Origin of the sequence: Cohnella terricola, assembly GCF_007786475.1 — a bacterium.
Taxonomy (GTDB): Bacteria; Bacillota; Bacilli; order Paenibacillales; family Paenibacillaceae; genus Cohnella; species Cohnella terricola.
Map to the genome: position 1 here is coordinate 1 of NZ_VNJJ01000005.1, position 57,671 is coordinate 57,671.

The window sequence follows — 57,671 nt, forward strand, 5'->3', positions numbered from 1 at the left end:
CGACGGAGAACGCATTCCACCAATCAATATGTCCCGCCATTTCAAGTTAAATCTCTTGAATGACGTTAGGATAATGGGTTTTCGAGGGTCTTTCTTTATGTCCACTTTTTCGATGCAAGGTCAAAGCTTTTCTTCACTTTGTGGGGTGGAGCAGCAACCGTAAGGAGATACATCCCCACAAAATCTAAATCGTGAACAAAAAAAGGGTTGCCCCTTAGTCATTTGTTATGACTTATGGGACAGCCCCTTCTAATGAGCATCTGCATCTACATCTTGAATCAGCTCTACGGTTTCTCCGCCGGGCGCATTAAGAAAGCCGTATTTCATATGAACGACCTGGCCAGAACGGGTAGGAATGTGGGAGATGGCAGGCTGGGTAGCGACAGTGGCGCCGTTGGCAATCGCTTTTTCATAAGCGGCTTCCATATTGTCGGTCCAGATGGCAACATGCTGCCATTTGCCAAGGGAAAATGGTTCGGGACTGCCGAATATTTCTAAGAAATCACCGGTGCCTAGATCCAGAATAAAGGCGTGGTCCTCTTTCCCTTCTGCACCCCATTCCGCAACCACTTCAGCATCAAAGGCATTGATATAAAAGTTTGCGGCAGTATGTAAATCAGGCACGCGCAGACAAACGTGATGGATACCTTTTTGTTTTAATTTAGAGTACATAATTTAATCACCATACCTTTCGTAGAGTCGTGAAAAAACAATTTATAGTCTGTGATCCAGATTTTCGCGAGGCTCACGGCCGAGATATCCGTCGTTTGATGTCGGAATCGTCATATCGGGACTCGGTGCCATCCATTTTGCGGCATTGCGCAGGACCTGATGGATTTCCTTCTGATACAGAATCGGAAACGTTTCGTGTCCGGGGGTGAACTGGAACAGTTTTCCTCTCCCGCGGTAATAAACGTTGCCGCTGCGGCAGACATCGCCGCCTTCCCACCAGGCAATAAAGACGGTCTGATCCGGTTCGGGAATCAGCTGCGGTTCGCCGTACATTTCATCTGCGGGAATTTCGATGCAATCGTTGATGCCATAAGCAATGGGGTGGCCGGGATTGGTGACCCAGACTCTTTCCTTTTCGCCCTTGGGCATCGTACGAAAGCGCCCCCAAAGACCGGCATCATAATAAATGCCAAGCATTCTCTGCCAGGGTTTCGAAAAGATGGAGGAATGGAGGGCGACAAAACCCATTCCGCGGTTGACGACATGATAGCAGATCCGGTTTGCAACTTTGTCATCAAAGGCAGCATTATCGATGTGGCTCCACCAGATAAGAACATCGGTAGCTGCTAGAACTTCTTCGGAAAGTCCATGGGAAGGCATATCCTGAGTGGCAATCGTCACTTCAAAATCATCATAGCCTTGAAAAGCCTGGGCGATAGCAGCATGAATACCATCGGGATAGACTGATTTCACGGGCTCACTGCGGTCCTGATTGTGCTCGTTGAATATAGTGACATGGATTTTTCGTTCCACTAGGAAGATCCCCTTTTTATTGTTCGAATTGAGAACCCAGACGGGCACCACAAGATTCCCGGATGATTAAACGGGGCTCATGAGATATGTTGATCCCTTCGGAATCTTTATTGATGGCGCTTATTAAGGTCATGATGGACATGCGTCCCAAGTAACTATTCTGTTGGTCCAACGTTGTCAGGCGGGGGCAGTTATATTCGCCTGAGGGAAACTGATCACAGCTGACAACAGAGATATCTTCCGGTACACGTAGTCCTTTATCCGCGATCGCCCGGATGGCACCCTGCGCTACTGCATCGTTCATGCAGATAATTGCGGTAGGGGTCGTTTCTGATTGTTCCAGCAGTTTAGCCATGGCTCGGTAACCGTCCGGTGCGTAATAATTGCTTAAAGAGATCAAAGAAGGGTCAAAGGGGATCGCCAGGTTCTTCAGCGTCTGAGTATAGGCTGCAAGTCTGGCTGTCGTAGTACGAATCCCTTCCTCGCCTCCAACAAAGCCGATCTTGCGGCGACCCAGCGCCAGTAGATGATGAATCAGGGCAGATACACCGCCGCTTAAATTTCGGTTCAGGAAGGTACAATTGCATTCCGGAACGGACTGTCCCAGAATGACTACTGGAATCTGTCTGCCCATACGATTTAAGGCTTCTTTATAGGAATCAGAAATTTGATCTCGGTCGATTTCACCCCCCAAAATCAATACGCCATCCACCTTTTTATCCAGCATCATCTGGAAATAGGTGTTTTCCGGTATCGCATCGGAAACACCATGGTTGGATCCGCCATAAAAGGTGTTGCATAAGATGATGGAATACCCGAAATCTACTGCGTAGCGCTGGATTTCCAGATACAGCTCACTAAAGTAAGGGTTTGTGATATCCGATACGATAACTCCCAGCGTCTGGGTATGGTTACTGGTCATAGCACGTGCCACGGAGCTTGGTGAAAAGTGATATTTATTAATGATGTCAGTCACATGTGCCTTTGTCTTTGCGGAAACATAAGGACTGTTGTTGATAACGCGGGATATGGTGGAAACGGACACCCCGCTCAACTCTGCGATTTTATAGATGGTAAGGTTTTTCTGATCATCTGACATAAAAAAATTCCTTTCTGCTATAGCATCTAACATCTATACAAGAACACCAACATATGATATTGTAACCGGTACCAGAATGTTGCGTGAAGTGTACCATATGCTTAAATAACAGGGAAAAACAAGGCAAACTGGTATTTTTCTTAATTGTAGTATGGGAAAAATTAAAAGTCAACGTAGAATGAATGCTTTTGATACCGGTACCAAGAAAAAGAATCCATACAGAAAATGTAAAGTTAATGTTAAAATGATGTTGACAAACATGAAATGGTTAATTTATAGTTCAGGTTAGGAAGCGAAAATGCCAAAAATGATAAATGGAGGGTCACATTTATTTTTTTATTCCATTTTGGCACCGGTACCAAAACTTCGCCAAAGTCAAAAAATAGGTTTGACAAGAATGAATAGTTTAACTTATAGTTCAGGTTAGGAAGTGAAATTCCAAAAAAACGATAAATGGAGGTTGCTGTTATTTTTTTATTTCATTTTGGTACCGGTACCAAAATAGCGTAGTTCAGGGGGAATAATGCCAAAAAATGATAAATTGAGATTACTTTTATTTTTTTTATCGTTTTGGCACCGCTTTCAACGTTTTGTTAGGTAATTTTGAAATTGAAATGCCCTTAAAATAAGGCTTTGGTATCGATACCAATGGTAAGGGGGGAAGTTGCGATGCGAAAGGACGGGGAGATGAAAATGATAGCGCAGAACCAACTGATTAAACAAAAGAAGGGTGGTGTATTCAATGAGTTGTTCAGACACAGGACTTTATATTTAATGACGCTTCCGGCGTTGTGCTTCTTCTTGATTTTCAGCTATATCCCCATGATGGGTGTGTATTATGCATTTGTTGATTATGACTTTGGCAAGGGTATTCTTCACAGTCCGTTTGTGGGACTGAAGAACTTTCAGTATTTCATTTCCGGCGGATGGGATGCACCGATTGTTTACTTAACCAAGAATACGATCCTTTATAATCTGGTGTTTATTATCCTGGGAAATGTCATGCAGTGTATGTTTGCCATCATGATTACAACGGTTGTCGGACGGCTCTTTAAGAGAGTAACGCAATCTGTTATGCTGCTGCCGCACTTTGTATCCTATGTAATCGTGGGTACGATTGCCTATAACATTTTCAACAGCAACTATGGCGTACTCAATTCGCTTCTGAAGGCTTTGGGCGGAAGCGGGATCAGCGTGTATATGATTGAATGGATCTGGCCATTTATTATCACATTTTTCTTCCTATGGAAAGGTACCGGCTTTGGTATGGTAGTTTATCTTGCTGCCATCACGGGCTTTGACCGGGAGGTTTATGAAGCGGCAAAAATCGACGGCTGTAACCTCTTTAAGGAGATCAGGTACATCACGCTGCCGATGTTGAAACCAACTTTTATTATGCTGGTGCTGTTCAGTCTTGGCGGTATTATGAGAGGGCAGTTTGAATTGTTCTATAACCTGATTCAGAGAAACGGACAGTTATTCTATGTAACGGATGTTCTGGATACGTACATCTATCGTGCGATGACCGTCAATTTCAATCTGGGTACCTCTACGGCGGCAGGTGTTTACCAGTCCGTATTCGGCTTTATCCTTGTGGTCACCGTAAACAGGATCATACGTAAGACGAGTCCGGAAAACGCCTTATTCTAAATAAGGAGAGTTGAGAAAGATGAATAATCATGAATTATCTGCCAGTGAAAAAGGATTGAAAATATTTTTCTATACCGTACTTTCAATTGTGTCTATTGTCTGTGCACTACCCTTTATTCTGATCATTTCCGGTTCTTTATCAGACAGCGTACAGATCTTGCAAAAGGGTTACTCCATTCTGCCCAGGGGATTTTCGCTGGATGGCTACCGCAGTATTTTCCTGTTTCCGATGCAGATTGCCAAAGCCTATGGTGTCAGTATCTTCGTAACCGGTGCGGGAACCGGCATTGGTCTGACGGTCATGACCTTCTGCGGTTATGCGATTTCCAGAAGCGAATTAAGATATCGCAATGTCATTGCTTTCATGATTTATTTTACGACTCTTTTCTCCGGCGGTTTGGTACCCTGGTATATCGTAGTGACCAAGCTGGGATTGAAGAACAGCATCTGGGCGTTGATCATACCGGCTATCTGCAGCTCATTCTATATCTTGCTCATTCGTAATTTTATGAAGACGATTCCGGATGCTCTCGTAGAATCTGCAAGGCTGGAAGGAGCCGGGGAGTTTCGTACCCTGTTACAAATCGTCGTGCCGATGTCCAAGCCGATCCTAGCCACCATTGCCTTGTTTCTGGCACTTGCGTACTGGAATGACTGGTACCTGGCTTCCCTTTATATTTCGAAAGCCGATTTGTGGCCTCTACAATACCGGTTATACAACATCCTGAATGCTGCCTCCAAGATCGCGTCGGTCGGAGCAGAGAACTTTACCAGCAAAATTCTGCCGACTGAGACACAGAAGCTGGCGAACGCGATTGTGGCAACAGGACCGATTATTTTCTTATATCCTTTCCTGCAGAAGTACTTTGTTCAGGGTATTTCCATCGGAGCTGTAAAAGGATAATTCCACAGTGGTAGTAATGCAAATTACTATATAAACCTACTTTTTGAAAATTGGGGTAAGGGTCAAAAAGCAGGAACAATTCCTATCAAAATGAGGAGGCAACTGAAGATGAGAAAAAGCACTAAGAAACTGACGGTAGGGTTATTGGGAGTAGCGATGGTTCTTGGCAGTGCTGCATGCGGCAGTAAGGAACCGGCAGACAACAACAGCAGCAGTAAGGCACCGACAGAAAGTACGGGGAGCACAGAGTATCAAGGTGATTTGGATTATGTGAAACTGAAAATGTATGCGATTTCCGATGCACCCAATAATACGGACTTGGCAAAGCAGTACTGGGAAAAGCTCAATGCCAGACTAAAAAAGGAACTCAATACGACGATTGATTTCACTTATGCAGCAGGCAATGATTACAAAAACAACTATGCTCTAGCTATTGCTTCGGGAGAAAAATATGACCTGATGCAGGCGGCTCCCGGCTGGTTGGATTATGAAAGCTATGCATCAAAGAACGCATTTAAGCCGCTTGATGATCTGCTGCCGCAGTACGCACCGTACCTTTGGAAGACGATTCCTAAGACGACATGGGATGCAGCATCTGTCAACGGAAAGATCTATGGTGTTCCCGGTCTGGAAACGGGGATTACAGCACCCGCTTTCGTATACAGAGAAGATTTAAGAAAGAAACACAATCTGCCTGAAATCAAGTCCATGGATGATATTGAGACCTATCTGCAGGGTATCAAAGACAATGAGCCGGGAATCATCCCGAGTGATGATTATCAGAGTCAGGTATACGGTACTTCATGGATTTACACCACGCCTTTTATCGGAATCGATGAAATTCATGACAGACTTTACAACTTTGTATATGACCCTAGAAACGGTCAAGTGCTCAGTGTTATCGAGACCCCTGAATTCAAAGATTATATGTATAAAATGAAGGATTGGGCTGACAGAGGCTTCTGGTCTTCCAGCGTACTTACCAGCACGAACTGGGGCGTATTCCAGGTACTCAACGGAGTAGCGGCGGCATCCTTCAATGAGCAGCTGCCTGGCTATAACAACCATGCGACACAGGTGGCAAAGGAACATGGCGCTGATGGCTGGGAATTGAATTATTTCATGTATTTCGAAGGAAATCCGGACTCCGTTCTTTCGGGCAACACTACCAAAAATCTGACGGCAGTCTCTACGAATGCTGAGCATCCTGAAAGAGCGCTGATGGTTCTGGATTATATCCAGCAGCATGAAGATCTCTGGAATTTCATTGCTTATGGTACAGAAGGTATCAACTACAACCTGACTGCAGATGGAACGATTGATACGTCAAACATTGCAGAAGGCGCAGCCTTCAACTATTTCCCTAGCAGTATGTTCGCAAATGCAAACTTCAAGAAGCGCAAAAGCGATGCTTGGGTAAATTATGAAACGATGATGGAAAAGATCAATAAAAAGGTAGTACCAGACATCTTTGAAGGCTTTGTATTGGATAAGAGCAGCATCGAGATCGAGTATACGGCACTTAATGATGTGAATAGCCAATATGGGATCCCGCTGGAGGCAGGTCTTCTCAACGATGTGGATAAGGCATACCAGAAATATCTGGAGAAAGCCAAAGCTGCAGGTCTTGATAAGGTTAGAGCAGAAGTGGAAAAACAAGTAAATGCATGGCTTGCATCCAAAAAGTAATGATTAACAAACCCGTCCTTTCCCGCAAGGGAAAGGACGGGATTTAAAAAGATAGGCTGAGGAAATCCGATAGATTTATATACGGAAGACTGGAATGAAAGCTTAAAACATCGCAATGGTGAGGAGTGCAGGTACAATGAAGAGCATAGTGTATATTATTCGCGATGATATCAACCACCCGAAGGAAGTCATAGATCCGGTGATGGAAAAGGTGTTCGATTCGGAGCAGTGGGAGGTTATCCTCACGGACCGGGCGAAAGATTTGATCGAGACCGAGGCATCGGTAGATTTGGCCATGTTCTTTACCAACGGGCGACCTGAAGGGGAGACCAATATGACCCCGGAAGAGCAGCGGCAGATTGTCCAGAAGGTGAGAAACGGCATGGGCATGATGTTCATACATGCAGGACTTGTCCTCATCGAGCCGGACAGCCCGTTCTATTTGGAGCTGAATTCCGGCCGATTCATTGAGCATTCTCCCCATCACGTGGACGTGACGAATAACCCGGTAACAAGCTTTAAGCATCCGATTATTGAGGGCATCGAGCCATTCGTTGCTCTTGACGAGCATTACTACTGTCAAGTGGATACGACGAAAACCGACGTGATTCTGCACAGCACTTCCCAGCATGTGACGGCAGTAGGGGGATGGGCACATCAGGTTGGGGAAGGCAAAGTTGTGGCGCTGACTCCTGGACATAATCCGGAGGCGCTGGGCCATCCTCAAATGATTCAGCTCATGAAGAACGGCGTGGACTGGGCTGCTCGCCAGAGCTAGAGCATAACAAGGGAGCGATGTGTCAGTGAGTTCGATGTCAGTGGCATTAGGATTGTATTCGGTATACAAGGAGTTTCAGCGAGACCTGGAGTCGACGCTGCTCAGAGTCAAGGCCATCGGCTATGACGGGGTGGAATTCTACGGCCCGTTCATTCATGAGCCGGAGAAGATTAAAGATCTGTTGGAGGAAATCGGACTCGTTAACTGCGGCTGGCATACGGAATGGAAATTGCTGCAGGCAGATACGATTGACGCAACGCTGGATTATCATGCCCGCGCCGGAACGACCAATATTATTATCCCGGCCTTGGGCGGGCCTTGGCAGATTGGACATAAGATGAGCGAGGATTGCGCGGATGTGTGGGTGCAATATGCAGCCCGCATCAATGAACTTGCGAAGCAGGCGGAAGAGCGGAATCTCCGCATCGGCTACCATACCCATGCGCATGAATTCGATACGCATTTTGGCGAGTCGACGCCGTGGTCGCTTCTTAGCGACAATACCCATTCCGGCATCATACTGGAGCTGGATACAGGCAATTGCATTGAAGCGGAGGCCGATCCGGCCCGGGTTATTGCAGATCACCCGGGGAGAGTACAGCTTGTGCATTGCAAGCCATTCTCCCGTACGCTTGGCCACGAGACATTCATCGGCAGCGCTACGGATGACAATGATTGGCCGGCTATTCTTGCGGCATGCAGCCGCTCAGGAACCGAATGGCTGATTGTAGAGCATGAATCGGAGACTGAGTATCCCCAGTTTGATGGCGCAGAACGGTGTTATGCCGGGATGCTGGAGCAGCTGGAGAAGCTTTGTAACTAAACCAGTGGGAGATGTTACTGTGATACAAAAAAATCAGGCGATCAGATTCACAGGCAAGAAGCAAGCATCGCTTGTGCAGTGCGATTGGGAGACGTCGCCGCTTGCAGCCGATGAAATTATAGGGCGAACGATCGTATCGCTCATATCGAATGGCTCGGAGATGGGCGCATATATGGACCATTCCGGGGGAATGAAGTATCCGGTAGAGACTGGCTATGCCGCTATTCTCGAGGTGCTTGAGGTAGGGGAAGAGGTTACAAATGTGAGAGTGGGCGAACATGTGCTAGCGTTGTCCCCTCATCAGGCGTACAGCCGGGTCAAATTCAATGATTATATTCCCGTCCCGGCGGGAATGAAGCCGGAACATGCCGTGATTGGCCGATTCCCGGCAGTCTCGATGACCTCCATGATTCATTCCCGCATCCGCCCGACAGAATCGGTTATGGTAACGGGGCTTGGCATTGTAGGCCTCATGTGCGCGCAAGTGATGCAGCATTGCGGCTATGAGGTCTATGCCTTTGATCCGAACGAGGGCCGCAGAGCAACAGCCATCTCTTGCGGATTGCGCCATGTATATACTTCACCGGATGAAGTGCCGGGACTTAAAGGAACGCCTGGTTTGGCGATAGATTGCTCCGGCAGGGAAGAGGCAGTGTATTCCTTGCTTGCCAACCTGCGCAAGGGCGGGGAACTGTATTTGGTCGGCGTGCCTTGGTTCCGTTCTACGGATAAGTTTGCGCATGATTTGCTGCGCAGCATTTTCTATGGCTATGTACAGGTGAATTCCGGCTGGGAATGGTCTCTTCCGCGACATTCTTCGGAGTTCCATCCTAACAGCAATCATGGGAGCATCAGGAAAGCGATGGAATGGATTCGCGACGGACTGCTCAAGGTAGAGAACATTTATGATATCTATGCGCCAAGCGCATGTGGAGAAGTGTATGCGGGAATTGCTGACAGCACATTGACGAAACCCTGCGTTATTTTTGATTGGAGCTTGGTTTAATACCGGCTTGCCGTCGGCAACTCATCACAATTCCAGGAAGAGAGTGTGACCATGTATACAACAACTAAAAAGCAGGGTATCCATCATGTTTGCCTAAAGACACGGGATATCGAAAGTACAGTCAAGTTTTACATGGAAGGTCTTGGCGCACGCTTTGTCGTGGAATGGGGCAAGGATGGGGCGGAGGATCATGCGGTGCTGGTGGATCTAGGTGATGGCGATTTCCTGGAAATCTACGAGACGAAAAGGGAATTTGTCGATGGGATGTGGGAGCATCTGGCGGTTCGTACGACGGATATCGAGGAATCGGTGCGCCGGGCCGTAGCGGCGGGAGCAACGCCTCTTGGCGTTCCGCGCCATAGCAATATTCCGGCCCGCTCGGGCGAAATCGTCAGCTTAAGCTTCTCCTATGTTCGCGCGCCGGGCGGCGAGCTCGTTGAGTTCATTCAGGATGACAAATAACAACAGGTCTTCGCACCATGATTTGTCTTCAGTTCCTGCGCCAAAAAAGCAAGTGCTATCAGGAGGAACCACAATGGAGAAGTCTGTACTGGCTGTTGATTTGGGAGGAACCAAAATCTTGATCGGGGAAGTTTCGCTGGACGGCGAGGTGCTCGGAAGCAAGGTTTATGCATCGACAGTCGTATCGCAAGATCAAGTATTCGAGACAATCGCGGCAAGCCTCAGAGATTATATCACTCATGTGGGACTGCAGCGTGAAGCGGCGGCGATCGGTATCGGCGTAGTCGGACGGGTCAATACGAGAGAGGGCATCTGGCTCGAGATTGACACTTCCAGAAGCCAGCCGATCGAGCTCGCCCAGAAGATTAGCGAGCTGTTCGCGATGCCGTGCACAATCGGCAATGATGTCTACTGTGCAACGCTCGCGGAGCAGAAATGGGGCTGCGGCACCTATTCGAACAATTTTATTTATATGAATATTGGTACGGGGATTGCCGCCCGTAGCGTAGTAAACGGCGAGCCGATTATCGGTGGGCATTACAATGCGGGCGAGGTTGGGCATCATGTCGTAGATTATGACAGCGATGTTCAATGCATATGCGGAAGGAAGGGCTGTGTGGAGCTGTTGGCTTCCGGGCTCGGGATGCATAATCGGATCGTTGCGCTGAAGCCGTCCTATCCCGATTCGGCCATTGTCATCCCTAATGAAGGCCGCGTAGGCGTCGAAGAGATTTTCGCAGGCTACGATCACGGTGATCCGCTCTGTACAGTGGTTGTGGATACTGCACTGCAGGCTGTAGCGGAAACGATTATGAATATGGTCCGCTTCTCTGATCCGGACACTGTCGTACTTGGCGGCGGCGTTGTTAATGGAAGCTGGTTTATTGACAAGCTGCAGCCTCGTTTGCAGGCGAAGACGATGCGTTTCGTTACTAACGGCGTGAGGAAGTCGGTGATCGACGAGGCCTTTATCGGATTAAAGGGCGCTGCATGGATGGCAATACGAACGATACCCAAGCTGGAAGCTTAAAAAGGAGGGGGGATAACGGAATCATGGCATCGAAAATAGCGCGTGAACTTGAACTGTCAAATCTGATTCATAGACCGCTGAAGGTGGACGAGAGTGCGTCATTGGAAGCGGACAGCTTGAAGAAGGAAGTATTGGACAAGGTAGTTATTCTCGATCAGGCCGAGGGCGGCGATCGGTGGAAACATCGTGGACTCGGGGCGTCAAGCGTGCTTGAAGGCGGTCTGTTGCAGCTGACTTCTCCGTTCGTTATGGATAAATGGCCGGAGGGTTCGCCTAGCGACGGAGATTACAGCACTTACGGGCATGTAGGCATCTATCGGACGTTCGATCATGAGAACTGGGAGAATTTCAATCGGATATCCTTCGAAATTTACCCGGACTGCTGCGGGATGTCGAACCCGCATATTAAAGTAGGCATAAAAAATGACGGCACGATCAAAATTCCCGATATTTATAACCGTGAAGGCTCCAATGTCATCAATTTGAAAAACCGCCAGTGGAATGTATGCTCGATGGAAATTCCGGACTTGCCGCGGGACGGGATTACCGAGCTTGAGTTCGGCTATGATATGTACGGCAAAGACCGTGCGACCGGCGATACGATGGAATATCGCATTCGCAACGTTTTCCTGGAAAAGGTAGCCTACCCGAACATTTCAAAAGGATGGCAGCCAAGAAACAAGGATATTATTTTTTCCCATAACGGCTATAGCGTGGAGCAACCTAAAACGATGATTTTGGCGGAGCAGATGACTTCGTCTTTCACCGTTATCGAGCTTGAGACGGGTGAGGAGAAGTTCACCGGTCCCGTTAATCATGTGAGCACCTCTATCGGCAGTTTCTCCGTTGTGGACTTTTCCGCGTTTAAGGAGAAAGGAAAGTATATCGTCCGGGTAGGCGAGCTGCTGACAAAACCGTTCGAGATTGCCGACACGGCGGACCGGTGGGAAGATTCGATCTGGAAATCGATTAACTTTATCTATTGCGAGCGCTGCGGCTGTCCGGTACACGGCATTCACGGCAGCTGCCACGAGGATATTCTCGCCCGGCATAACGGCGGAACGATCATTTTTAATGGCGGATGGCATGATGCAGGTGACGTATCCCAGCAATTGGTGCAGACGGCAGAAGTGGCAAGCGCCCTCTATGAGATTGCCCATCAAGTGAAGGAAACCAACTATCCGCTGTACCTCCGTCTTGTCGAAGAGGGAGAATGGGGAGTGGACTTCATTCTGAAGACCCGATTCGGCGATGGCTACCGGGCGACAAGCGCAGGTATCCGAATCTGGTCGGACGGCATCATGGGCAATATGGACGATATGACTGCTCGCGTGCACAACAACCCGTATGAAAACTATATCCTCTCCGGCATCGAAGCGCAGATCGCCATTTTCATGGAAGATGGGGACATCCTGAAGGATAAATTAACAGCCTGTGCGGTCCAGGATTTCAAATATGCAGTTGAGCAATTCGAGCTCAGAGGCTTTGCGCCGAAGCCGATCTTCTGGGAGCACACCTACATGAGCTCGGAAAGCTTGTTCATGGCGACGGCTTCATGGTCGGCATCGCTCCAATACCAGCTGACTGGCGAGGCTTCCTATGCAATCAAAGCTGTCGAATATTTAGACTATGTTATTGATTCGCAAGAGCTTGCCGGTATTCAAACCGATGACGGCAAGACCGTAGCCGGCTTCTTCTACCGGACGCCGGAGAAGAAGGTCATTCAGCATTTCAATCACCAGGCCAGAGAGCATATGTATTTGCAGGCTTTCAGCGAAATTCTGAAGACGCAGCCTGAGCATGCCAAGCATAACAGCTGGATGGAATCCGTTCGAAGCTATGGGGAATATATCAAGTTCCTGACAGCCTTTACTGCGCCGTATCCTATGATTTCAAGCGGCATCTACCATGTGGATGAGAATGAGGATCGTGAAAGCTTTGCGCTCCAGCATTTGTTGGTTGGTGAGGAAGCAAAATCGTGGTATACGGAGCAATTAAGGCAGGGTGTCCGTCTGAACGACTCCTATTACTTGAAGAGGTTTCCGGTCTGGTTCTCGTTCAAGGGCAACACGGCGATCGTACTTTCTACAGGCAAGGCTGCGTCCCTGGCAGGTTTGCTGCTTGAGGATCGGGAGCTGATCTCGATTGCCGAGAGCCAGCTGCAGTGGGTAGTAGGCAAAAATCCGTTCGGTCAATCGCTGATGTACGGAGAAGGCTATAACTTTGCCCAGCAGTATAGTGTGCTTAGCGGAGAAATTGTAGGTGAAATTCCGGTAGGCGTACAAACCTTCGAGAACGAGGATATTCCATACTGGCCGCAAATGAACAACGCCACCTACAAGGAAGTATGGGTTGGTCTTGCAGGCAAATGGCTGTCTCTGCTCTCCGATTTGTACGCGTACGACAAGCAGAGCGAGGCTTGAGCAAACCATTATGGACATTCTAAACCGGCAGCGTGATCTGCCGGTCAGTTTTGTCTGTAGAAGTATAGGAGGAAGAATCGATGAAACCGACAATGATGACCTATATTCAAGAAGAGCAGGCGGTAACGGAAGGCATTCTCGGCAGCTACCCGGGCAATATAAATGCCTTCGCAGAGCTGGCGGCGGACAATAAGACGGAATGGCTTATTTTGGCGACCGGTTCAAGTATCAATGCCGCGTTAAGCGCCAAATATTACATCGAGAAAGTGGCGAATGTGCGTATTGACGTCAAAGAACCGTTCAATTTCACGTTTTACGATAAAATCAGCCCGCACTGCGATCTGGTCATCGGCATTTCGCAAAGCGGGCAGAGCACTTCGACGATCGGCGCCCTGAATCGGATTCGCAAGCAAACGGGTCTCAAAACGGTCGCCTTCACGAGCGATGTGACGACGGCCATTTCCGAAGCGGCTGATGTGACGCTTGATATCGGCTGCGGCAAGGAAAGAGTCGGCTACGTGACCAAAGGGTTTATCGCTACGGTATTGACGCTGATGCTCGCCGGCCTTAAGACGGCAGTAGCGAAAAAAACGCTGACGGAACAGGAGGAGCAGGCTCATCTCGATAAATTCCGCGCTGCGGTAGCCGCTATTCCGCATACGATCGCCAAAACAGAGGTGTTCTTCGAGCAGCACAAGGAAAATTTGGCGAGCGCGCCTAGATTTTCTGCTGTTGGTTACGGCCCTACCGTCGGAACGGTGAAGGAATTTGAAACCAAATTTTCCGAAACGGTTCGCATGCCGTCGCAGGGGATCGATCTGGAGGCCTTCATGCATGGACCGTATCTTGAGGTCAATCCGGAGCACCGTATTTTCTTCGTGGAAACAGAAAGTCCGGTCAAGGAGCGGATGGAGCTGTTGATTGCGTACGAGAGCCGGATTACGAACTATACCTATACTGTCACGTTAGGTAAAGCGGAGAATGACCGTACGATTGGTCTTGAGGTGGAGCTGGACGAGTTTATGGCTCCGTTCATTATGATTATTCCGTTCCAGATTTTGGCCCATCATATTGCGGGTGCAAGAGGAATCGATTTGACCCAGCGGATTTATACCGACTTCGGAGTAGCAATGAAGAGCAAGACACAGCCGGGAGACTACGCTTAGAGTAATAAGATATCCCTCGTCATCAATGGATGATGAGGGATATTTGTATCAGCTACAATTATTCTGCTAGCTCGCTCCAGAGCTTATTTAACCATGCTGCAAACAACTCTTTTTCCTCGAATTGCGGGTAATGAGCGGAATTTTGGAAGATTACAAAATCCTTTACAGGTGCTTGCAGCGTATCAAAGTATGCCTTTGCCGAGTGAACAGAGGTCATATAATCATATTGTCCCATCACAAAATATGCGGGAATATCCAAGCGCTGTACGATATCCGTTATTCGATTGTCCAACTCTTCTTGCAGCAAGGGCGGCTGTGAAAGCGAAACGCCTCTCAGATAACGAATGACATCAAGCAAATTATACTCTGGATGAACAAGAAATCCGGTATAATAATCCCGGTTATCGTCTATTAATCGTGCTGCGCCGCCATATTTTCTAAGCATATCCCTTGGAGTAGATGTTTCCCCGCGTTGTATAGGTTCGCGAAGCAGCTCTAGCCGCTCAACATCCTGCTTATTGCCGGCTAGTGTGGCTTGTTCAATAGAATAATTCAGGCCGTCCAATTCACTGCTTATCGTATCAGCTACCTGCCCAATACCGATGTACGCAGCGAACTTATCCGGAGCTTTGGCCGCTGCCTTTATTCCAATGTAAGTGCCAAAAGAATGACCGATCAGCAGCACCTTCGGTTGTCCCAGCAATTCCTGCACATAATCTGTAAGTTCTAACAGGTCATCTACGAGCAGGTCTGTAGATAAATCCGAATAGTCTTCAAAAAAATGATAGGATTTCCCGCTTCCTCGTTGATCATAGTGTACAATGGTGAACTTCTGTTCAAGAATATCCTGATACTTCCGCACATACGGAATCTCCGAGCAACCCGGTCCCCCATGCACAAAAATCACAATCGGATTGTGCCGGTCTACTCCCCTGATCATAACTTCCTGCTTTGTGCCATTAATTTCGATCTGTTTCAGTAGGCTGATGCTGTTGTCGCCTTTTATACGCGGTGTCCATGTAGGAAAGATCAGCCCGATCACAACTAGCAAGACTAGACTCAGCGTGCTTACCTTTGCTATTTTGATTATTTTTCTCTTCAATGAAATATCTCCCATGATGGTTTCCTTTTATAATAGCACTCATCGTATGACCGGTTAGATAAAGAATCGCTTAAAAATAACGACAGGAATGCCGTCTGCTGGACTTTTCCCGTAAAGTAGATCAGAATGAGGGCGAACCCGGGTTCGCTCGTACGGGCGGAACGAAGTGGAGGGAAAAAAGGGAACAGATGCCTACGATATTAGTTGCCGATGATGATTTGAACATTCGCGAACTCGTCTGCTTGTTTTTGCGCAATGACGGATTTGAGACCGTAGAAGCCGCGGATGGCAAGGAAGCGATGGCCTTATATAACTCGACGAGAGTTGATCTTGTCGTGCTGGATATTATGATGCCGCTTATGGACGGCTGGGAGCTGTGCAGGGAGCTTCGAAAAGCCGACCCGGATCTCCCGTTGCTGATGCTGACGGCAAGAGGCGAGACATGGGAGAAGGTGAAAGGATTTCAGCTTGGAGCGGATGATTATTTGACGAAGCCGTTTGATCCGCTGGAGCTAACCGTTCGCGTAAGGGCGCTGCTGAAGCGATACGGGGTCAGCTCGATGCAGACCATTCAGATCGGCAGCGTTCAGTTGGACCGGCAGACGTATAAGGTGATGAGGGGGGCGGATTCGCTGGCGCTCCCGCTTAAGGAATTTGAATTATTGTACAAGCTGGCCAGCAAGCCCGGACAAATCTATACGCGCGAGCAACTGATCGATCAGATCTGGGGGATGGATTACACTGGCGATGAACGGACGATTGATGTCCACATCAAGCGGTTGCGTGAACGGTTCGCTGCAACGACTGATTTTCGAATCGATACGGTGCGTGGTCTTGGTTACCGGCTTGAGGTATCGCCATGATCAGTTCCTTATATACCCGCGTCGTATTGACCTTTCTCGCTTCTGTCATCGGCGGGACGATCATTGCTTCTTTTACCACGACATGGCTGTATCAGGAGAAACTGAACGATAACCTGCTAGCAAGCGTATTCCACTTCGGCCAGGATGTCGCACGGATCTACGATATCTTGCCGTTAGAGGAGGCGGATTCGTATGTCGGCGGAATGAATCAGCTCCATTCCTACTATATTCGCATATACGACAATGGCGGGCACTTACAGTCATACGGAGAGTTGAACGGCCAACGCGTATCTGAAGTAACGCCGGAACAAATCAGTCAAGTGCTGGCTGGAGAAGTGCTGCAGATCAGGACGAGGGGGTTTTTACCTGTATTGCTGGGCATGCCTCTTCACACAGAGACAGGGATAAAAGCCATGTTTGTAGAGCCGCTTGCCGCTTCTTCCTTATCGCTATTGACGAAGTTTTTGACCAACTGCTTAATTGCGGGAAGCTTGCTCATTCTGGTTGCAGCAGTGTTCCTGGTCAGACCGATCCAGAAGCTGACGAAAGCGACTAAACGTATCGCGGCGGGTGACTTCAACGTCAAGTTGAACATTAAGCAAAAGGGTGAGCTAGGCACGCTTGCCCGCAGCTTCGAGGAGATGATGCGCGATCTGAAACAACTGGAGCAGATGCGCAAGGAATTCGTATCGAATGTATCGCACGAGGTGCAGTCGCCGCTCACTTCGATATCCGGATATGCCATAGCGCTCAAGCAAGCTGGCGTTACCGAGCGGGAGCGGGAGCGATACCTCGATATTATTATCTCCGAATCGAAACGCATGTCCAAAATGAGCGACAGCCTGCTGAAGCTGAGCTTGCTGGAATCCAATACGCAGCAGCTTCGGGTAACCGAGCTAAGGCTTGATGAACAGGTCAGACGGGTCATTGTGGCGATTCAGCCGCAATGGTCGGCCCGCAACCTTAGCTTCGAATTGAATCTGAAGCCCGTAACAGTCGCGGCAGATCACGATCAGCTCAACCAGGTATGGACCAACATTATAGGCAATAGCATCAAGTTTTCCGAAGAGGGCGGTACGATTCATGTCAGTATCAAGCAAGAAGCCAACAACGTAACCGTACGCATAGCCGACACGGGTATCGGCATCTCCCAGGAGGATCAAAAGCGGATATTCGAGCGGTTTTTCAAAGTCGATCGTTCCCATAGCCGCAAGTATGACGGCAGCGGCATGGGACTGGCCATCGCGAAGCGGATCGTATCGCTGCATCAAGGCCAAATTCGAGTCGAGAGCGAGCTAGGTCGCGGCGCGGCGTTTATCGTCACCTTGCCGATTGCGGCTCCGGCAGAGTGATTCGCAATATTTTGACGGCTGTTCATATTCAGTTCATAGTCGCGTCATCGTCTGTACATCTTCATCGGTTAGGCTTGAGATAACGGTCGGTTTAAACCACTTGATTAACTGGTGAAGAAAGGGGTAGGCATGATGAAGAAGTGGCTTAGAATTTTGCTCATCACATTGGCGGTAATCCTAATCATCATTGTAGCTTTTGTCGCGATCGTATATATCGTTAATGTGGTCAGCAGCAAGTCGGAGGAGGGTAAAATACAGGATTACGGTCAACACGTTCAGGTAGACGGCAAGGAGATGAATGTGCTCATTCAGGGGGATGGGGAACAAACGATCGTGCTACTTCCGGGTTATGGAACTGCGGCGCCTGGGCTTGATTTCAAGCCGCTTATCGACGAGCTATCTCCTCATTATAAAGTAGTCGCAATCGAGCCATTCGGCTATGGATTAAGCGACTTAACCGATAAGGACCGCACGACCGATAATATCGTTCAAGAAATCCACGAGGCGCTTCAGAGCCTTAACATTGACCGCTATATTTTGATGGGACACTCGATCGCCGGATTATACGGTATTGATTATGTGAGCAAGTATAGGGATGAAGTCACTGCGTTTATCGGAATCGATACCAGTGTTCCAACTCAGGGCGGCATGGATGTCGAATTCCCGATCGGACAATATAAGCTGCTCAAAAAATCAGGTTTTGCCCGACTGCTAGTGAAGCTTGGCGCCGATCCTTATGAAGGCTTGCCTTATGATGATGAGACAAGGAAACAGCTGCGGATGATTCAACTCAAAAATATGTTCAATCCGACCGTCTTGAACGAAATGGAGCATATCTCTTCGAACTTTAAAGGAGCTCAGCATATGAAGTTCCCGGCCGATCTTCCCCTGCTGCTTCTTATCCAAGGGAACAATGAAGACGTAGAGGGATGGATTCCTATGCACGAGGAGCAAGCTGCTGACGTGGCGAACGGCAAAGTGATCACCTTCGAAGCGAGTCATTACGTACATCACACGAAATCGAAAGAAATCGTGGAGAACTTCAGACGATTCATGGAGGATATGAAGTAGGTTGTAATCCCCGGTTTATTAACCCTGCATGCCATTTGTGCAGGGTTTTCTTTATCATTTTTATCCTATATTTGCTGTGATATCTTCTGAACATAATGTGGGATTAGCTCATTTATTTCAGTTTCATCTATTGTATTTTGCAAATGTCCTTTAAATAGCTGATGTTTCTTTAAATTGTAGTAATTAAATAATGCCTGTTTTAATGTCATATCGTATTGGACAGAGAAAGCAGGATCAATAATGCGACGCAACATGACTTCATCTTGCATCATAAACAGCGTAGGATCTATATCATTGAATACGCCATCTCTAATTCCTGAATGAATAAATGCTTCAAGTTTCTTGGCTCGGTTCTGATAGATTTCTAAAATCCGATCATACCATTTAGGATGTAGTTTCTTCAAATCGCTAATGAAAATGTCGGATATGAATATTGCTGCTGTTAGCGAAGCTTCAAATATTTTAATAAACCGACTTGGGTAATTGATGTCATTATCCAGGACGATTTGATCTCCCGCATTAAAATAACGAATATACTCGTCAACAATAGCGCCTATAAGTTCATCTTTGGTTGAAAAATATTTGTATAAAGTAGCCTTACTAATTTCCATGTGCATGGCTACATTATCCATTTTTAATTGACTAATTCCTGTTTTCTTAATTACCGGAATTATTAATTGCACATATCTTTTTACATTCTCTTCTTTCTTCATTTAAAACTTCCTTTGTACTTTAATAGGTAAAGCGTACCACTCCGTGATGGGATATGCAATAAACGCGATATATACCTTAAGTATAAAGTATACGAAAAATACAAAATGAGTATACTTTGTTTGATCTTTAATTGTTCTATTGCTATAATTAGCCATACAGAACCTTAATAGCTACGTAACAGGGAGGATAAGCATCATGTATGAATTTGATGACAAATTGCCAAAGACAACTACTTATTGGAAAGAAAAAGAGGTTTTTCATATTAAACATACAAGCTTTCGAGTAACAATGGAGGAAGCAAATGCGATTGCGGAGTTGCTAAAATTATCTGTAAGGGATGAAGATACAAAGGCAATTGTGATAGACAATCGTGAAGCTAGTGGGGTTTGGACACAAGAAGTGAACAAGATTTGGGATGATGTATTTGTTGAAGTTAAAGATAGAAAACCAAAGAAATATGTGACATTAACCAATAGTGCTATAGGTGCAATGCAGATTAATCGGATGTCTAGAGGCAATGGTATTGAAAATATGGTTAAAGCATTTTTCAATGATGCTACTGGCGAGGTGGAGGCATTTATTGAGGCAGAATAGAGATGAAATTTAGGGGAGGATTTCCTCTAAGGTTACCTTTTTTTAATCATAGATATAGAAGGAGAAGCCTGGAATGTGGAAGTATATCATCATTATAGTCGTAATCGCTATACTAGCTTATTTGGTTATCGCGTATTATCCGCCTCTGGGCGGTAAAAGCTCGGCTGAGAGTCAGAAACGAATTCATGAATCCCCCAACTTTGCCGATGGGAAGTTCCGCAATCAAATTGACACGCCAATGGATTATAGTTTCAAGGATACCGTCGATGCTTTATATAAAACGGTAAAAGGAACGCCCAACAGTCGGCCGAAGAAGAGCCTTCCGTCCGTTCCGTTTGATTCAAAGGCTTTCTCGGATAGCGGCGACGATCAAGTTATCTGGTTCGGTCATTCGACCCTATTGCTTAAAGTCAGCGGAGTCAAGCTGCTGATTGATCCCGTATTCAGCGACTATGCGGCTCCGGTCCGTTACTTCGGTCCAAAACGCTATAGCTACGAGCTGCCAGCAACGATTGAGGAATTGCCCGAGATTGATGCAGTTCTCATCTCGCATGACCACTACGACCATCTGGACTATGGTTCTATTCGCAAGCTGAGAAATAAGGTACAGCAATTTATCGTGCCGTTAGGGATTTCCGGCCATTTAACGAAGTGGGGGGTCGACCCGGAGCGTATTGTGGAACTCGATTGGTGGGAAGAGCAGTCGTTCCAGGGACTTAAGCTCGTCAGTACCCCCGCCAGACATTTCTCCGGCCGCAACGTGAATAACTCAGGCTCGACCTTATGGAGCTCTTGGGTCATTATGGGAGACAGATCGAAAATCTATTTTAGCGGGGACAGCGGGTATGCGCCTCACTTTAAGGAGATTGGCAGCAAGTATGGACCATTCGATCTTGCGTTGATCGAAACGGGTCAATATGATGAGAAATGGGCAAACATTCATATGACTCCCGAAGAGTCGTTACAAGCTAATCAGGAAGTGCAAGGGAAGCTGATGGTTCCGATTCATTGGGGAGCGTTCACGTTAGCTTTACACAGCTGGACGGATCCGATTGAGAGAGCCAAGCGAGCTGCCGATCAGCTCGGCACTCCGCTGGCGACTCCCAAGCTGGGCGAACCGGTCATTATCGGAGCCCAGGAGTTCCCGACTTCAAAATGGTGGGAAGAATGAATGTTCATCGTCAGTTGTGTTTCCTTAGTTAACACATGTAGAGATATCTGAAAAATTAACCGTCGATAAATCAAATTTCCAATAACGGTCAAAAAAAGAGATCGCTTAATATTGGCTAGAGGATGAGCCTCTGTCCAAGAATAAGCGATCTTTTTTGTCATTTCTGCAACTTATGAAACAATCAGATTCCCGGTCATATTGTCATGTCCTTGACCGCATGTGATCGAGCAATGATATTCGAATGTACCCGCTTTGTCTACGACGATTTCCTTCGTTTCGCCGTTTTTCACTTCAACGCCCAGATCGCCGAATTTGATAGCATGCATCCCCGATTTGTTTTCAAGGGTTACTTTGATCGTATCGCCTACATTTGCTTCGATTTTGTCAATGTCCAACTTCCAGTTCGATGCCGTAATCGTAACTTCGATTGTTTTAGGCTCGGCAGCTGGCGAAGCAGGCGCGGATTCGGATGAGGTTGGCGCAGAAGATGACGGTGAGTTGCTGTTTGCAGCTTTGTCATTGTTGCTGCCGCATGCGCTTAATGCGATAGTTGCGCATAAAGCGACAAGCCCCAGTAACGTTTTTACACTTGCTTTCATGTTGATTGTACCTCCATTGATATAATTATCTTAGTGATAAGATTATTGCTGTCCAATGAACGATTCTATTACGAGTTGTTACAAAAGTCAAATCCTATAATCATTGACGTTGTAAACAATTAGGAGTAGAATTTTGATTGCCATTAATCTTAGTAGTAAGTTTGTTACTGTCCAGGAATTGCTATAAGTGTTTTTTGTGTTTCTTATTTTGTTTGTATGATTTCAAAGGTTCATCTTACGCAGAAACTACATTAGATCAAGGGGGAACGGAAGTTGAAAAAATCACTCACCGTTGTTGGCGCAGTACTCGCGGCAAGCATGGCGCTGACCGCATGCTCAAGCAACAACAACAATTCGCAATCATCTCCATCGGCATCCGCATCATCATCGCCGTCTGCGTCGCCATCAGCATCGCAAACTGCTGCTACCTATGAGAACTTCCCGCACGTGCACTATGATTTGGGAGCCACGCGACATGTTCCGTTTACGGAAATTACGAAGGATAATGTGAACGATCTTGGCGTCGTCTGGACGCTTGATTTCAAGTCGCTCGACCCGTCCATTCCGAACGGGAATCAAAACTTCTCGATGGTCATCGATGGGATCGCTTATTTGACGACGAGCAAAAACCATGTGTTCGCCGTGAATGCGCTAACAGGTGAGCCAATTTGGCACTGGGCGCCTGATGAAGCGCTTTATGAAAACACGAAAAATATGTACATCGTCGCAAATCGCGGCGTTGCTGTGGCGGAAGGCAAAGTATACATGCTGTTGCTCGACAATCGCCTCGTCGCCATTGATCAAAAGACAGGCGAAACGGTTAAAATCGTCAACATCTCCGATGCAGTTGAAGGCGTAACGGTTGAAAATGGCTATTATGAAACGGTAGCTCCCGTTTACTTTAACGGAAACATCTATGTGGGCAGCTCCGGCGGCGACAACGGGGTACGTGGATTCGTCATGGCTTATAAAGCAAGCGATTTGACCGCTGCATGGGATTCTCCGTTCTGGGTCGTACCGCCGAAGGGTCAAGATTGGCTTAAAAATGCAAAATGGAACGGCGGCGGCGCAGTATGGAATCCAATGTCGTTCGACGAAGAGACAGGCTTGATGTATTTTGGCACGGGCAATCCGGCGCCTGACTTGTATGGCGTTGATCGTCCAGGCGCAAACCCTTATACGGACAGCATTGTTGCACTCGATAGCGCAACAGGCAAGCTCGTTTGGGTACAACAGCAAGTCAGCCACGATCTGTGGGATTACGATTCCGCGGCTACGCCAATGTTGATCACTGCGAAGATCAACGGCGCAGAGCGCAAAGTCGTCGTTCACGGAAGCAAATCCGGCGAATGGTGGGCATATGATTACAAAACCGGCGAAATCATCTATGATGCCGTCCAGTTCGCTAAGATCATTGACCATCCGGAGCCGACTGAGGAAGGCGTATTGATTTACCCTGGCATTTACGGCGGCCAAAACTACGCTCCGGAAACGTACGATCCGGAATCGAACTATGTGTTGATCCCAGGAATTGAGATGCCTTCCCTTGTAAAATCTGCACCGGACGGAGCAGAAGAGGTTTCTGAATTCGGAACGACCATTGGTGAGGTTCCACCCGATATCATTCCTTATGGAACGGTTACAGCGATCGATATGAACACCGGGAAAGTTGCGTATCAATACGATACAGACCAAGAAATGCGCGGCGGTTTCACAAGCACTGCATCCGGAATTGCTTTCTACGGCGAGTTGAACGGCAAATTCCGCGCGCTCGACATCAAGTCGGGCAAAATTATTTGGGAATTCCAAATTGATGGCAACACCATCATGTCGGCGCCTTCGATCTTCACCGTCGACGGTAAGCAATATATTTTGCTGACATCGGGCGGCACGAAGCCGAAAGCGTTTGTGTTTGCACTTGGCGGAGACAAGACGCAAGGCGCTGCGACGGAATCGACTGAAAAAGGCGCTCACGGCTGATTTCAGTCCCAAAGTCGAATATGAACGCTTAGATATCGGTTGAAAATGAACATAAGGCAGGTCCTCGGACCTGCCTTATGTGTACGATAGGAGAATAAGCTATGAACAAACAGATGAAATGGCAACTCTCGGTAGCCATTCTTGCGATCGGCACAGTGCTTTCAGGTTGCTCGAGCGGCAATGCGGAGAATGCGGTAGAGTCGAAGCAGCCTCAAGCAAGCGAGTCCGCAAGCGCTCCGGCAGCAACCCAGCAGCAGCAGGCACAAGCGATTATTAAACTCGATCAAGAAAAGATCGTAGTGACGAACTGGAAGTTGGACAATTCTCATGTTGTCTCCATCACGGGGAAAGTGCTAGTTGATGGCAAGCCCGTTTCCGGAGCGATCGTCAGCATCGTCGGAAAGCGCAATACAACGACGGATGAGAGCGGAGCATTCACATTCCTCGTCGATCGCAGCCTCCCGCAAGAGGTTCATTTGAAGATTGAAGATGTCGAGGGCGCAACGGTTGAAGGCAAAGCGCTAGAAGGCACATCGAAAGATGTACTGAAGTCGACCGAAAATGCGGTCCACTTTTATTATCCGATTCGAATAACCGAAGTGAAGGCCGACCCTAAAGACGCAACGAAGGTAGAAGTTCACGCGCGAGCGATTGCTGATGAAGATGAGGGCTTCCCGACGACAATTTTAGATAAATATTTCATCAAAGGCGTTGTCAAGGATCATACGGGGGCGCCCGTTCAGGGTGCCGTTGTTAGCTTCACACGCGATCGGGGCGAGGGCTGGTCCAGGTCGGATCCTTCGAATGAAAATGGCGAATACATTCTTTATTATTCTCCTGAAGATGATGAAGATATGTTCTTGAACGTATTTGTCGGTCAAGTCAAATACACGCTGCCTGAAAACCGGGTCAATCGTTTCCCAGACGAGACAAGCGTAATTACGGATTTCATTCTTCCGGAGACGGGCACGATTATTCAAGACAAACCTCCGACATTGGTGAGCGGACCGGCGGAAGGTGCAGTTTACTGGAGCAGGGTCATCGGACTGAATGTGGACCCGTCGGTGAAGTATGAAGTTTCCTTACCGGAAGCAGATGGTTCTTTCGTCGTGAAGATCGATAAAGCGGAATGGGAGAAGTCGCCACATTTTTACCAAACGATTCTGTACAAGCTTTCCGAAGAAGAGCTGGAAGCAGGCGATTTCATTCCTTCCGATTGGCTGCCTGCGCCTAAGGTGACCGATCCGAAAGCAATCGTTGCCGAAGCGTTGTAAATCGATGGGCTTGATAGTAAAGAGGGGCGGAGAACCCCTCTTTTTTGTGGCCTAATTCAGTTTTATAAGTACTTAATTTCTTCTTTATCCGTGCGGAACCCAACCGATTCGTATAAGCTATTCCTTCACTAAGTACGTCTGCTTAATTTTTTAAGTTGGTTGCTTTCAATAATAGGATCATCATAACCATTTCTTGCCACCTCAATCATGGCTTTTCCCAATTGTTCAGATGATACGACACTGTTCAATTTTAACAGCAATGGATTCAAGGGTTTCATTACATCATAAAATAATTGGTACCATTTTGTTTTTGATTTCACGCCATGCAATGGAATGATGACACCTGGACGAAACATATAAGCCGCCTTAGTTGGAAGACGCAATAAAGCATTCTCGGTTTTTCCCTTTACTCTTGCCCACATCGTTCGTCCATTTTCGGAACTGTCTGTCCCGCTGCCTGAGACATAAACGAATGTGATTTGGGGATTCAATCCTGATAAAGTACTAGCAACTGAGAGCGTGATATCATACGTTATTCTTGTATATTCCTCCTCGTTCATCCCCGTGGAAGATACCCCAAGACAGTAAAAGCACGCATCAAATCCTGTTATTTTATTTTCTATTGACGATAAATTAGTTAAATCATTAAGCTCAATTTCATTTAGTTTTTGATGTTGCTGACCTGTACGATTTCGTCCAATCGTAACGATTTCCTGAACTTTTTCATCTAATAAGCATTCTCTCAATACACTTTGACCAATCATACCAGTTGCCCCAAAAATGATTACCCTCATTTGTCTAACACTGCCTTTCTATAACACATACATTGGTACGATATCGCACATATGTGTATAAGTTATAATAAATATAGCATGTCTACAATAATCAAAGGAACACGATTTGTGCCATATCGCACAAGCGGATTAAAATTGTGCAGAACCACCTCAAGTGATAGCAGAGCAAGTCGGGATTTTGTTGGATAGGAATTTTTAAGCGTCAGGTTCGACGTCAGGGAGGTCATCCATATTTGCTTGTTTAACGTTCACCCAATTTGAATTATGCATCATCTCGGAAGAATCCCCATGAAATGCCTTCATGGCTTCCTGATCATCAAGCAGCTGATATCTCATCCATGCCGTCAAGTAACCCCTGTGATTGCCGCCATTACCTTCAATAGCTGTATGAGCTGCACCTTTTGCCATCCCCATCATAACTGGCGAGTTTGTGTTAGTAGTATGCAAGGCTAATTGGTTCGTTGATACCGGTGAGATTAGAAAATCTCGTGTGCCGCCCATAATGAGGAAAGGAACGGTAATACGTGCTGTATCGTACACATCTTCTGGATCGCAATGCTTCAAATCCGGGAGAGCGATGGATACAACCGTCTTAATCAACGATCCACTTATATAGTTGGTATGAGCATTAATAACCCCGGTAGCTCCTTGTGAATGTCCGGCTACACCAATATGCTCCATTTTAATTTTTTGATAAAACAAGCTGTTTGCGAGTTGGTTTTCATTTCTCAAATAATCAATGGCCTCTACAATTTCATTACCGGTTCCTGTTGTCTTGCTATAGGAATCTATGACAATGAATCCCCAGCTAGCAAGATGAGTGAAGAGCTCATCATAACGATCCGGCGTGGCACCTGTTCCATTTCCCCAAGAAATAATAGGAAAGGATTCGTCTCCCTGAAATGCTGGGTAGTATATTCTATACAAAGCCTCTCCGGTCGTACCCTTAACTTCTTCTACCTTTACATGATAGCTTCCTTGCTGTGCATACCGCTGCTCATTGCTTCCTTCTGCAAGTTCGGGTACATTAGAATGAACGATGATTTGCATGAAAAATGCAAAGATAAGGACGAGAGCTGACAACCATAAATCCCCTTTCGTTGCTTCGATGAAATGAGAAACGTATAGCTATAATTAATTATAAACCGGATTTTCGAGGAGTAAAGAATAAGCAGAATGGTTCGCGAATCTATAAAAGATTCTCGAACCATTCTGCTTAGTGATGGATTTCCACCGTCTCTGTCTAGCTATTAAGAGGCTTATTTTCAACCCATGCAACTTTGAGATCTCTCTTTTTGAAAAACCATGTATCATCAATTTTGATGAACTCGTCGTAATACCTTATCGCTGCTACCATTAATTTTTTGTCATCGCCCTCAATGGTTAAATGATGAGCAAAACAATAGGTTATCCCAGTTGCAGTATTACCAGATAAAGTGATTTTACTCTGGCCATTAAAATGCATGGTAGAGGTATAAATATTTAAGTTATCAAAAATAGGCGCTAGATCATTCCTATTATGAACGGTTTGGGATGGTTCCGTCTGACTTTCATCCATAAATACTCTAAAAAGAGTATCTTCAGTAAATAGAGCCATTTGACCTTTAGCATCCCTCGTATCTGCACAAAATGCATATGCGTCAATGAGATCGCGGATCGCATCGCGATCAGCAATTTCTTCTAAGGATAGTATTTTCACATTAGCCATTTTTCCCACACCTTTTCTCAGTTTGTTTGCCTTGTAACTAAGTTGTTCATTTTGCATTACTTCTATTCTCATATTATCCGATCCGAGTGATTAGAGCTTTGTCGTACAGCTCATTTTTTATGTCAATTCGGCTCATTCTCATCAAATTCCAGTGCTTTCCCATTGGATTGCCGCAGTGACTTTGTGTTATCTTTTACACAGATAAGGAGTGGGGGCTAATGGGATCAGTAATTAGAAAGGCTGTGAAAATGCCTCAAAGTTTAGACAGTGTTCGCATGCTGAAGATAAAAGGATTATCAGTTATGGGGGCATGCGGATATTCTGATATAAAGACCGGGAGGATGTACCTGCAGGATCATGTTCTATTAGTTGTTCTAGAAGGGGTCTACATTGTCCGATACGGTGAGCAGGAATATTCGCTAAGGAAAAACGAAATGGTATTCCTGCATAAAGGCATCGTCATTGATTATGAGAAGTACGGGGAAGAGGATTCGAGGCATGTATTGGACTATATGATGTTTTTTCTGAAGGATGAATTGCTTCATGAGTTTATGAAGATATCTAATCTTCCTGTTCCGAACCCTGTATCGCCTGATCCAACTGCCGTTCATTCGGTGAATGAGCGCCTGTTAAGCTACATCGCATCGCTCAAGCCCTATTTTGAAAAGCCCGAGGCCATTCAAGACGAATTAATTAAGCTGAAAATGTTGGAGCTTCTTTTTGATATATTGGATGCGGACAAAGGGTTATTGAACCAGATTCTGCAACTGAGGCAGCAACGTCTTACCGGCATTGTAGAGGTCGTAGAGAAGAATCTGCTAAATCCCGTATCGCTTCAGGATCTTGCTTATTTGTCCGGCAGAAGCCTATCCACCTTCAAACGGGAATTTCGGAAGGTCTATAATGAGCCTGCAATTCAATGGATTCGTAATCGCCGGTTAGAGAAGGCAAGAGAATTATTAACCCATTCCGGAATGCCCATAACGGAGGTCTGTTTCGCAACAGGCTTCGAAAACGTCTCCCACTTCTCAAAAGCTTGGAAAAAGAAGTATGGAATTCCTCCATCGGCAATGAGGAATCGTAAATGGGCGGGGGATTGATTCCCCCGCTTGATTTATTGTGTAGGATCGGCCATGATTTGTCGGCTTCTTAAATCGTAGGTGTAATTTACTTCCTGCTCATGAAATCCCTTCGATTTTATCCAGTGTGTATGGGTTCTCTTTGTATTTTCAAAAAAGATCCCCCTTTTATTGCTCCTTGGCATCGGTAATGATAATCTCCCCGTGGATGGAACTTGGAAAAGGTGCCAAGTGTCGGCTCGAATGTGGTATTGATCATTTTACCGTCCTGCACGATAGCCAGCAAGTAGTGGCGGCGAAACCGACAACACCAACAATAACACGTGGTGCTTCGGAAGCTTCGGGCATTCCGGTGATTAAGGCAGTGAATAGTTACGCAGTTCTAGCGCAGTCCAACCGGACTGCGTTTTTGATTAAATGGGAGGATTTCTCAAGACTGTTAAAGAAGTTAACAGGCATTCGAAGATCATCCGTGACAAAAAAATTTTAAGAAAATGAGATGAGAGTTGTCGATTCTATCATTTTCCATCCGTTGTAAAAATAGTGGGCAACAAAAAACCAGCAGCAAATAAAAATTGCGATTGTTGTAAATCGCCAAAATGGAGGGTTTTAATGAATATTTTACACTCGAAAGACGGTTCGGCTATTGCCTACGAAAAGGCAGGCAGCGGCCCCCCGCTTATTTTAGTTGACGGAGCCCTTTGCAGTCGATCGAATGGCCCGAATGGTCCGTTGGCTGACTTGCTAAAACAACATTTTACAGTATTCACTTATGACCGGCGAGGTCGTGGCGACAGTGGAGATCAAATGCCGTATAATGTCGAGCGTGAAGTGGAGGACCTTTCTGCTTTGATCCGGGAGGCCGGCGATTCGGCATATGTGTACGGCATTTCATCCGGTGCCGCCCTTGCCCTTGAAGCGGCGAAACGGCTTTCATCCATAAAGAAGCTGGCGTTATACGAAGCGCCGTTAGTAGTCGATAACAGCCGCGCGCCTGTGCCTGAGGGTTATTTGGAGCAAATGGAAGGTTTGCTGGCGTCAAACAAACGAAGTGCCGCGGTAAAGCTCTTCATGAGAAAAGGAGTGGGCTTGCCAGCGCCAGTCGTCGCCATGATGCCTCTCATGCCGGCGTGGTCGAAACTTAAGGCTGTTGCTCACACGCTGCTCTATGATACGCTTCTTACGCTAGAACATCAGAAGGGTAAAGCTTCTACACTTCAACGATGGTCCGCAGTAAGCGTTCCTACTCTCGTAATAGCTGGCAGCAAGAGTCCTACTTGGATGCTTAACGGAATGCGGTCGCTTACGGACGTACTCCCTAATGCAAGGCTCGAAATCCTTAATGGTCAGACGCACATCGTCAAGCCGGAAGCTCTTGTACCGGTTCTCAAGAATTACTTTTAGTGGCAGGGAAGCTGGTTGAAATGAAGAAGCGGGTATGTTAAGATCGTGCTGACACTTAAACGATTGGAGTTGAAGAGGATAATGTAATACTTCTTGCCGTTTTTTTAAGGAATAAAGCAATATTTGTTTTATTCTTTATGGGCAAGAAAGTTACCTTATTCTTTTCACTCATTAAATATACCCTTTTCATACCCTGAGTAGGGATGGATTGTGCCGTATTTTTGAGCTACAAGAAAGGTAACTTTCTTGTAGCTCTTTTTTATTTATTGGAGGTCGAACACGATGCTGACTGAAGTTGTAGATGATCATGTGAACCGGTTCCTGCTAGGCGTAGCGGTTCACACAAAAATAGATCAGTTGCCGGAGGTTTACCAGTCTATCGACAGGTGCACGTAGCGATTCGTCAAAGTGCCAATTGACGGTTGCTTATTTACGTTTTCTCCGGCGGCGGTAAGGAGAAGACATGAGACTATCCTCGAAATATGAAACGATTCGGCGGTTGCTGTCCGACTTAAAGCAGCCCGAGTATCGGTATGCGCAGATTATGGATGCGATTTTCAAGCAAAACGTCGGTGAATACGAACGGATGACATTACTACCTAAGTTTTTGCGCGAAGAGTTGACCCGAATGCTTGGTCCAAACGTCTGCAGCATCGTTCCGGTAAAGGAACTCACATCGAAACAAGTCAGTAAGGTGCTGTTTGCCATTGAGGGAGACGAACGCGTGGAGGCCGTACGTCTTACTTATGAGCGGGGGTGGAAATCATATTGTATTTCCACTCAGTGTGGCTGCGGATTCAGGTGCAGGTTTTGCGCCACCGGTACCATCGGCCTGAAACGAAATTTAACCGTCGATGAAATTACCGACCAATTGCTGCACTTTCGCTTGAATGGCCACGCATTGGACAGTGTCGCATTTATGGGCATGGGGGAAGCGCTCGCCAACCCGAATATTTTTGACTCGATAACGATTTTGACCGACCCGTTTCTCTTTGGTTTAGGACAACGGCGAATTACGGTTTCCACCATCGGCTTGATGCCGGGGATCGAGAAGCTGACACGTGAGTTTCCGCAGGTCAATCTAACCTTCTCGCTGCATTCGCCTTTCGATGATCAGCGAAGCGAGCTCATGCCGATCAATGATCGATTCCCAATCCACGACGTGCTGAAGGCTTTGGATCATCACATCCGGCAAACTAAGAGAAAGGTGTATATTGCGTATATTCTTCTTCGGGGAGTCAACGACTCGGCGGCGCATGCGGAAGCAGTTGCCGATTTGTTAAGAGGAAGAGGACCTGTGGAACATCTCTACCACGTTAACCTGATTCCATTCAATTCGACCGAAGTTACGCCAGACAGCTATCAGCAATCTGATTCTAATCGGATTAAAGCGTTTGTTCGGATCTTGAAGTCAAAAGGTATCAGCCACACGGTCCGAACTCAATTCGGATCGGATATTAACGCGGCATGCGGTCAGCTATACCGCTCTGAATAATCGATTTACGCCAACGGCTGCCATGAAGAGGGCAGCCGTTTTGATTTATTGTAGGTCTCAGGTCTCGATATTTGCGGTTTACTCACATTATTCCTCAGCTTTTCCGATTTAAGGAGAGGAAGAGGAAAGCTTTTACATAAAAGGAGTGTCTGTGTTGAAGAAATGGTTGTCCGCTTTATCTGTTTTACTGATTGCTACGTTTGTCCTGAGTGCCTGCGGTTATTCGAAGGAATCGGAAACGAACAAGTATAATGCCTACGCGGGCATAAGTACTTTAGCCTTTGTCTCACTGGAAACTAAATTGAAGATTTATAAACTTAACTTCGGCTTTGAAAAAGAAATAGATCTTTCAAAAGAGAAGGATCTGCGAAGATTCGGCGGCGTTAACATCGTCGGCAAAGTCATCGACATCTATTACAAGAATGTAGATGAAGCGCTAGCGTTTGCGTCCAAGAAGCCTTCCTTCGGAGCGGCAGATGAAACGATGAAAGAACTTGCTCCTCAATTGAAGTCCTACATGGACCTTATTAATGAAGTAGAAGATTACTACAGCTCATGGGAGTTTGCCAAGGATGACTTCGAGCGGGGAAAAAAGCTGCACAAGAAGCTGGTTACGCAGTATTACTCCTATACTAAGCTTGCTAAGCAGCTTGCCCGAGACTTGAAGGAGATTACGAAAAAGAAAGACCAGGAAAGCTTGGTCGGACTGAAAAAAGAAGGTTATCTGCTCCATCTCCACGCCAAGAGCATAATTATGAAAAGCCAGGACTTCATCCAACAATTTGTCGATGACGGGTTGGAGTTGGAGAACGCAAGTCTTGAAAAGGTCGATTCTGCAGCATACCAAGAGCAGCTTAGAGGTTTGCTTGTTGAAATTAAGCTGTTTAGCGACTACTCCAAGGACGAGGAACGCATCAAGAAAGAAAAAATAGTGAGCTTTGCCGGTTTTGACAAGGAATTGCCGGAATTTGAAAAGCAAGCCATGAGCTTTTTGCTCACCTTCTCAGGCCAAGCATCCGGACAAGGCAATGAAGCCGAAGAGAGCCTTGCTTCTCGCATTTATAAGTTCGAAGAGCAGATGAACAAGCTGATTTACAGCTTTAATATCATTGTCGGCAATAGCGCAAGGCAGCATTGAATTTCAACAATTCGTTCTTATGGACGGGCACGCCATCTTGGCGTGCTTTTTTGTTTTTCGCCGGACGAATATGACATACTGTTGTCACATTCGTTAAGTTAAAATAACGAAAAGCATCCAAAAGGAGAGATCCATTTTTGAGTAAAAAGATAGATTATAAGAAAGATTTTAAACAGCTCTATTTGCCGAAAACGCTGCCGGAAATTGTGGAAGTGCCGAATATGTCGTTTTTTATGGTCAGCGGTTCCGGAGATCCTAACGGCGAGGAATTTTCCATGGCGGTAGAAGCTTTGTACAGTTTGAGCTACGCGGTAAGAATGTCTTACAAAAGTGACGATGTACCGTCTGGATACTACGAATATACGGTATTCCCGCTTGAGGGCGTGTGGGATTTGCTTGATCGGACCAAGCCAGCGACGGACAAAGACAATTTGAAGTATACGATTATGATACGCCAACCCGATTTTTTGACGGAAAAATGGTTTGTGCGGTTTCTCGAACAAACGAAAAAGAAAAAGCCTAATCCGTTCCTAGAGAAAGTCCGGTTTGAGCCCGTGGAAGAAGGATTATGCTGTCAGATGATGCATATCGGAAGTTTTGACGACGAACCGCAAAGCTTTGCTCGAATGGAAGCGTTCTGCGAAGAGAATGGGTACAACCGTACCAGCAAAATTCATCGGGAAATCTATTTGTCGGATCCTCGAAAGACGAACCCCGAAAAGTTAAAAACGGTGTTAAGGTTTCCGGCTGAGGCGAATTATAGAAACAAGCAAACACGCTAAACAGCTATCATGCTAACGGACACATCGACCGCTAATTTGCCACAAAAGGTCCTTTTCAGTTTTAACGGTCACCACAGCTCTTAATAGCTCGTAAAACCGCCGAAAGCAAGGATTTTTGCAAAATAGCGACGCCTGTGTCCGTAAGAAATCCAAATGGTCGATATTGCTCATTAGCGGTTGCTGTGTCCGTTACTTGACATCTCTAGCCGCCCCGTATTATAATAATTTTTATCAAATTAACCGATTCACATTTTGCTTTGGGTTCTTAGCTCAGTTGGCAGAGCAGTTGACTCTTAATCATCTGGTCCAGGGTTCGAATCCCTGAGAACCCACCATATTAGACTAATTAAACGGCAGAGATGCCGTTTTTTTGTTGTATAGACCGACATTTATATCGCAACGCTCGCGTGGTATATTAATTTTACCAAGTTTCTAAGGGGATTTATGAAGATGAGCGGAATGAAAAAAATCGCGGAGCTCACAGGGGTATCGGTGTCGACGGTGTCGAACGTCCTCAACGGAAGAAGCAACGTCGGACAAGCGACGAAGGAACGGGTGTTGCAGGTGTGTGCGGAGCACGGATACTATCCCAAGCAGCCCCGCCATCTCGACAACCCGCATCGGTCGAAGGCGATCGTCTTTATATTCAGCGATTTCGATCGCGATTTTTACTTGAAAATCATTAACGGCGTTAGCGATTGCCTTGCGGAAAACGGTTACGATCTTATTATATGTACGAGTAAATCAAGCGATAGCTTTATGAAGAGTAGCTTTGCGCGCGGGGCGATCATCCTGGACAGCAACATCGCGGATGATTTTGTCTTGTCCGCGGCCGTTCCGGATTTTCCCGTCGTACTAATGGACCGTATGCTAACGGATAGCAAAGCGAATACGAAGAGCGTCACCGTCGACAACTATCCTGTGATGTGCGACTTGACGCAAGGTTTGATCGATAAAGGCTTCAAGTCCTTCGGCTTCATCGGTGGATTGGATTTTACGCTGGATAATCGGGAAAGGTTCGGGGCTTTCATGGATACACTAGCGAAAAATAAGATCGAATTCGACCGCTCGCACGATTATTTTCACGGCAACTACCGCGAGGAAAGCGGTTATCAGGCGGCTAAGCTTATGATTCTTAGCCACCACTTACCCGAAGTGTTGGTGTGCGCGAACGATAATATGGCCATAGGTGCTATTAAGGCGTTTAAGGAAAACGGGATTCGGGTTCCCGAAGATATTTCTGTAACGGGGTTTGACGATTCCGAAGCGGCGGCGATGGCGGGACTGACGACGGTCTCCATTCTGCGTTACGAAAGCGGGTACTTGGCTGCTAAGGATCTGCTGGGCATGATCGCGGGACAAACTTCCAAAGATCCTTTTAAGTTATCGGCGACGGTCAAATGGCGCGAGTCGGTAAAATTTTACTAAAGTTCTTAGTAAATTTTATTGACCGAATTGCGAGAAGTGGATACAATGAGTGCGTGCGCATAAAGCGATCGAAAAGTACGATAAAGACGAAAGCCTAACTCTATTTCACGTTAGGCTTTCGTCTTTATGGCGACAACCTAATGGAGGCATGCTCAATGGCAACGATTAATAAAGTCTGGTGGAAAGAAGCCGTCGTATACCAAGTCTATTGGAGAAGCTTCTACGACTCCAACGGCGACGGTTACGGGGATCTGGAAGGCTTGATTCGGAAGCTGGACTACATCCAAGATTTGGGCGTCGACATTATTTGGCTGAATCCCGTGTTCGAATCCCCCGATTTGGACAACGGGTACGATATTTCGGATTACGAAGCCATCATGCCAAAAGCGGGAACGATGGAAACGTGGGAGAAGCTGCTGTTCGAAGTTCATGCTCGCGGAATGAAGCTGATCATGGACCTGGTCGTGAACCATACGTCGAACCGTCACCCCTGGTTCATCGAATCGAAGTCGTCCCGGGAAAATCCGAAGAGGGATTGGTACATTTGGCGGGATGGAAAAGAAGGGAAAGCACCGAACAATTGGCGTTCGTATTTCTCGCCCTCCACGTGGGAATGGGACGAGACGACGGAGCAGTATTATTTTCACTCCTTTGCCGTCGAACAACCCGATTTGAACTGGGAGAACGAAGAAATGCGGAAGGAAATCTACCGCATGATGCGGGCATGGCTGGATAAAGGGATCGACGGCTTCCGCCTGGATGCGATCGCTTTGCTGGCTAAGCCGGAACAATTCGACGATGCGGATCACCCGGAAGATATCCGGTATTTGACGAATCGCCCCGGGTTGCATGTGTTTCTTCAAGAGATGAATAAACAAACCTTGCGTGATTACGATATCGTAACGGTAGGGGAAGCGGCGTTCGTATCTCCGGAAGAAGGGTTGAAGTACGTCGCGGAAGACCGCGGAGAACTCAACATGCTGTTCCATTTCGAAGTATGCGACGAGATGCCGACTTGGGACATGCTCCGGTTCAAAGAAATTCAAAGACGCTGGTACAAGGGGTTATGGGGGAAAGGCTCGAATTCCCAATTCCTTAACAATCACGATCATACGAGGCAAGTGACCCGATATGGGAACGACGGCCAATACAGGGTGGAATCCGCCAAAATGCTGGCGACCATGCTGCACACTTTGCCGGGAATCCCTTATATTTATCAGGGTGAAGAAATCGGGATGACGGGCGTCAAGTTCGAGTCGATCGATCAATACGATGATATTGCCATGAAAAATCGATACGCGGAAGAAGTTGGGAAAGGACGGGATGCAGATGAAGTGCTTCGGAGTCTGCAGCCGTTAAGCCGCGACAATTCCCGGACGCCAATGCAGTGGAACGACTCGCCGAATGCTGGATTTACGACGGGCACGCCATGGATCAACATCAATCCGAATTATAAAGAAATCAATGCGGAACTAGATCTGGAGCACCCGAATTCGGTGTACCGTTATTACCAGAAGCTGATTGCCCTGCGCAAAAAGAACGAAGTCATGGTGTACGGCGAGTTCGAAGAGCTGCCGGAATGGATGGATAGCGAACGGCTTTACGTCTATACACGGTCTCTTGGGGGAACGACTTGGTTGATCGTCCTTAATCACTCGGAGGATCGAATCTTGATAACGCTCCCTGTTGATTACAACGCTGATTCCCGTAAGCTGCTTCTGGCCAACTATTCCGTTGAGGAAGCAGGCTCGGAAGATCAGTTGGAACTGAAGCCGTTCGAAGCCCGGATTTACGAGATAAGCCGCTAGTATGATATACTGTTTATTATATAGACAGTATATCGCGCTCCGCACGGGGCGACGGAAAGTACCTGGAGGATCACGATGGCGGATGTACGTAACGGCGAAAACGGCCTGAATCAGGAAGCGCTGAACAACTTGCCGAACTGGGCGAAGCTCGGGTGGGGACTAGGAAAACAGCCAACGCGCGGCCCGAAAGGCGAGCTAAGCGTCCCTAAAATCGTCGACGCGGCAATCGCGATCGCCGACAAAGACGGGTTGGCAGCTGTCTCCATGAATAAAGTAGCGAGCTCCCTCGGTTTTACGACGATGTCTCTTTATCGGTACATTTCGAGTAAAGACGATCTTCTGATGCTCATGCAGGACGCCGTCAGCGCAATGGATATTCCTCCGGAGCGGGAGGGTGTAGATTGGCGAGAGGAAATGCGGGAGTACGTACGCGCTTGCGTCGAGGTATTCCGGAAACACCCTTGGTTCGGAGATATTTCGATTACGAGCGTCCCCATTATGCCGAACACGCTGCAGATTATCGATTGGGTGTTGCGTCCGCTTAGGCGTTTTCCTTTGAACGATTATGAGAAAGTAGCGATTCTGCTGCTCATCAGCAGTTATGCGCGCACCTGCGGAATCATTATGCGAGACCTTGACCGGGCGATCCAGGCGGGCGCGACTCCCGAGTCGTTCAGCGGACTGAATTACACGACCGCGCTTAAAGAACTGGTCAAACCGGACCGTTATCCGTACCTGTATCCGGTTGTCGCATCCGGCTCCTATACGGGAGAGAACGTGGAGGACAATACGGTAGGCGACGATTTCGATTTCGGACTGGAAAGAATTCTGGACGGCGTCGAACAATTTCTAGCGGGAAAAAATTAAAAAACAGCGTCACGTTCGGCGGAATCCGAGCGGGACGCTGTTTTTTGTTATCCGAGCAGATCCCAGATCTGCTTGCCGATCAGCAAAGCGGTGACGAGGAAAAACAACGGTTTGACGTAGGCTGAACCTTTCCGAATCGCCAACCGCGAACCGGTAAGGGCACCTGCGACCATAGCCAATCCCATCGGCAGGCCATAAACGTAATTCACTTTCCCGAGCGCGATGAACATGAGCAGGCTTCCGATGTTGCTCGCGAAGTTCAGCGCTTTGGCGTTGCCGGCTGCAAGCACGAAGTCGAAGCCGAGCAGCAAGAAGGCAAAGATGAGAAAAGAGCCCGTTCCCGGCCCGAAAAAGCCGTCATAATACCCGATGACGGCGGCAATCGCCGCCGTAGCAATTGCCGCATTTTTGGTTAGTCCTCGGTAGGTCGACCGATCTCCCCAGTTTTTCTTGAATGCGGTGTAGACGGTGACAGCGATCAGCATGACGACGACTAGCGGCTTAAGAAACGAGGAAGGAATGAAAGCGACCGTATAAGCTCCGGCGGCCGACCCGACCAACGCGAGTGGAAATAGTTTTTTCACTAGTTGAACGTCGATTTTGCCCGATGCCATGAAGGAAATGCTGCTGGTCAGCGACGACATCGTTCCCGCCAGCTTATTCGTGCCGAGCGCAACGCTCGGAGGGAGTCCGCTTAGCAGTAGTGCCGGCAAGGAGATCAATCCTCCTCCGCCGACGACGGAATCGATAAACGCGGCGATATATCCCGCAACGATCAAAAACAAAAGCATACCCAGATTTAATTCATCCATAGTCGTCTCTCACAATGCCAAGAAATTAAGGTTGCGAATGAGAGAATCTTACCTCATGAAGGAATCGGTGTCCATAGCCATGCCGCGCTGCCGTTCGGATTATCTATTTCCCGCTTTCCGGCGGAACGAGACCGCGCCCCATGCCATCGAGGCGATCAGGATGCCAAGGCACCATGCGAGGGCGAGCCAAGCGTTGTTCCCGATCGGGGCTCCGGTAAGAAAACCTCTGATCGTTTCGATGACCGGCGTAATCGGTTGATGATTAGCGACGCCTTGCAGCCAATTCGGCATCGTCGAAGTCGGCACGAACGCGCTGGACAAGTAGGGAAGGAAGAGCAGGGCGAAGCCGTATCCGCTTGCCGCGGAGGGACTTCCCGAGACTAGGCCGATCGCGGTATACAACCAGGTGAATGTAAGGATAAACAGAAAGATAATCCCGATTGCGCCGAGCCATTCGATCGGACCGGCGTCGGGACGGAAACCGACGAGCAACGCGACTCCGAAGACGACCGCTGTCGCGAGAAGATTGCGGGCCAGGCTGGCGACGACATGGCCAGTAATGACGCTCATGCTGGGGATCGGCATCGTACGGAACCGATCGATGATGCCGTTCGTCATGTCCTGCGCGACGTCAACCGCGACGCTGGCCGAGCCGAATCCGGCGCAAAGCAGAATGATGCCGGGCACGACATAATTCACGTAGTTCCCGCTGGAGTCGATAGCGCCTCCGAATACATAGGTGAACAGCAGCATAAGCATGACGGGAAGCATCATCGCCATCAACAGGGCTTCCGTATTGCGCAAGCTATGGCGGATGCTGCGGCCGATAAAGACGGCATTCGCGACGCCGAAAGAGGCGGGTTTCACGTTGAAATGCGGATTTGTCATGATATGGATCTCTCCGTTTCCTTGGTAGTGAGAGCGAGGAAGACATCATCCATGCTCGGCTTGCGGATGTTCACCCGTAAGTCCGGTGGAACTTTAGCCGCAAGCTCGTTTAGCGTTCGGCTCACGTCGTGAAGGCTCCCGCTTGTCGTTACGGATCGGATAATCTCGTCGTTCCCGTTAAGTAATTCAATAACTTCGTCTCCGACTCGGGATTTCAACTCCGCCGCCGTTCCCGTCGCGACGACTTTGCCTCCGTCGATCACCGAAATCAAGTCGGCTAATTGATCGGCCTCTTCCAGGTATTGCGTGGTCAGGAATACGGTGATGCCCTGTTCCTTTAAGCGGAGAATGACGTCCCATAACGCACGGCGGCTTGTCGTGTCCAATCCCGTGGTCGGTTCGTCCAGGAAGATGATGGGACGGCTCACGACAAGGCTGATAGCGAGATCGAGACGTCTTCGCATGCCGCCGGAATAGGTTTTGACTCTTTTCTTGGCAACTGACACGAGATCGAAGCGGCTCAGCAACTCGGCCGTGCGCGATCGGGCTTCCGCAGCCGTGAGACCCGAGAGCCTGCAGATCATCATCAAGTTCTCTTCGGCCGTGAGCACCTCGTCGACCGCCGCGAACTGCCCGGTCAAACTGATAGACATCTTGACTTTGTTTTTCTCGGTGACGACGTCGAACCCGGCTACGCGCACGGAGCCTTCGTCGGGAACGGTCAACGTGGACAGAATGTTGATCAGCGTCGTCTTCCCGGCGCCGTTCGGGCCGAGCAGGGCGTACACGACGCCCGATGGCACGGACAAATCGATTCCATCCAGGACGATTTGTTTGCCGAAGCGTTTCTTTAATCCTTTGATTTCGATAGCGGACCGAATCATTGTGGATCATCAACCTCCAATTAACTGTATGTGATGTAAACAGTATATTATGTATACAGTTGATTTGCAACAGGTAATGTAATTTTTTGTGTGGAGTGGGAAGAATGTGCCGTCATTGCTGCATTTTGCGACAATGAGAGAGCAGAGTGGGAAAAATGTGCCGTCATTGCTGCGTTTTGCGACAATGGGAGGGAAGAGTGGGAAGGGTGAGCCGTCATTGCTGCGTTTTGCGACAATGGGAGGGCAGAGTGGGAATGATGAGCCGTCATTGCTGCATTTTGCGACAATGAGAGAGCAGAGTGGGAAGAATGTACCGTCATTGCTGCATTTTGCGACAATGAGAGAGCAGAGTGGGAAGGACGTACCGTCATTGCTGCATTTTGCGACAATGAGAGAGCAGAGTGGGAAGGACGTGCCGTCATTGCTGCGTTTTGCGACAATGAGAGGGCAGAGTGGGAAGGATGTGCCGTCATTGCAGCATTTTGCGACAATGAAGCTTAACGCAAAAAGGCCGCCCCCTAGATCATCAGATCTTTTGGGACAGCCCGTATGAGGGAAATCTATCGTTTAATCGGATTGGAGAAGCCAATTTTCCGCGTCGCTCGCGTTGGGGAAAACCCGAAGCTGACTGCCTTGATTCGTCTCCGCGACCCATTCCTTGAATCTGCCTTGGCTGGCGAGTTCGTCCGGGATGACGAGAGCGGTTCGGATTCGGTAGTTCGTCAGTTTCTGTAATACGCCACCGGCCAACCCCGTCCGCAATTGAAAGAAATCTTCGGATAACGCCTCGGCGTGAAGCATAAGCAACCAGGTGTCGTTACCGTAGCAGGCACCGATCAAATCAGCTGCATCCTGTTCCGTGCGAAGCGGCGTCTCGGCCGATCGGCACGCGATATATTTTCCCGGCGTTTCAATAACTTGAATATTCATGGTTTGACCTCCTTGAAAGCATCGTTGTTTTGCAGTTCTTTGCGCAAGTTCCGAACCCACTGCCATTCGCTCAGGTAGAAGGAGTGAACATTTTCTTCGATCATGGTCCACAAATAGGTTTCTCGCGGAGTTCGTTTGGGGGCAAAGGCGTCCCCGCGTCGCGTTTTTTCCTGCTGCATGAACAGCCGCGACCCGACTTCCTCTTCGTAGATCCCCAGCAATCCGTCCAATTCGTCGGGCGAAAGCCTATCGGCCCAAGCCAATTGAGTCAGGAAGCTTTTCTTGAATTCCGGCGGTTCGGGAGCGGAGAGCGTCCAACTCCTTAGCTCGGACAGCCCTTCGGCGGTGATTGTGTAAATTTTCTTCGATGGGGCGCTCTCTTGATGTCGTACTTCGTTGGTCGCGAGCCCTTCCGCAAGAAGCTGCACGAGCGATTTGTATATCTGATTGTTATTGCCCGACCAGTACATGACGGATGAATCTTCGATGATTTTCTTGAGTTCGTACCCTGTGGAGGGCTGAAAGCTCAGAATGCCGAGTATCGCGAATTTGATGGACATGGCGTTCATCTCCAACATTATTTTTATATGTTATTTATAACATAGCTGCATAATAACATAAGACTGTTGTCGAAGTAAATATCGTCTGGGATAAATTATTCGCAACTCAAATCGGGTAATCTAACCATTGACAAAACCAATCGTCAGTCCTATAATTTCCATTAACCAAATACGCAAATGTGAAGATTAGAAATAGTAAGAATGCCATGACCTTTCAGAGAGCCGTTGGTTGGTGCGAAACGGCAGCGTCGTCCATTCCGAACTCGTCTATGAACAGCTGCCCGACAATGTAGGGTTAGACGGAATTCCACCGTTACAGGGATAGATGGTGATGGCCATCGAAAGAGATCGTTTTCCTATGGAAAACGAATTAGAGTGGTACCGCGAGTTCAACCTCGCCTCTATGCATAGAGGCGGGGTTTTTTTGTTGGCCGAATTCCGGGTTCGGCCAACCTCGCTTGACATATATTCGACTATCCGCAAATACGGGAGGAATGGAACATGAGCAGAAAAATTATCGTATTGGACACAACTTTGCGCGACGGAGAACAAGTGCCGGGAGCCAAATTAAACGTATATCAGAAGCTCGAGATCGCCAAGCAACTAAAGAGATTAAACGTCGACATTATCGAAGCGGGATTCCCGGCTTCGTCCGCGGGAGATTTCCACGCGGTGCAGGAAATCGTGCGCAGCGTCGGGGACAGCGTCTCGATTACGGCGCTCGCCCGGGCGGTGAAGAGCGACATCGAAGCCGTGTACGAAAGCATCAAGCTGGCGAACAACCCGCTGATCCATATCGTGCTCGGCACGTCGAACATTCACGTGGAGAAGAAGTTCAACCGTTCGAAGGACGCGGTCCTGCAGATGGGCGTCGATGCGGTGAAATACGCGAAAACATTGCTGCCGAACGTGCAATATTCGACGGAAGACGCTTCGCGGTCGGATTTCGAATACTTATGGTCGACGATTGAAGCCGTCGTCAAGGCGGGCGCGACCATGATCAACGTCCCCGACACGGTCGGTTTCGCCGTGCCGGAAGAGTACGGCGAGTTGATCCGCAAGCTCAACGATCGGCTTAAAAATCTCGACGATCGTGTCGTGCTGAGCGTTCATTGCCATAACGACTTGGGAATGGCGACCGCGAACACGCTTAGCGCGGTCAAGAACGGCGCCGATAAAGTCGAGGTCACGATTAACGGCCTGGGAGAACGGGCGGGCAACACTTCCCTGGAGGAAGTCGTCATGGCGCTTAAAGTTCGGGAGAGCTTCTACGGCGGTCACACGGACATTCGGACGCAGGAACTGTTGAAGTCTTCCCGCCTAGTCAGCCACTTGACGGGACTCGACGTCCAGGTCAACAAGGCGATTACCGGGGAGAACGCGTTCGCGCATTCCTCCGGCATCCACCAGGACGGCTTGCTGAAAGATAAGAACGTCTACGAGATCATGTCTCCAGAAGACGTCGGCGCGGAGAAGATGGAGATGATTCTAACCGCTCGCTCCGGCCGGCACGCATTTAAGAACGCTGTCGAGAAAATGGGCTTCGAAGCGGGAGAAGGTGAGCAGTTCGAGTCCTTGTTTCAGAGGTTCCTCGCCCTTGCTGACGCCAAAAAAGAAGTGTACGATCACGACGTTTTCTATCTGGTGACCCATCACGGCAACGTCGAGGAAAGCAGTACGCAGCTGTATGAGCTCGTTAACTTCCAAGTCGTCAGCAACGATATATTCCCTACCGCTTCCGTCCAATTGAAGAAAGGGACGGAGACGTTGAAGGGCAGCGCGGTCGGCGACGGTCCGATCGACGCCCTGTACGGTGTCATCAAGTCGCTCGTCGGTCTGGACGTCGAATTGAAGGATTACAAGATCAGCAGTTTATCCAGAGGCAAAGAAGCGATCGGCCGCGTCAATCTTCGCGTCGCTTACGACGGTAAGACATATTCCGGCCGCGCGATGGATACCGATATCGTGAAGGCGAGCGCCATCGCTTTCCTGAACGGCATTAACGCGGCTTTGCTGGATGCAGTCAAAGAATAAGGCTATATAGCTCAACTCAAGACGTGAAGCGACGCTCCGACTTGAGTTGGGCGTTTTCTTCGAAAATTAGGTATAATGGGAGAGTGGATTTCCGCAATCATAGAGTGGCAAGAAATAGAAAGAGGAAGAGAAGCCGATGAATTTTAACATCGAAAGCCTATTCGATCAATACGGGTATGAAGTGCTTTTTCTAGGTTTGCTGCTCGAATTCATCGCTTTGCCTTTTCCCGGGGAGACGACGATGCTGTACGCGGGGTATTTATCTTATTCCGGCGTGCTTCACGGATGGACGGCCTTCATCTGGGCTTTCTTCGGAACGACGATCGGAATGACCATCACGTATTTGATCGGCTTAAAGGCGGGAATGCCTTTCGTGGAGCGTTACGGCAAATGGGTGCTGATCACGCCTTCCAAATTGGAAAAAACAAAAAAATGGTTTAACCGGTACGGCAACGTGCTCATCTTTATCGGTTATTTCATTCCGGGTGTCCGACATTTAACCGGCTACTTCGCGGGTTTAATCGGATCGCCGTTTCGAACGTTCGCCGCATACGCATACGGCGGGGCGCTGTTCTGGTGCGCTTGCTTCATCGGCCTCGGACACGCCTTCGGGCCGCAGTGGGAAAAAGTATTGCATGCGATCGAGCATCATTCCTGGAAACTCGTAGCGCTTGCGATCGTATTGCTGGGCTTGGCCGTGCTGGTCAGATGGGCGATTCAGTCTGGAAGAAGCAAAACGAATCGGTGATTTGCTTAAATTTTTCCGTTTTCAGCCTGTCCGCGCAGTGGTATAATTCCCTTCGTGTTTATTGAACGAATGGGAGTTGCGGCAGCATGAGAAACGGTTTGTTAAACGCGATATGCGCATATATCATTTGGGGATTGCTACCTCTTTATTGGAAATGGTTCGAGACGGTGCCCGCAGGAGAAATACTGTCCCACCGAATCGTCTGGTCTTTCGTCTTCGTGGCGGGTCTGATCACGTTACAGAAGAGATGGAAGGAATTAAAGCTTGTTCTGAAGGACCGGGGTACGCTGCTGCCTCTTATCGCAAGCAGCATCCTGATTACGGTTAACTGGCTCGTCTTTATATGGGCGGTCAACAACGGACATGTTGTCGAAACCAGCCTTGGCTATTATTTGACGCCATTGATCAACGTCGCGCTAGCCATCGTGTTCTTGCGCGAGAAACCGACCGGGGGACAGTGGCTGGCGATCGTGCTGGCTGGCGCGGGGGTCGTTCTGATCACCGTGGATTACGGCAGCTTTCCTTGGGTATCTATATCGCTTGCGTTAAGCTTCGGGCTTTATGGGCTCGTCAAGAAAAGAGTGAAGATCGACGCTTCGCTTGGTCTGATGACCGAGACCGCGATCGTCGTTCCCGTAGCGCTCGTCTTTTGGAGCTACCTTGGCGTTTCGCACGCTTCGACGGTGTGGTCCTTGCCCGTCGGTTCCTTGGCGTTGCTGCTGCTCTCGGGAGTGGCGACGGCATTGCCGCTTCTGCTGTTCGCCAAGGCGGCGAAGAGCTTAACGTTATCTCTGCTAGGTTTTGTCCAATATATCGGACCTACGCTAACGCTAATTCTAAGCGTAACTGTCTTCAAAGAAACAGTGAGCCATGTGATGCTGATCAGCTTCGCGCTGATCTGGTCCGCGTTAATCGTATACGCGATGGCTTCTATTCGCGCCGCTAGGCAGCTAGCTGCACAATAATAAAAGGAAAAGACAAGAGTTTGGAAATCGAGCCGACTTCTTGTCTTTTCCTTTTTTTGACATATAAGAAAGTATAAAATTACTTAGAAAGGGGTGATTAGTGATGAAAAACATCATACTTCTGCTTTGTGGGGTGCTGGTAGAGAGCAAGTATGATGAAAAACATCGCTATAGGAGCGTGCGAGCCACTTTTTGTTCGGTTCCCGGGTGATTAGTGATGAAAAACATCATACTTTCGCCTCGAGGGGCGCCAGTGGGGAGCGAGTACGATGAAAAACATCGCTATAGGGAGTGCACCCGACTCGAAAGGACCGTCAGGACGAACTCTCCCGAAGGTTTTTTTAAATCAATCGCAAAAGGGCGGCGAAGCCGTTTTACTTGATACAATAATGACGGATGGCCTATGGCCTTATCGTCACTCTGGTCCCGATCGGCACGATTGCGGCAAGCTGCAGAACGTCCTCGTTGTACATTCGAATGCAGCCATGGCTGACTTCATGTCCGATGGAAGAAGGATCGTTCGTTCCGTGTATGCCATAATGGGGTCTCGACAAACCCATCCAGAAGACTCCGAAAGGCCCGCCGGGATTGGGCTGTTTGTTGACGATCCAGTACTCCCCCGCAGGGGTTTGCGTCAGCATCTTGCCGATGCCGACGGGGAATCGGCGAACGACACGGTCGCCGTCAAGCAAATATAGACTTCGCTCGGATAGATCGACGATAATCCTGTAGTGCGGCATAGATTTCCCCCTCTAACGATGTTACGATTATCCTATACAAGTATAAGGAGAATTGCGCCATGCGGCTTCGCAGCGATTCCGGTTTTATCCGGTACTCGGTTATCTTCGTCGGTTATGCGATTGCGGTCGCCCTATACGTATGGTACACGTCGCCGAATCAAGTTCCGGAAGCTTATCGCGGAACTTCCGCGGACCCGGCCACCTTTTTCACGCCTTCACAGCTCAGCAATAGCCAGACGTTAAACGCCGCGAGAAACTGGATTTTCTTTGTAAGCGGACCTTGGGAATGGCTGATCTATTTCGCGCTGTTATCCAGCGGATTGGCGAAGCGCTGGCGCGACAAGCTCGAAACGCTGGGTTATCCGATCTACATCAGGTTTCCCGTATTCGTTTTGCTCGTGAACGCTTCGGCGTTCCTGCTCTATTTTCCGCTGCGGGTTGTGGGCTATAATCTCTCGAAAGCTTACGGAATCTCGACCCAGCCAGTCATCGGATGGCTCAGGGACAAGCTGATCGGCTTCGGAATCGGTTATGCGACGATGCTAGCCGTATCGGCTGTCGCTTTCTGGGTCATTTCGCGGGGAGGGCGCTGGTGGCTTAAGCTCTGGCTTCTCTCCATCCCGTTTACTTTGTTTATGATGTACGTGCAGCCAGTCGTGATTGACCCTTTGTACAATAAGTTTACTCCGCTGTCGGATGCCAGATTGGAAGCGAGCATACTGGAGCTGGCCGCCAAAGCGGACATTCCCGCCCACCGCGTATACGAGGTCGATATGTCCTCGAAGACGAATGCCATGAACGCTTACGTGAACGGAATCGGCTCCTCCTTGCGAATCGTGCTGTGGGATACGACGCTAGCGCGCTTGGACAAACCGGAAATCCTGCTCATCATGGCCCATGAAATGGGACATTACGTGATGCATCACTTAGAGTGGAGCGCTGTCGGCGCCGTCGGCTCGTCGTTCGTGCTGCTTGCGATCGGGGGATGGATCTTCAAGATGGCGGTCCGCAACCGCGGATCCCGATGGGGCATCCGCTCTCCTTCGGATATGACGGCGCTGCCGCTCATCCTTCTGATTTTGTCGGTGCTTTCTTTTGCTTCCTTGCCATTCTCCAATTACGTATCCCGGCAGGCGGAATCCGCTGCGGATCGTTACGCGATGGAATTGATCGGCAGCGCGGACGGCTCGGTGTCCATGAATCAGAAACTGTCCGTCGCTTCGCTCGGTGACGTGAATCCGCCTTTGCTCGTCAAATGGTTTCGGGATACTCATCCCTCCGATATGGAGAGGATTCTCGAAGCGGAACGGTTCGAACGATCGCATGGAAAATAAAATCGAAATGTATTTTCTGGCGGGTCTTGCGACGGCCCCGACATTTATGGAAGGCTTGCGGATCGCCTTGGGGGAAAAAATCGGACGGTTTATCACACCAAATCGGGTGGCGGATCACTCAGGCTCGCCGGTTCAATCCGGCCTTTTGTTTCCGTATGGGGACTGGAGCAGAAAAGCGATTCCCCAGCTATGGGAGATTAGGGCGGATATGCGTCTAGGCGCCGAGCGTTTCTCGAAGTCGATCGGTGGCAACCGAGTTGTGGCTTCGATCGAATCTTCCGGGATCGGGGATGGATTCTCACCGGTACGAGGGAGGACGACGCTGCTCGTCGGACATAGCGGAGGCGGAGTCGCCGCCGTCCAAGCGGCAGAGATGCTGCTGCGCAGCGGTGCGCGTTCTTCATGTTTCGCGGTGACGATCGGTTCGCCTCGCTGCCGGATACCGGAGAGGTTGAAGCCGTTCGTCCTCGCGATTCGAGCCGCTAGGGGAGAAACCGACCGTCGTTCTCCGGACATCGTATCGCGGCTTGGTTCGTACGGCGGATGGATTCTCGGAAGCAGGCTGCGGCTGCCCGCATGGCATAAAGGCAAGCATGAACCGGGAGCAACGGTCGGTCTGCCGATTATCGGCGGGCATGCGGATTATTTTCGCAACCGCGCGCCTTATGTGAACGAACAGGGAAAATCGAACCTCGACCTCGTCGTCGATACGATCACGGAATGGTTGGGTTACAATGCGAAATATCGTTGACGTTCACATACAAAGCCTTATATAGTGGAAAAAAAGACAACATGGGGAGGAAGCGGCGATGACGCAGCATGATGCGAAACAAAGTACATATGAGAACGAACCGGCAATCTTTTTGAAATACGGCAAGTATTCGGCGATCGTTCTTCCCGGAGTCGGAGGCAACTTGATTTCCTTCCGAGACGAGGAGCGAGGGTACGCATTTATCCGGGAACCGGAAAGCGCGGACTGGGAAGCTTTCCTGGAGCGCCCGTGGGTGCACGGCGTTCCGGTTTTATTCCCGCCTAACCGATACGACAGGGGAACGTTCGAGTTCGATGGCCGGACGTACCGTTTCCCGGTGAACGAGCCAAGCACCGGCAATCACCTGCACGGCTTCGTCTACAGCTCGAAGTGGGACGTCGTCGAATTCGGCAGCACGGAGGAAAAGAGCTTCGTTACCGTCCGGCTCCGGTTCGACGAGAAGGAGCCGGGTTTTGCCTATTTCCCGCATAAGGTGACACTGTCGCAGACGTTTACGCTGACGGACGAAGGGCTGTCGCAGCGATTCGATGCGGTGAACGAAAGCGATGTTGCGATCCCGTTCATGTTGGGCTTCCACACGACCGTGAACGCTCCGTTCGCTCCGGGAAGCCGTGTGGAGGATCTGCAATGCGGTATCTCCTTCGGCGAAAGCTGGGAGCTGGACGGACGGATGTTGCCTACGGGCAAGCGTCTTCCTTTGAACGAAGGCGAGCGGCTTCTTCGCGATGGGAAAGGCAACCCGTATTTCGTCTCCCTGGACAACCACTATACGGCATCTCCAGTGGACGGAGTCAATGCGATGACGCTGTACGACAGCCGCGTCGGCGTGAAGTTCGTCTATGAAGCGGGAGACGGGTACAAGCATTGGATGGTGTACAACGCGCAAGCGGGCGGGGAGTTTTTCTGTCCGGAGCCGCAGACCGGCATGGTAAACGCTCCTAACGTCGATCTTCCGGCAGAGGAAACGGGCCTCATCCGGCTGGAGCCGGGTCAAAGCTGGACGGCGACGAGCAGGATGTACGCCGAATAAACTTAGAAGGTAACAGAATGGCATCCTTACGGGGCGACCCGGAGATAAGGATGCCTTTCTTTTCTTTGCGGGGGCCTTGGCCCGGTCCTATCGGACGTCAGAGTCGTTATTATGCGATATCATAGGTTTTTCAAATCTAACGGACACCATGAACTTAATCGGACACCTGATTGGGCAAATCCGCCCTTTTTCAAGCCAATAGGGTCTCTCATGTCCGTTAAAATTAAAACGTCGGTTTTCCAGGCAATTAAGTGCTCTCAAGTCCGTTAGCCAAGGCGAAATTGCACCATCCCGCAAGGAGAATGGTCATGAACGTCGAAAAATAGATCTGACGGGGTAATCGCCGTTTGGTTATGTGTTTTTCTACGAAAAACAGGTGCGTGTATACGGAAATGAGAGGGCTTTCAATCCTGTGAAACGGATCGCGTGTCATAATAAGTTGTCGAATCATCGCTAGGGGGATCAAGATGCGCGTGCGGATAACCAATCCATTGACGAGAATGAACGTCAGACAGCAGTTGATTCTGCTGTTTCTAATTCTGGTCAGCCCCGTGTTCCTGCTGAACTGGTACGCGAATACGAAAGCCGAGCAGATTCTGAAAAAGCATGTGACAAGCGCATACGAGGAACTGAACAAACAGAACCATTTTCTGATCAACCGGGATATCGACACGATCAGCCGTATTATGACGACGATGATACAAAACTCGAACACGCAAAGTTTAAGCTACGACGAGAAAGATACGGAATTCGAAAGGGTCGTCAAATACCAAGAGGTCAACAGGCTGCTCGGCAACAATTCCTTCAGCCTTACCGGAGGGGAAGCGATCAATTACTACTTGTTCGTATACGACCCGAATGACCGTTACCCCTTCGCGCCGTCGGTTCCTTATATCAATCGCCGGAACGACGCATCGTCGGTGTTCTTCTATTCTAATGAAACGAAAACACCATGGATCGAACAAGCGCTGAAGGCCAAAGGCAAAGGCGTGCTCGCGTTGATCGACAGTTTCGGACCGAATGCCGACCAGAAGACGCTGGCCTATCTGCGAGCGGTCAACAGCATCACGAACGGAAGAAACGCCATCGGTGTGCTCATAGCCACGAAGATGGACAAAAAAATCGAAGAAGCTTTCGCCACCGTATCGCTGCCGGAAGGCGGACAGATGTACTTAACCGATTGGAACGACCGCATCCTCGCGTCCACGACGCCACGAATGGGCGAAATCTTGAAGTTCCCGGACAAGCTCGTGACGGGAACTGCGATAGAAGAGACGCTTAGCGCGGTCACGGAAGATTCCATTTACGTCGTGCATACGAAATACGGGATCAACCAGAAGCTCGTCTATACGATCCCGACGCAATCGCTGCTGCAACAGCAGAGCGCGCTTAAGCGGGTCATCCAGTTGATCTCCATCGTCTATTCCGTCTTCGCGATTATCGTCATGATGTATTTCTGGAGATCGCTTATGAGTCCTCTGAGAAAACTGGCGATGTTCGCGCGTTCGCACGAGCCGGGGAAACCGTTGTCCTCTCACCCGACCAGAGACCGCAACGACGAGGTCGGCGTGCTGATCTACTCCGTCCACAACATGGCGAATCGGATCAACGATATGATACACGAGCATTATTCGATGGAGATCAAGCAGAAGGAGTCGCAGCTGCAGCTTCTTTATCAACAAATCAACCCGCATCTGCTGTACAATACGCTTGAAAGCATTTATTGGAAAAGCTCGCTCGAAGGCAACACCGGCTCGGCCGAGATGATCAAAGAGCTGTCCAAGCTGATGCGGATCAGCCTTAGCCGCGGCAGGGAACTCATCGCGATCGAAGAAGAGATCGAGCATGCGAAAGCTTATGCAAGCTTGCAGCAGAAACGTTATGAATACGGATTCACGATCCGGTGGGAGATCGACGATGAAGTTCTTCCGTTCTTGATTCCGAAAATCACGCTGCAGCCGCTCATCGAAAATGCGATCATTCATGGCGTGATCAACATGGGCGAGGATGGCGAGATTGTCGTCTCCGCGAGGGCGGCGGACGATCGCCTCCTGCTCGTGGTGGAAGACAACGGCTACAAAGAAACCGATGTCGCGGCAATCAACCGCATCATTGCGGGAGAACCGTCGGAGTCGTCCTTGGGTTACGGAATCCGGAACGTACATAAGCGTATTCAACTGCATTTCGGCAGCGAATACGGATTGTTTTACGAAGCACGGGATACGGAAGGCGTTCGGGTGATCGCGACGATTCCAAAAAGAACAGAGCCGTGGACGGACGAACATCAATAGGAGGGGGAGCAACCCGATGTACAACATTCTGATCGCGGACGATGAACCGTTGATTTGCAGAGGTCTGGCCAATCTTCTCGATTCTTCGGGACTTCATATTCAGCAGATTTATACGGCTCATAACGGTTACGAGGCTTTGGACTATTTGAAAATGGAATCGATCGATCTGCTCTTGACAGATATCCAGATGGGTGCCATGAGCGGAATCGAGCTGATGCAGCAAGCGAAAATCGTCAAGCCGTGGGTCCAGGTCATCGTCATCTCCGCGCACGAGACGTTTCAATACGCGCAGTTGGCCATGCGTCTCGGGGCCAAGGATTACTTAATCAAGCCGATCAACAGCGAACAGCTCCTCAATTCCGTCCGTCACGTGCTGCTGCACATGGACCGGCCAATGCAGGATCAAGCGGCGCTCCTCTCGGATTTGAGAGACCATTTCCGCATGGATCAGCCCGATCCGAGGAAAATGGACACGCTTAACCGGATCGTGAACGAACCTTCGCTCGAAATGGGCGCGTTAGCGGAGCTTATCGCACTCGAAAAGGAGTGCGGGATCGAATTGCGAGGGCCTTATTACGCAATGATCAAAGTTCGTCTTGATTTCGCATCCGGAGGCAAAACGGGAGGAATTGCCGAACATGATGCCTGGTTGCTGCGGTACGCTGTGCTGAATATCGTGAGCGAGCTGCTCGGCAAGGAATGGAACCACCAATCGTTCTATTCTTCGGAACGCGACGTCAGCGTAATCGTACAGTGGGACGAGATGACTTATGGAGATTCCAGCGTCGATAACATCAACCAGCTCGAGATGATCGGAAGAAGCCTGCATTTCAACATTCGCAAGTATCTCGGCTTCCAAAGCGTCATCGGCATCAGTCAGATTCTGAAAGGCAGGGAGTTTCTGCCGGAACTGAACAACCAGGTGGATAAGGCGATCGTCTGGAACCGGGTCCATCAGGACCATTATGTGTTTTATTTCGGTGATTTCAAGTGGGGGCCGCTCGGCGAGGAGCCGACGGACGAGGATCTTGCCGCGCAGAACAACTTGATCGTGGAGAAGGCCCAGGAATACGTGGTGGCTAACTATGCCCAGAAGGGGCTTACGCTGAACGAGGTCGCGCAGAAAAATCACGTCAGCCCGAATTATCTCAGCTACCTGTTTAAGAAATTCACCGGTACGAACCTATGGGAATATGTCATTAAATTGCGAATGGAAGAAAGCAAAAGGCTGATTATGTCGACCGATCTGCGCCGGTACGAGATTTCCGAGCGAGTCGGATACGAATCCCCGGAGCATTTCAGCAAAATCTTTAAAAAATACTTCGGGATGAGCCCAAGCGAAATGAAGAAGTAAAATTAACTATAATCCGCATAGATACGCACATGTTCGTTTCCCTATCCTTTTTCTACAATAAAGCCTATGGAAAGAAAAAAGGAATGAGGGAGACCTGATGAGCCAATCCACCGCTGTTCCGATCCGTCAATCGGACCCTATGCCCAAGAGAGCTCCCGGTAAGTGGAAAAAGCATGCTTGGGGGTATTTGTTCCTCTTGCCGGCCGTAGTCATTTTTTTCACGTTTCTATGGCTGCCGATCGGGAAAGGAATCGTCTTCAGCTTTTACCACATCGACTTCGTCAAAGGCGATACTTTCGTAGGCTGGGACAACTATGAACGGATTCTTAAAGACCCCGAAGTGGTCGTATCCGTGAAAAATACGCTTTATTATATGATGCTGGGACTCTTGATCGGGTTCTGGGTGCCGATCCTGTTCGCCATCGCCATCTCCGAGATGCGAAGGTTGCAAGGGTTCGCCAGAATCGCCGCTTACTTGCCTTATGTCGTCCCGCTCGTCGTGTTATACGGCTTATGGCGCTGGCTGTACGATCCAGTAGGACCGATCAACGCCGTAATTACGAAGATCGGACTTGAACCCGTCTTGTTCATGACGGACAAAGCATGGTCGATGATCTCGATCGTCATTATGGAGACATGGCAAAGCTTCGGTTCCGCTCTGCTCATCTACATCGCCGCGGTGTCTAGCGTGCCGCGGGATTGGTACGAAGCGGCGGAGATCGACGGCGCGGGAGTATGGCAAAGAATTCGAAACATCACGCTTCCGTCGATCAAAAACCAGATCGTGCTGCTGCTGCTCCTGCAGTTGATCGCGACCTCGCAGAACTTCCAAACGCAATACGCGATGCTCGACGGCGGACCGAACAACACGACGCTGACATACGCGCTGGTCGTCATCCGCTACGCGTTCACGAGGCAGGATTACGGCTCGGCGTCGGCGCTGGGCGTACTGATGTTCCTCGTGCTCAGCCTGCTGGCGATCATCCAATACCGGATGTCCAACAGGAAGGAGGCGTAACGCATGAAAGCAGTCGAGAGAGGAATCATTTCTGATTATGATCTGAAGAAGCCAGGCACAAGAACCGTCTACTATTTAATGGTTTTGACCGTTCTCGTCATGGTATGCACGATGCTGTACCCGATGCTGGTCATCTTCTTTAACGGCGTTAAGCTAAACACGGAAGTCAACTCGTTCCCGCCGACGTTCTGGCCGAACGAATGGCACTTCGAGAATTATCACAATGCCTGGAACTACATCAAGCTGCCGCTATTCGCGAGGAATACGCTGTTTATTTTCGCGGGGAACATGGTCATGACGGTGCTCGTCGTCGGTTTCGCGGCATTCAGCCTGTCGCGAATGGACGTTCCTTATAAGAAGTTCATTCAATACTTTTTCCTGCTGACGTTGTTCATTCCTCCCACGACGTATATCATTCCGAACTTCGTGAACTTGCGCGATCTCGGGCTGATGAACACGTTCTGGGCGTTATGGCTGCCAGCCGGGGCGAACGCATTTTTCCTGCTGCTGCTGAAAACTTTCTTCGACGGCATCAACATGGAGATGTTCGAATCGGGACGTATCGACGGGGCCTCCGAGCCAAGGCTGTATTTCCAGATCGCCTTCCCGCTATCCGTTCCGATCTTCGCGACGCTTGCGATCTTCGTGTTCGCTTCAGCCTGGAACGATTGGTATTGGCCATCGCTCATCCTGTCGAGCGACAAGAGGTATCCGCTTGCGACGGCGATTTATAAGTACGTCATCAACGTGCGAAGATTGGATTTGAACCTGCGGTTCGCCATTCTGACGATGATTACTTTCCCGCCTGTTCTCGTGTTCCTCGTATTCCAGAAGTACATTGTGCGCGGTTTGAATATGGGCGGGGTCAAAGGCTAAAGCCGATCCAACGTATGCGTAAAACTGCACATGATCGAAATAGGAATACACATCGCCTAAGGAAATGCGTTCACATTATGATGAGCGTGTAAGCAAAACACTATTTACGAAAAGGGGATAAATACCATGCGCAAGTTAACAACGGCAATTGCTTGTCTGCTTGTATTCAGCTTGGTTCTCGCCGCGTGTGGCGGCAAGAACAATAGTAACGGTTCATCGTCTCAGCCGCCTTCCTCGGCTTCGAACTCGCCGTCCGAATCTGCTTCGGCGCCGGCCTCCGACACCGGCGACAGCTCGGCGGTCGATCCTACGCAGCTCAAGGCTACGATCAGCATTTATTATCCGACGCCGGACCAGATAGAAAAAAGAGCTTTGGAAGACGACAAAATCAAGCGCTTTAACCAAGTGTTCCCGAACGTTGAAGTCGTGAAAAGCGACTGGCAATACAATCCGAATGAGATCGGTATCAAGATGGGCGCGAACGAAGCGCCGACGCTCTTTAACACGTATGCGACGGAAGGCAAATTCCTCGCGGAGAAGGGCTGGGCAGCGGATATTACCGATCTGTACAACTCTTACGATAAGAAAGACCAATTGAACCCGATTTTGCTCGACCAATTTAACATCGACGGCAAAATCTATGGTATCCCGCAACAAGGTTATGTCGTGGGAACAGTCGTCAACAAAAAGATGATCGAGGACAAAGGCGCGACCGTTCCTCCTCTCAATTGGACTTGGGACGACGTGCTGAACACGGCGAAAGCGGTAGCCGATCCAAGCAAGGGTATTGCCGGGATCGCGCCGATGGGCAAAGGCAACGAAGCCGGCTGGAACTGGACGAACTTCCTGTTCGAAGCAGGTGGCGAGATCCAAGCGATCGAAGGCGGCAAGGTCGTCGCGAAGTTCAACTCCGATGCGGGCTTAAAAGCACTTGAATTCTACAGCAAGCTGAAAGAATCCAATGTCATTCCGGCGGACTGGGCGCTCGGATGGGGCGACGCGGTCGGCGCATTCGCGCAAGGCAGAACGGCGATGGTCATTGCCGGACCGGACGGCCCGCTTGATCAAGGCTTGAACCAAGGCGGCATTAAACCGGAAAACCTGCTCGTTTATCCGATGCCTGCGGCGACTTCCGGCGGCAAGCACACGGGCGTTCTCGGCGGCGACTTCCTTGTCGTCAACCCGAACGCGTCGAAAGATGAACAGTATGCGGCATTCCAATACGCAGTGTTCGATTATTTCTCCGATAAAGGCTTGGAGTCGATCGAAGCGAACATTCAAGACCGGAAGAAAGACAACAAATATTTCGTACCGCCAATCATCCAATACTTCAAGCAAGATTCCGAATATGGCGAGAAAGTAAAAGCCGTATACAACAAATACGACAACGTGTACCAATACAGCGACGAACTGATGGGGCTTCTTGACGGCAAACCGGAAGCGCAGTTCAATACGCAAGATTACTACGCAGCAATGACGAACGTCATTCAAGAAGTATTCTCCAAGAAAAGCGTCAACCTGAAAGCGCAACTCGACGAAGCGGCCAAAACCGTACAATCGAAATTCTTCGATCAGATCAAAGTAGAATAGCACAATATGAGGGTTGCCTTCGGCAAACGAAAGTTTGCAAGGGGCAACCCTCATACATACCTGGAGGAGATTGACATGCTAACAAGTGAAGCGATTTTACCGGATAGACCGGATGATGGCAATGAGAAAGAAACAACTCTATACGGCTCGATCGGAGCCATTCTGCAAGTGGAGCAAGGGGAAGGAACGGTCGTCTTGCGGGGCGAGCGGGCCAGCGTCGCGTTCCGTTACGTCGACGAGCATACGCTGCGCATGAAGCTGTTTTTCGGTGATAATCCGGACATGAGAACGACGCCCGCGATCATGCAGGCGGCGGGGAATGGCAAGATCGAAGTCGAAGAGAGGGACGAGCATATCGTTCTGACGTCGGGGGCGCTGCATGCCGTCGTGAATCCACAGCGTTTCTCGTTGCGCGTATTTGATGCGGAGGGCAGGCTCCTGCTTGAAGAGCTGGAGACCGCATGGGATACGCCGACGAATGTGACGTTCGCGGCCGCCAAGACGAACGAGACCCATTTTTACGGTCTGGGAGAGAAAACGGGTTTCTTGGACAAAAACGGAGAACGGTACGAAATGTGGAACAGCGACGTATTCGATCCGCACGTGCAGGATACGGACGCATTGTACCAGTCGATACCGTTTTTAATGCGTTTCGAATACGGCAAGCCGACATACGGCCTGCTACTTGATAATCCAGGCAGAACCGTATTCGACATGCGATCGCATGAGGATCGGTACACGATAAGCACGCATACAGGAGAGTTGGATTTGTACGTGCTGGGCGGGCCAGGCATTAAGGACGTCGTTCGCAGGCTGACGGATTTGACTGGCAGAAGCTATATGCCGCCCGCATGGTCGATCGGATATCAGCAATCCCGGTACAGTTACATGAGCCAAGAGGAAGTGCTGGAGATCGCCAGAACGTTCCGGCGGAAACAAATACCGTGTGATGTCCTTTATCTGGATATTCACTATATGGACGAATACAGGGTGTTTACTTGGGATTCCAAACGCTTTCCTAGACCGAAAGAAATGATGGCAGAGCTGAAGGAGATGGGGTTCGAAGTCGTTCCGATCGTCGATCCCGGCGTGAAGAAAGACCCGAAA

The 57,671-nt window shown here is 48.9% G+C and carries 52 protein-coding genes, 1 tRNA gene and 1 other annotated feature (1 of these 54 running past the window's edge); of the genes, 38 read left to right on the forward strand and 15 right to left on the reverse strand.

Annotated elements, in window-relative coordinates; translation table 11 throughout:
• Positions 1-249 precede the first annotated feature (249 nt).
• The 3 genes from FPZ45_RS09980 to FPZ45_RS09990 are packed head-to-tail and all read right to left on the reverse strand — an operon-like array spanning position 250 to position 2,584.
• On the reverse strand, positions 250-672 hold the full coding sequence (locus FPZ45_RS09980) for a VOC family protein (protein WP_144700843.1): 423 nt from the start codon (positions 670-672) through the stop codon (positions 250-252).
• A 42-nt stretch (positions 673-714) separates the two neighbouring features.
• Positions 715-1,485 (reverse strand): ThuA domain-containing protein, encoded by a 771-nt coding sequence (locus FPZ45_RS09985; RefSeq protein WP_144700845.1) that lies wholly within the window; start codon positions 1,483-1,485, stop codon positions 715-717.
• Positions 1,486-1,501: 16 nt separating this feature from the next.
• On the reverse strand, positions 1,502-2,584 hold the full coding sequence (locus FPZ45_RS09990; RefSeq protein WP_144700847.1) for a LacI family DNA-binding transcriptional regulator: 1,083 nt from the start codon (positions 2,582-2,584) through the stop codon (positions 1,502-1,504).
• Between the two features lie 669 nt (positions 2,585-3,253).
• On the opposite strand from FPZ45_RS09990, the gene FPZ45_RS09995 reads away from it, so the two are divergent.
• From FPZ45_RS09995 to FPZ45_RS10040, 10 genes are all read left to right on the forward strand, one after another.
• Positions 3,254-4,234 (forward strand): ABC transporter permease, encoded by a 981-nt coding sequence (locus tag FPZ45_RS09995; protein ID WP_246120400.1) that lies wholly within the window; start codon positions 3,254-3,256, stop codon positions 4,232-4,234.
• A 19-nt stretch (positions 4,235-4,253) separates the two neighbouring features.
• Positions 4,254-5,138 carry a carbohydrate ABC transporter permease gene (locus tag FPZ45_RS10000; protein WP_144700852.1) on the forward strand — a complete coding sequence of 295 codons (885 nt, stop codon included), beginning with the start codon at positions 4,254-4,256 and terminating at the stop codon, positions 5,136-5,138.
• A 108-nt stretch (positions 5,139-5,246) separates the two neighbouring features.
• Complete coding sequence (locus tag FPZ45_RS10005; protein ID WP_186438332.1) at positions 5,247-6,827, forward strand: DUF3502 domain-containing protein; 1,581 nt, start codon at positions 5,247-5,249, stop codon at positions 6,825-6,827.
• A 136-nt stretch (positions 6,828-6,963) separates the two neighbouring features.
• A complete protein-coding gene (locus FPZ45_RS10010) occupies positions 6,964-7,605 on the forward strand; it encodes a ThuA domain-containing protein (protein WP_186438333.1) in 642 nt (213 codons plus the stop codon).
• Between the two features lie 34 nt (positions 7,606-7,639).
• Positions 7,640-8,428, forward strand: coding sequence for a sugar phosphate isomerase/epimerase family protein (locus FPZ45_RS10015; protein ID WP_246120421.1), 789 nt, complete (start codon positions 7,640-7,642; stop codon positions 8,426-8,428).
• Between the two features lie 19 nt (positions 8,429-8,447).
• Positions 8,448-9,434, forward strand: a complete 987-nt coding sequence (locus FPZ45_RS10020) for a zinc-binding dehydrogenase (RefSeq protein WP_186438334.1) — start codon at positions 8,448-8,450, stop codon at positions 9,432-9,434.
• A 51-nt stretch (positions 9,435-9,485) separates the two neighbouring features.
• Complete coding sequence (locus FPZ45_RS10025) at positions 9,486-9,896, forward strand: VOC family protein (RefSeq protein ID WP_144700858.1); 411 nt, start codon at positions 9,486-9,488, stop codon at positions 9,894-9,896.
• A 73-nt stretch (positions 9,897-9,969) separates the two neighbouring features.
• Positions 9,970-10,926, forward strand: a complete 957-nt coding sequence (locus tag FPZ45_RS10030) for an ROK family protein (RefSeq protein ID WP_144700860.1) — start codon at positions 9,970-9,972, stop codon at positions 10,924-10,926.
• 23 nt (positions 10,927-10,949) lie between these two features.
• Positions 10,950-13,349, forward strand: a complete 2,400-nt coding sequence (locus tag FPZ45_RS10035) for a glycoside hydrolase family 9 protein (protein ID WP_144700862.1) — start codon at positions 10,950-10,952, stop codon at positions 13,347-13,349.
• 80 nt (positions 13,350-13,429) lie between these two features.
• Positions 13,430-14,515, forward strand: coding sequence for an SIS domain-containing protein (locus tag FPZ45_RS10040; protein WP_144700864.1), 1,086 nt, complete (start codon positions 13,430-13,432; stop codon positions 14,513-14,515).
• 58 nt (positions 14,516-14,573) lie between these two features.
• On the opposite strand, the gene FPZ45_RS10045 is transcribed toward FPZ45_RS10040, so the two are convergent.
• On the reverse strand, positions 14,574-15,617 hold the full coding sequence (locus FPZ45_RS10045) for an alpha/beta fold hydrolase (RefSeq protein WP_246120401.1): 1,044 nt from the start codon (positions 15,615-15,617) through the stop codon (positions 14,574-14,576).
• Between the two features lie 188 nt (positions 15,618-15,805).
• Between FPZ45_RS10045 and FPZ45_RS10050 the strand changes: the two genes are divergently transcribed.
• The 3 genes from FPZ45_RS10050 to FPZ45_RS10060 all read left to right on the forward strand — a co-directional run bounded on the left by FPZ45_RS10050 (position 15,806) and on the right by FPZ45_RS10060 (position 18,903).
• Positions 15,806-16,480, forward strand: coding sequence for a response regulator transcription factor (locus FPZ45_RS10050; RefSeq protein WP_144700868.1), 675 nt, complete (start codon positions 15,806-15,808; stop codon positions 16,478-16,480).
• The gene (locus tag FPZ45_RS10055; RefSeq protein WP_144700869.1) at positions 16,477-17,832 is read left to right on the forward strand and encodes a sensor histidine kinase; all 1,356 of its coding nucleotides are present in this window, start codon (positions 16,477-16,479) and stop codon (positions 17,830-17,832) included. The genes FPZ45_RS10050 and FPZ45_RS10055 overlap by 4 nt, the downstream gene beginning before the upstream one ends.
• Before the next feature lie 129 nt (positions 17,833-17,961).
• Positions 17,962-18,903: an alpha/beta fold hydrolase gene (locus tag FPZ45_RS10060; RefSeq protein WP_144700870.1), complete on the forward strand. Its 942-nt coding sequence runs from the start codon at positions 17,962-17,964 to the stop codon at positions 18,901-18,903.
• A 65-nt stretch (positions 18,904-18,968) separates the two neighbouring features.
• On the opposite strand, the gene FPZ45_RS10065 is transcribed toward FPZ45_RS10060, so the two are convergent.
• Positions 18,969-19,616, reverse strand: a complete 648-nt coding sequence (locus tag FPZ45_RS10065; RefSeq protein ID WP_144700871.1) for a TetR/AcrR family transcriptional regulator — start codon at positions 19,614-19,616, stop codon at positions 18,969-18,971.
• Between the two features lie 196 nt (positions 19,617-19,812).
• Here FPZ45_RS10065 and FPZ45_RS10070 point away from each other — a divergent pair, with 196 nt between their 5' ends.
• Together FPZ45_RS10070 and FPZ45_RS10075 are read left to right on the forward strand one after the other, a co-directional pair.
• The gene (locus FPZ45_RS10070) at positions 19,813-20,211 is read left to right on the forward strand and encodes a hypothetical protein (protein ID WP_144700872.1); all 399 of its coding nucleotides are present in this window, start codon (positions 19,813-19,815) and stop codon (positions 20,209-20,211) included.
• A 238-nt stretch (positions 20,212-20,449) separates the two neighbouring features.
• A complete protein-coding gene (locus FPZ45_RS10075; protein ID WP_342780042.1) occupies positions 20,450-21,382 on the forward strand; it encodes an MBL fold metallo-hydrolase in 933 nt (310 codons plus the stop codon).
• 170 nt (positions 21,383-21,552) lie between these two features.
• On the opposite strand, the gene FPZ45_RS10080 is transcribed toward FPZ45_RS10075, so the two are convergent.
• Complete coding sequence (locus FPZ45_RS10080; protein WP_144700876.1) at positions 21,553-21,981, reverse strand: cupredoxin domain-containing protein; 429 nt, start codon at positions 21,979-21,981, stop codon at positions 21,553-21,555.
• A 273-nt stretch (positions 21,982-22,254) separates the two neighbouring features.
• Between FPZ45_RS10080 and FPZ45_RS10085 the strand changes: the two genes are divergently transcribed.
• On the forward strand, positions 22,255-23,961 hold the full coding sequence (locus FPZ45_RS10085; protein WP_144700878.1) for a pyrroloquinoline quinone-dependent dehydrogenase: 1,707 nt from the start codon (positions 22,255-22,257) through the stop codon (positions 23,959-23,961).
• A 101-nt stretch (positions 23,962-24,062) separates the two neighbouring features.
• Positions 24,063-25,235 (forward strand): carboxypeptidase-like regulatory domain-containing protein, encoded by a 1,173-nt coding sequence (locus tag FPZ45_RS10090; RefSeq protein WP_144700881.1) that lies wholly within the window; start codon positions 24,063-24,065, stop codon positions 25,233-25,235.
• Positions 25,236-25,363: 128 nt separating this feature from the next.
• On the opposite strand, the gene FPZ45_RS10095 is transcribed toward FPZ45_RS10090, so the two are convergent.
• From FPZ45_RS10095 to FPZ45_RS10105, 3 genes are all read right to left on the reverse strand, one after another.
• Positions 25,364-26,029, reverse strand: a complete 666-nt coding sequence (locus tag FPZ45_RS10095) for an NAD-dependent epimerase/dehydratase family protein (protein ID WP_144700883.1) — start codon at positions 26,027-26,029, stop codon at positions 25,364-25,366.
• 195 nt (positions 26,030-26,224) lie between these two features.
• A complete protein-coding gene (locus FPZ45_RS10100; RefSeq protein WP_246120402.1) occupies positions 26,225-27,112 on the reverse strand; it encodes a poly(ethylene terephthalate) hydrolase family protein in 888 nt (295 codons plus the stop codon).
• 160 nt (positions 27,113-27,272) lie between these two features.
• Complete coding sequence (locus FPZ45_RS10105; RefSeq protein WP_222430770.1) at positions 27,273-27,809, reverse strand: nuclear transport factor 2 family protein; 537 nt, start codon at positions 27,807-27,809, stop codon at positions 27,273-27,275.
• A 146-nt stretch (positions 27,810-27,955) separates the two neighbouring features.
• Here FPZ45_RS10105 and FPZ45_RS10110 point away from each other — a divergent pair, with 146 nt between their 5' ends.
• The 9 genes from FPZ45_RS10110 to FPZ45_RS10150 all read left to right on the forward strand — a co-directional run bounded on the left by FPZ45_RS10110 (position 27,956) and on the right by FPZ45_RS10150 (position 37,738).
• Positions 27,956-28,837 carry a helix-turn-helix domain-containing protein gene (locus FPZ45_RS10110; protein ID WP_144700885.1) on the forward strand — a complete coding sequence of 294 codons (882 nt, stop codon included), beginning with the start codon at positions 27,956-27,958 and terminating at the stop codon, positions 28,835-28,837.
• A gap of 591 nt (positions 28,838-29,428) precedes the next feature.
• A complete protein-coding gene (locus tag FPZ45_RS10115; RefSeq protein ID WP_144700887.1) occupies positions 29,429-30,220 on the forward strand; it encodes an alpha/beta fold hydrolase in 792 nt (263 codons plus the stop codon).
• Between the two features lie 463 nt (positions 30,221-30,683).
• A complete protein-coding gene (locus FPZ45_RS10120; protein ID WP_144700889.1) occupies positions 30,684-31,715 on the forward strand; it encodes a Cfr family 23S rRNA (adenine(2503)-C(8))-methyltransferase in 1,032 nt (343 codons plus the stop codon).
• A 154-nt stretch (positions 31,716-31,869) separates the two neighbouring features.
• Positions 31,870-32,853, forward strand: a complete 984-nt coding sequence (locus FPZ45_RS10125) for a DUF3829 domain-containing protein (protein ID WP_186438335.1) — start codon at positions 31,870-31,872, stop codon at positions 32,851-32,853.
• Positions 32,854-32,990: 137 nt separating this feature from the next.
• On the forward strand, positions 32,991-33,635 hold the full coding sequence (locus tag FPZ45_RS10130) for a GyrI-like domain-containing protein (protein ID WP_144700893.1): 645 nt from the start codon (positions 32,991-32,993) through the stop codon (positions 33,633-33,635).
• A gap of 259 nt (positions 33,636-33,894) precedes the next feature.
• Positions 33,895-33,970, forward strand: a tRNA-Lys gene (locus FPZ45_RS10135).
• A 115-nt stretch (positions 33,971-34,085) separates the two neighbouring features.
• Positions 34,086-35,063: a LacI family DNA-binding transcriptional regulator gene (locus tag FPZ45_RS10140; protein ID WP_144700894.1), complete on the forward strand. Its 978-nt coding sequence runs from the start codon at positions 34,086-34,088 to the stop codon at positions 35,061-35,063.
• A gap of 164 nt (positions 35,064-35,227) precedes the next feature.
• Positions 35,228-36,871, forward strand: coding sequence for a glycoside hydrolase family 13 protein (locus FPZ45_RS10145; RefSeq protein WP_144701563.1), 1,644 nt, complete (start codon positions 35,228-35,230; stop codon positions 36,869-36,871).
• Between the two features lie 75 nt (positions 36,872-36,946).
• On the forward strand, positions 36,947-37,738 hold the full coding sequence (locus FPZ45_RS10150; RefSeq protein ID WP_144700896.1) for a TetR/AcrR family transcriptional regulator: 792 nt from the start codon (positions 36,947-36,949) through the stop codon (positions 37,736-37,738).
• 47 nt (positions 37,739-37,785) lie between these two features.
• On the opposite strand, the gene FPZ45_RS10155 is transcribed toward FPZ45_RS10150, so the two are convergent.
• From FPZ45_RS10155 to FPZ45_RS25690, 5 genes are all read right to left on the reverse strand, one after another.
• Complete coding sequence (locus tag FPZ45_RS10155; protein ID WP_144700898.1) at positions 37,786-38,550, reverse strand: TSUP family transporter; 765 nt, start codon at positions 38,548-38,550, stop codon at positions 37,786-37,788.
• A gap of 99 nt (positions 38,551-38,649) precedes the next feature.
• Positions 38,650-39,438 carry an ABC transporter permease gene (locus FPZ45_RS10160; protein ID WP_144700900.1) on the reverse strand — a complete coding sequence of 263 codons (789 nt, stop codon included), beginning with the start codon at positions 39,436-39,438 and terminating at the stop codon, positions 38,650-38,652.
• Positions 39,435-40,322 (reverse strand): ATP-binding cassette domain-containing protein, encoded by an 888-nt coding sequence (locus FPZ45_RS10165; protein ID WP_144700901.1) that lies wholly within the window; start codon positions 40,320-40,322, stop codon positions 39,435-39,437. Before FPZ45_RS10165 ends, FPZ45_RS10160 begins: the two co-directional genes overlap by 4 nt.
• A gap of 567 nt (positions 40,323-40,889) precedes the next feature.
• The gene (locus tag FPZ45_RS25685; RefSeq protein WP_246120403.1) at positions 40,890-41,252 is read right to left on the reverse strand and encodes a DUF4180 domain-containing protein; all 363 of its coding nucleotides are present in this window, start codon (positions 41,250-41,252) and stop codon (positions 40,890-40,892) included.
• The gene (locus tag FPZ45_RS25690; RefSeq protein WP_246120404.1) at positions 41,249-41,812 is read right to left on the reverse strand and encodes a PadR family transcriptional regulator; all 564 of its coding nucleotides are present in this window, start codon (positions 41,810-41,812) and stop codon (positions 41,249-41,251) included. The genes FPZ45_RS25685 and FPZ45_RS25690 overlap by 4 nt, the downstream gene beginning before the upstream one ends.
• Before the next feature lie 173 nt (positions 41,813-41,985).
• Positions 41,986-42,218, forward strand: a binding site (T-box leader).
• A 95-nt stretch (positions 42,219-42,313) separates the two neighbouring features.
• Between FPZ45_RS25690 and FPZ45_RS10175 the strand changes: the two genes are divergently transcribed.
• From FPZ45_RS10175 to rarD, 3 genes are all read left to right on the forward strand, one after another.
• Positions 42,314-43,846 (forward strand): 2-isopropylmalate synthase, encoded by a 1,533-nt coding sequence (locus tag FPZ45_RS10175; RefSeq protein WP_144700904.1) that lies wholly within the window; start codon positions 42,314-42,316, stop codon positions 43,844-43,846.
• Between the two features lie 136 nt (positions 43,847-43,982).
• Entirely contained in the window at positions 43,983-44,594 is a 612-nt protein-coding gene (locus FPZ45_RS10180; RefSeq protein WP_144700906.1) for a DedA family protein, read from the forward strand.
• A gap of 86 nt (positions 44,595-44,680) precedes the next feature.
• Positions 44,681-45,559, forward strand: a complete 879-nt coding sequence (gene rarD / locus FPZ45_RS10185; protein WP_144700908.1) for an EamA family transporter RarD — start codon at positions 44,681-44,683, stop codon at positions 45,557-45,559.
• 401 nt (positions 45,560-45,960) lie between these two features.
• Here the strand turns inward: rarD and FPZ45_RS10190 are convergent, their stop codons facing one another.
• Entirely contained in the window at positions 45,961-46,299 is a 339-nt protein-coding gene (locus FPZ45_RS10190; RefSeq protein WP_144700910.1) for a L,D-transpeptidase, read from the reverse strand.
• A 59-nt stretch (positions 46,300-46,358) separates the two neighbouring features.
• On the opposite strand from FPZ45_RS10190, the gene FPZ45_RS10195 reads away from it, so the two are divergent.
• The 9 genes from FPZ45_RS10195 to FPZ45_RS10235 all read left to right on the forward strand — a co-directional run.
• Positions 46,359-47,633 carry a M48 family metallopeptidase gene (locus FPZ45_RS10195; RefSeq protein WP_144700912.1) on the forward strand — a complete coding sequence of 425 codons (1,275 nt, stop codon included), beginning with the start codon at positions 46,359-46,361 and terminating at the stop codon, positions 47,631-47,633.
• Positions 47,623-48,384, forward strand: coding sequence for a hypothetical protein (locus FPZ45_RS10200; RefSeq protein ID WP_144700914.1), 762 nt, complete (start codon positions 47,623-47,625; stop codon positions 48,382-48,384). Before FPZ45_RS10195 ends, FPZ45_RS10200 begins: the two co-directional genes overlap by 11 nt.
• Positions 48,385-48,442: 58 nt before the next feature.
• A complete protein-coding gene (locus FPZ45_RS10205; RefSeq protein ID WP_144700916.1) occupies positions 48,443-49,435 on the forward strand; it encodes an aldose 1-epimerase in 993 nt (330 codons plus the stop codon).
• A 467-nt stretch (positions 49,436-49,902) separates the two neighbouring features.
• Positions 49,903-51,726, forward strand: a complete 1,824-nt coding sequence (locus tag FPZ45_RS10210; RefSeq protein WP_144700918.1) for a cache domain-containing sensor histidine kinase — start codon at positions 49,903-49,905, stop codon at positions 51,724-51,726.
• A 16-nt stretch (positions 51,727-51,742) separates the two neighbouring features.
• Entirely contained in the window at positions 51,743-53,080 is a 1,338-nt protein-coding gene (locus tag FPZ45_RS10215) for a response regulator (RefSeq protein WP_144700920.1), read from the forward strand.
• A 97-nt stretch (positions 53,081-53,177) separates the two neighbouring features.
• Positions 53,178-54,098 carry a carbohydrate ABC transporter permease gene (locus FPZ45_RS10220; RefSeq protein ID WP_144700922.1) on the forward strand — a complete coding sequence of 307 codons (921 nt, stop codon included), beginning with the start codon at positions 53,178-53,180 and terminating at the stop codon, positions 54,096-54,098.
• Between the two features lie 3 nt (positions 54,099-54,101).
• On the forward strand, positions 54,102-54,974 hold the full coding sequence (locus tag FPZ45_RS10225; RefSeq protein WP_144700924.1) for a carbohydrate ABC transporter permease: 873 nt from the start codon (positions 54,102-54,104) through the stop codon (positions 54,972-54,974).
• 126 nt (positions 54,975-55,100) lie between these two features.
• Positions 55,101-56,564: an ABC transporter substrate-binding protein gene (locus tag FPZ45_RS10230; protein WP_144700926.1), complete on the forward strand. Its 1,464-nt coding sequence runs from the start codon at positions 55,101-55,103 to the stop codon at positions 56,562-56,564.
• Positions 56,565-56,639: 75 nt separating this feature from the next.
• Positions 56,640-57,671, forward strand: partial view of a glycoside hydrolase family 31 protein gene (locus FPZ45_RS10235; protein WP_144700928.1) — the 5' end (the start) only. Its footprint extends 1,383 nt past the window's final position; only the first 1,032 of its 2,415 coding nucleotides appear in the window; it begins with the start codon at positions 56,640-56,642; its stop codon lies beyond the right edge, outside the window.

Excerpts from the sequence above, each read along its gene's own strand:
- FPZ45_RS09980 (WP_144700843.1), bottom strand. The coding sequence starts at position 672 with ATGTACTCTAAATTAAAACAAAAAGGTATCCATCACGTTTGTCTGCGC.
- FPZ45_RS09990 (WP_144700847.1), bottom strand. The coding sequence starts at position 2,584 with ATGTCAGATGATCAGAAAAACCTTACCATCTATAAAATCGCAGAGTTG.
- FPZ45_RS09995 (WP_246120400.1), top strand. The coding sequence starts at position 3,254 with ATGCGAAAGGACGGGGAGATGAAAATGATAGCGCAGAACCAACTGATT.
- FPZ45_RS10000 (WP_144700852.1), top strand. The coding sequence starts at position 4,254 with ATGAATAATCATGAATTATCTGCCAGTGAAAAAGGATTGAAAATATTT.
- FPZ45_RS10005 (WP_186438332.1), top strand. The coding sequence starts at position 5,247 with ATGAGAAAAAGCACTAAGAAACTGACGGTAGGGTTATTGGGAGTAGCG.
- FPZ45_RS10010 (WP_186438333.1), top strand. The coding sequence starts at position 6,964 with ATGAAGAGCATAGTGTATATTATTCGCGATGATATCAACCACCCGAAG.
- FPZ45_RS10015 (WP_246120421.1), top strand. The coding sequence starts at position 7,640 with ATGTCAGTGGCATTAGGATTGTATTCGGTATACAAGGAGTTTCAGCGA.
- FPZ45_RS10025 (WP_144700858.1), top strand. The coding sequence starts at position 9,486 with ATGTATACAACAACTAAAAAGCAGGGTATCCATCATGTTTGCCTAAAG.
- FPZ45_RS10030 (WP_144700860.1), top strand. The coding sequence starts at position 9,970 with ATGGAGAAGTCTGTACTGGCTGTTGATTTGGGAGGAACCAAAATCTTG.
- FPZ45_RS10035 (WP_144700862.1), top strand. The coding sequence starts at position 10,950 with ATGGCATCGAAAATAGCGCGTGAACTTGAACTGTCAAATCTGATTCAT.
- FPZ45_RS10040 (WP_144700864.1), top strand. The coding sequence starts at position 13,430 with ATGAAACCGACAATGATGACCTATATTCAAGAAGAGCAGGCGGTAACG.
- FPZ45_RS10050 (WP_144700868.1), top strand. The coding sequence starts at position 15,806 with ATGCCTACGATATTAGTTGCCGATGATGATTTGAACATTCGCGAACTC.
- FPZ45_RS10055 (WP_144700869.1), top strand. The coding sequence starts at position 16,477 with ATGATCAGTTCCTTATATACCCGCGTCGTATTGACCTTTCTCGCTTCT.
- FPZ45_RS10060 (WP_144700870.1), top strand. The coding sequence starts at position 17,962 with ATGATGAAGAAGTGGCTTAGAATTTTGCTCATCACATTGGCGGTAATC.
- FPZ45_RS10065 (WP_144700871.1), bottom strand. The coding sequence starts at position 19,616 with ATGAAGAAAGAAGAGAATGTAAAAAGATATGTGCAATTAATAATTCCG.
- FPZ45_RS10070 (WP_144700872.1), top strand. The coding sequence starts at position 19,813 with ATGTATGAATTTGATGACAAATTGCCAAAGACAACTACTTATTGGAAA.
- FPZ45_RS10075 (WP_342780042.1), top strand. The coding sequence starts at position 20,450 with ATGGATTATAGTTTCAAGGATACCGTCGATGCTTTATATAAAACGGTA.
- FPZ45_RS10080 (WP_144700876.1), bottom strand. The coding sequence starts at position 21,981 with ATGAAAGCAAGTGTAAAAACGTTACTGGGGCTTGTCGCTTTATGCGCA.
- FPZ45_RS10090 (WP_144700881.1), top strand. The coding sequence starts at position 24,063 with ATGAACAAACAGATGAAATGGCAACTCTCGGTAGCCATTCTTGCGATC.
- FPZ45_RS10095 (WP_144700883.1), bottom strand. The coding sequence starts at position 26,029 with ATGAGGGTAATCATTTTTGGGGCAACTGGTATGATTGGTCAAAGTGTA.
- FPZ45_RS10105 (WP_222430770.1), bottom strand. The coding sequence starts at position 27,809 with ATGAGAATAGAAGTAATGCAAAATGAACAACTTAGTTACAAGGCAAAC.
- FPZ45_RS10110 (WP_144700885.1), top strand. The coding sequence starts at position 27,956 with ATGGGATCAGTAATTAGAAAGGCTGTGAAAATGCCTCAAAGTTTAGAC.
- FPZ45_RS10115 (WP_144700887.1), top strand. The coding sequence starts at position 29,429 with ATGAATATTTTACACTCGAAAGACGGTTCGGCTATTGCCTACGAAAAG.
- FPZ45_RS10120 (WP_144700889.1), top strand. The coding sequence starts at position 30,684 with ATGAGACTATCCTCGAAATATGAAACGATTCGGCGGTTGCTGTCCGAC.
- FPZ45_RS10140 (WP_144700894.1), top strand. The coding sequence starts at position 34,086 with ATGAGCGGAATGAAAAAAATCGCGGAGCTCACAGGGGTATCGGTGTCG.
- FPZ45_RS10150 (WP_144700896.1), top strand. The coding sequence starts at position 36,947 with ATGGCGGATGTACGTAACGGCGAAAACGGCCTGAATCAGGAAGCGCTG.
- FPZ45_RS10155 (WP_144700898.1), bottom strand. The coding sequence starts at position 38,550 with ATGGATGAATTAAATCTGGGTATGCTTTTGTTTTTGATCGTTGCGGGA.
- FPZ45_RS10160 (WP_144700900.1), bottom strand. The coding sequence starts at position 39,438 with ATGACAAATCCGCATTTCAACGTGAAACCCGCCTCTTTCGGCGTCGCG.
- FPZ45_RS10165 (WP_144700901.1), bottom strand. The coding sequence starts at position 40,322 with ATGATTCGGTCCGCTATCGAAATCAAAGGATTAAAGAAACGCTTCGGC.
- FPZ45_RS25685 (WP_246120403.1), bottom strand. The coding sequence starts at position 41,252 with ATGAATATTCAAGTTATTGAAACGCCGGGAAAATATATCGCGTGCCGA.
- FPZ45_RS25690 (WP_246120404.1), bottom strand. The coding sequence starts at position 41,812 with ATGTCCATCAAATTCGCGATACTCGGCATTCTGAGCTTTCAGCCCTCC.
- FPZ45_RS10175 (WP_144700904.1), top strand. The coding sequence starts at position 42,314 with ATGAGCAGAAAAATTATCGTATTGGACACAACTTTGCGCGACGGAGAA.
- FPZ45_RS10180 (WP_144700906.1), top strand. The coding sequence starts at position 43,983 with ATGAATTTTAACATCGAAAGCCTATTCGATCAATACGGGTATGAAGTG.
- rarD (WP_144700908.1), top strand. The coding sequence starts at position 44,681 with ATGAGAAACGGTTTGTTAAACGCGATATGCGCATATATCATTTGGGGA.
- FPZ45_RS10190 (WP_144700910.1), bottom strand. The coding sequence starts at position 46,299 with ATGCCGCACTACAGGATTATCGTCGATCTATCCGAGCGAAGTCTATAT.
- FPZ45_RS10195 (WP_144700912.1), top strand. The coding sequence starts at position 46,359 with ATGCGGCTTCGCAGCGATTCCGGTTTTATCCGGTACTCGGTTATCTTC.
- FPZ45_RS10200 (WP_144700914.1), top strand. The coding sequence starts at position 47,623 with ATGGAAAATAAAATCGAAATGTATTTTCTGGCGGGTCTTGCGACGGCC.
- FPZ45_RS10205 (WP_144700916.1), top strand. The coding sequence starts at position 48,443 with ATGACGCAGCATGATGCGAAACAAAGTACATATGAGAACGAACCGGCA.
- FPZ45_RS10210 (WP_144700918.1), top strand. The coding sequence starts at position 49,903 with ATGCGCGTGCGGATAACCAATCCATTGACGAGAATGAACGTCAGACAG.
- FPZ45_RS10215 (WP_144700920.1), top strand. The coding sequence starts at position 51,743 with ATGTACAACATTCTGATCGCGGACGATGAACCGTTGATTTGCAGAGGT.
- FPZ45_RS10220 (WP_144700922.1), top strand. The coding sequence starts at position 53,178 with ATGAGCCAATCCACCGCTGTTCCGATCCGTCAATCGGACCCTATGCCC.
- FPZ45_RS10225 (WP_144700924.1), top strand. The coding sequence starts at position 54,102 with ATGAAAGCAGTCGAGAGAGGAATCATTTCTGATTATGATCTGAAGAAG.
- FPZ45_RS10230 (WP_144700926.1), top strand. The coding sequence starts at position 55,101 with ATGCGCAAGTTAACAACGGCAATTGCTTGTCTGCTTGTATTCAGCTTG.